This is a genomic window from Actinomyces bowdenii (genome assembly GCF_017592395.1).
In the GTDB taxonomy this organism is placed as follows: Bacteria; Actinomycetota; Actinomycetes; order Actinomycetales; family Actinomycetaceae; genus Actinomyces; species Actinomyces bowdenii.
This window is the reverse complement of the sequence record NZ_JAGFOU010000001.1, coordinates 171,391-229,061: the sequence shown is the minus strand read 5'-3', so window position 1 is coordinate 229,061 and position 57,671 is coordinate 171,391. Positions and strand designations below refer to the sequence as shown.

General features: G+C 73.9%; 46 protein-coding genes (1 of these 46 running past the window's edge). 33 read left to right on the top strand and 13 right to left on the bottom strand.

Annotated elements, in window-relative coordinates:
- From J5X07_RS12765 to J5X07_RS00930, 3 genes are all read left to right on the top strand, one after another.
- Positions 1-665, top strand: the final stretch of a protein-coding gene (locus tag J5X07_RS12765; protein WP_243896159.1) for a DUF4011 domain-containing protein. It extends 3,817 nt beyond the left edge of the window; the window shows 665 of its 4,482 coding nt (coding positions 3,818-4,482); its start codon lies off the left edge, out of view; the stop codon is at positions 663-665.
- A 204-nt stretch (positions 666-869) separates the two neighbouring features.
- On the top strand, positions 870-2,366 hold the full coding sequence (locus J5X07_RS00935) for an aspartate kinase (protein WP_208478359.1): 1,497 nt from the start codon (positions 870-872) through the stop codon (positions 2,364-2,366).
- Entirely contained in the window at positions 2,363-3,454 is a 1,092-nt protein-coding gene (locus J5X07_RS00930) for an aspartate-semialdehyde dehydrogenase (protein WP_124933992.1), read from the top strand. The genes J5X07_RS00935 and J5X07_RS00930 overlap by 4 nt, the downstream gene beginning before the upstream one ends.
- On the opposite strand, the gene J5X07_RS00925 is transcribed toward J5X07_RS00930, so the two are convergent.
- The gene (locus J5X07_RS00925) at positions 3,455-4,249 is read right to left on the bottom strand and encodes a hypothetical protein (protein WP_124933991.1); all 795 of its coding nucleotides are present in this window, start codon (positions 4,247-4,249) and stop codon (positions 3,455-3,457) included.
- A gap of 180 nt (positions 4,250-4,429) precedes the next feature.
- Between J5X07_RS00925 and J5X07_RS00920 the strand changes: the two genes are divergently transcribed.
- The 3 genes from J5X07_RS00920 (at position 4,430) to J5X07_RS00910 (ending at position 6,811) form a co-directional block, all read left to right on the top strand.
- On the top strand, positions 4,430-5,008 hold the full coding sequence (locus J5X07_RS00920) for a GNAT family N-acetyltransferase (RefSeq protein WP_124933990.1): 579 nt from the start codon (positions 4,430-4,432) through the stop codon (positions 5,006-5,008).
- 123 nt (positions 5,009-5,131) lie between these two features.
- A complete protein-coding gene (trxA, locus tag J5X07_RS00915; protein WP_124933989.1) occupies positions 5,132-5,494 on the top strand; it encodes a thioredoxin in 363 nt (120 codons plus the stop codon).
- 324 nt (positions 5,495-5,818) lie between these two features.
- Positions 5,819-6,811 carry a macro domain-containing protein gene (locus J5X07_RS00910; RefSeq protein WP_124933988.1) on the top strand — a complete coding sequence of 331 codons (993 nt, stop codon included), beginning with the start codon at positions 5,819-5,821 and terminating at the stop codon, positions 6,809-6,811.
- Positions 6,812-7,174: 363 nt separating this feature from the next.
- On the opposite strand, the gene hemL is transcribed toward J5X07_RS00910, so the two are convergent.
- The 6 genes from hemL to J5X07_RS00880 form a co-directional block, all read right to left on the bottom strand.
- On the bottom strand, positions 7,175-8,650 hold the full coding sequence (gene hemL, locus J5X07_RS00905) for a glutamate-1-semialdehyde 2,1-aminomutase (RefSeq protein WP_124933987.1): 1,476 nt from the start codon (positions 8,648-8,650) through the stop codon (positions 7,175-7,177).
- Positions 8,651-8,927: 277 nt separating this feature from the next.
- Positions 8,928-9,995 carry a porphobilinogen synthase gene (hemB, locus tag J5X07_RS00900; protein ID WP_124933986.1) on the bottom strand — a complete coding sequence of 356 codons (1,068 nt, stop codon included), beginning with the start codon at positions 9,993-9,995 and terminating at the stop codon, positions 8,928-8,930.
- 303 nt (positions 9,996-10,298) lie between these two features.
- Entirely contained in the window at positions 10,299-11,351 is a 1,053-nt protein-coding gene (locus J5X07_RS00895) for a uroporphyrinogen-III synthase (RefSeq protein ID WP_124933985.1), read from the bottom strand.
- On the bottom strand, positions 11,351-12,523 hold the full coding sequence (hemC, locus tag J5X07_RS00890; RefSeq protein ID WP_124933984.1) for a hydroxymethylbilane synthase: 1,173 nt from the start codon (positions 12,521-12,523) through the stop codon (positions 11,351-11,353). Before hemC ends, J5X07_RS00895 begins: the two co-directional genes overlap by 1 nt.
- 39 nt (positions 12,524-12,562) lie before the next feature.
- Positions 12,563-14,119 carry a protoporphyrinogen/coproporphyrinogen oxidase gene (locus J5X07_RS00885; RefSeq protein WP_208478358.1) on the bottom strand — a complete coding sequence of 519 codons (1,557 nt, stop codon included), beginning with the start codon at positions 14,117-14,119 and terminating at the stop codon, positions 12,563-12,565.
- Positions 14,116-15,354 (bottom strand): uroporphyrinogen decarboxylase family protein, encoded by a 1,239-nt coding sequence (locus J5X07_RS00880; protein ID WP_424924063.1) that lies wholly within the window; start codon positions 15,352-15,354, stop codon positions 14,116-14,118. Before J5X07_RS00880 ends, J5X07_RS00885 begins: the two co-directional genes overlap by 4 nt.
- Before the next feature lie 288 nt (positions 15,355-15,642).
- On the opposite strand from J5X07_RS00880, the gene J5X07_RS00875 reads away from it, so the two are divergent.
- From J5X07_RS00875 to hemQ, 3 genes are all read left to right on the top strand, one after another.
- Positions 15,643-17,061, top strand: coding sequence for a glutamyl-tRNA reductase (locus J5X07_RS00875; RefSeq protein ID WP_124933981.1), 1,419 nt, complete (start codon positions 15,643-15,645; stop codon positions 17,059-17,061).
- Between the two features lie 125 nt (positions 17,062-17,186).
- Positions 17,187-18,461 carry a ferrochelatase gene (locus J5X07_RS00870; protein ID WP_124934034.1) on the top strand — a complete coding sequence of 425 codons (1,275 nt, stop codon included), beginning with the start codon at positions 17,187-17,189 and terminating at the stop codon, positions 18,459-18,461.
- Between the two features lie 145 nt (positions 18,462-18,606).
- Positions 18,607-19,458, top strand: a complete 852-nt coding sequence (gene hemQ, locus J5X07_RS00865) for a hydrogen peroxide-dependent heme synthase (protein WP_124933980.1) — start codon at positions 18,607-18,609, stop codon at positions 19,456-19,458.
- A 144-nt stretch (positions 19,459-19,602) separates the two neighbouring features.
- Here the strand turns inward: hemQ and J5X07_RS00860 are convergent, their stop codons facing one another.
- Both J5X07_RS00860 and J5X07_RS00855 read right to left on the bottom strand, forming a co-directional pair.
- On the bottom strand, positions 19,603-22,218 hold the full coding sequence (locus J5X07_RS00860; protein ID WP_208478357.1) for a (Fe-S)-binding protein: 2,616 nt from the start codon (positions 22,216-22,218) through the stop codon (positions 19,603-19,605).
- 176 nt (positions 22,219-22,394) lie between these two features.
- Positions 22,395-22,700 carry a DUF4235 domain-containing protein gene (locus tag J5X07_RS00855; RefSeq protein WP_124933978.1) on the bottom strand — a complete coding sequence of 102 codons (306 nt, stop codon included), beginning with the start codon at positions 22,698-22,700 and terminating at the stop codon, positions 22,395-22,397.
- Between the two features lie 616 nt (positions 22,701-23,316).
- Between J5X07_RS00855 and J5X07_RS00850 the strand changes: the two genes are divergently transcribed.
- From J5X07_RS00850 to J5X07_RS00775, 16 genes are all read left to right on the top strand, one after another.
- Positions 23,317-24,465, top strand: coding sequence for a thiamine ABC transporter substrate-binding protein (locus tag J5X07_RS00850; protein ID WP_208478356.1), 1,149 nt, complete (start codon positions 23,317-23,319; stop codon positions 24,463-24,465).
- Between the two features lie 62 nt (positions 24,466-24,527).
- Positions 24,528-26,252, top strand: a complete 1,725-nt coding sequence (locus J5X07_RS00845; RefSeq protein ID WP_341769358.1) for an ABC transporter permease — start codon at positions 24,528-24,530, stop codon at positions 26,250-26,252.
- Positions 26,249-26,995: an ABC transporter ATP-binding protein gene (locus tag J5X07_RS00840; RefSeq protein WP_124933975.1), complete on the top strand. Its 747-nt coding sequence runs from the start codon at positions 26,249-26,251 to the stop codon at positions 26,993-26,995. Before J5X07_RS00845 ends, J5X07_RS00840 begins: the two co-directional genes overlap by 4 nt.
- Positions 26,996-27,328: 333 nt before the next feature.
- The gene (locus J5X07_RS00835; RefSeq protein ID WP_208478354.1) at positions 27,329-28,327 is read left to right on the top strand and encodes an ABC transporter permease; all 999 of its coding nucleotides are present in this window, start codon (positions 27,329-27,331) and stop codon (positions 28,325-28,327) included.
- Entirely contained in the window at positions 28,324-29,346 is a 1,023-nt protein-coding gene (locus J5X07_RS00830; protein WP_208478353.1) for an ABC transporter permease, read from the top strand. Before J5X07_RS00835 ends, J5X07_RS00830 begins: the two co-directional genes overlap by 4 nt.
- A gap of 101 nt (positions 29,347-29,447) precedes the next feature.
- Positions 29,448-31,151: an ABC transporter substrate-binding protein gene (locus J5X07_RS00825; protein WP_208478352.1), complete on the top strand. Its 1,704-nt coding sequence runs from the start codon at positions 29,448-29,450 to the stop codon at positions 31,149-31,151.
- Positions 31,148-33,016, top strand: a complete 1,869-nt coding sequence (locus tag J5X07_RS00820) for a dipeptide ABC transporter ATP-binding protein (protein ID WP_208478351.1) — start codon at positions 31,148-31,150, stop codon at positions 33,014-33,016. Before J5X07_RS00825 ends, J5X07_RS00820 begins: the two co-directional genes overlap by 4 nt.
- Before the next feature lie 373 nt (positions 33,017-33,389).
- The gene (locus J5X07_RS00815) at positions 33,390-34,412 is read left to right on the top strand and encodes an SPFH domain-containing protein (RefSeq protein WP_124933970.1); all 1,023 of its coding nucleotides are present in this window, start codon (positions 33,390-33,392) and stop codon (positions 34,410-34,412) included.
- Entirely contained in the window at positions 34,412-34,648 is a 237-nt protein-coding gene (locus J5X07_RS00810; RefSeq protein ID WP_124933969.1) for a hypothetical protein, read from the top strand. The genes J5X07_RS00815 and J5X07_RS00810 overlap by 1 nt, the downstream gene beginning before the upstream one ends.
- A 234-nt stretch (positions 34,649-34,882) precedes the next feature.
- Positions 34,883-35,944, top strand: a complete 1,062-nt coding sequence (locus J5X07_RS00805; protein WP_124933968.1) for a hypothetical protein — start codon at positions 34,883-34,885, stop codon at positions 35,942-35,944.
- Positions 35,945-36,001: 57 nt separating this feature from the next.
- Entirely contained in the window at positions 36,002-37,402 is a 1,401-nt protein-coding gene (locus J5X07_RS00800) for a DUF6620 family protein (RefSeq protein ID WP_208478350.1), read from the top strand.
- A gap of 121 nt (positions 37,403-37,523) precedes the next feature.
- The gene (locus tag J5X07_RS00795) at positions 37,524-37,973 is read left to right on the top strand and encodes a YbjN domain-containing protein (RefSeq protein ID WP_124933966.1); all 450 of its coding nucleotides are present in this window, start codon (positions 37,524-37,526) and stop codon (positions 37,971-37,973) included.
- The gene (locus J5X07_RS00790) at positions 37,973-38,482 is read left to right on the top strand and encodes a YbjN domain-containing protein (protein WP_124933965.1); all 510 of its coding nucleotides are present in this window, start codon (positions 37,973-37,975) and stop codon (positions 38,480-38,482) included. The genes J5X07_RS00795 and J5X07_RS00790 overlap by 1 nt, the downstream gene beginning before the upstream one ends.
- A 254-nt stretch (positions 38,483-38,736) precedes the next feature.
- A complete protein-coding gene (locus J5X07_RS00785) occupies positions 38,737-40,527 on the top strand; it encodes an HSP90 family protein (protein WP_208478349.1) in 1,791 nt (596 codons plus the stop codon).
- A 79-nt stretch (positions 40,528-40,606) separates the two neighbouring features.
- Positions 40,607-43,606, top strand: a complete 3,000-nt coding sequence (locus tag J5X07_RS00780) for a hypothetical protein (RefSeq protein ID WP_208478348.1) — start codon at positions 40,607-40,609, stop codon at positions 43,604-43,606.
- Between the two features lie 148 nt (positions 43,607-43,754).
- Entirely contained in the window at positions 43,755-44,618 is an 864-nt protein-coding gene (locus tag J5X07_RS00775) for a glutathione S-transferase C-terminal domain-containing protein (RefSeq protein WP_208478347.1), read from the top strand.
- A 119-nt stretch (positions 44,619-44,737) separates the two neighbouring features.
- On the opposite strand, the gene J5X07_RS00770 is transcribed toward J5X07_RS00775, so the two are convergent.
- Positions 44,738-46,210, bottom strand: coding sequence for an NlpC/P60 family protein (locus J5X07_RS00770; protein ID WP_208478346.1), 1,473 nt, complete (start codon positions 46,208-46,210; stop codon positions 44,738-44,740).
- Complete coding sequence (locus J5X07_RS00765; RefSeq protein ID WP_208478345.1) at positions 46,207-46,764, bottom strand: hypothetical protein; 558 nt, start codon at positions 46,762-46,764, stop codon at positions 46,207-46,209. The genes J5X07_RS00770 and J5X07_RS00765 overlap by 4 nt, the downstream gene beginning before the upstream one ends.
- Before the next feature lie 257 nt (positions 46,765-47,021).
- On the opposite strand from J5X07_RS00765, the gene J5X07_RS00760 reads away from it, so the two are divergent.
- From J5X07_RS00760 to J5X07_RS00735, 6 genes are read left to right on the top strand one after another with little or no spacing between them, the layout of a single operon-like run.
- Positions 47,022-47,648: a DUF6668 family protein gene (locus J5X07_RS00760; protein ID WP_208478344.1), complete on the top strand. Its 627-nt coding sequence runs from the start codon at positions 47,022-47,024 to the stop codon at positions 47,646-47,648.
- A complete protein-coding gene (locus tag J5X07_RS00755; protein WP_124933958.1) occupies positions 47,635-47,913 on the top strand; it encodes a hypothetical protein in 279 nt (92 codons plus the stop codon). Before J5X07_RS00760 ends, J5X07_RS00755 begins: the two co-directional genes overlap by 14 nt.
- 16 nt (positions 47,914-47,929) lie before the next feature.
- Positions 47,930-48,700 carry a DUF8175 domain-containg protein gene (locus J5X07_RS00750; protein WP_208478343.1) on the top strand — a complete coding sequence of 257 codons (771 nt, stop codon included), beginning with the start codon at positions 47,930-47,932 and terminating at the stop codon, positions 48,698-48,700.
- Between the two features lie 3 nt (positions 48,701-48,703).
- The gene (locus J5X07_RS00745; RefSeq protein WP_208478342.1) at positions 48,704-50,323 is read left to right on the top strand and encodes a TrbL/VirB6 family protein; all 1,620 of its coding nucleotides are present in this window, start codon (positions 48,704-48,706) and stop codon (positions 50,321-50,323) included.
- Positions 50,310-51,818, top strand: coding sequence for an SCO6880 family protein (locus J5X07_RS00740; protein ID WP_185732039.1), 1,509 nt, complete (start codon positions 50,310-50,312; stop codon positions 51,816-51,818). The genes J5X07_RS00745 and J5X07_RS00740 overlap by 14 nt, the downstream gene beginning before the upstream one ends.
- Complete coding sequence (locus J5X07_RS00735; protein WP_341769357.1) at positions 51,815-53,362, top strand: ATP/GTP-binding protein; 1,548 nt, start codon at positions 51,815-51,817, stop codon at positions 53,360-53,362. Before J5X07_RS00740 ends, J5X07_RS00735 begins: the two co-directional genes overlap by 4 nt.
- Before the next feature lie 117 nt (positions 53,363-53,479).
- On the opposite strand, the gene J5X07_RS00730 is transcribed toward J5X07_RS00735, so the two are convergent.
- Positions 53,480-54,838, bottom strand: coding sequence for a DUF4921 family protein (locus tag J5X07_RS00730; protein ID WP_208478341.1), 1,359 nt, complete (start codon positions 54,836-54,838; stop codon positions 53,480-53,482).
- Positions 54,839-54,888: 50 nt separating this feature from the next.
- Here J5X07_RS00730 and J5X07_RS00725 point away from each other — a divergent pair, with 50 nt between their 5' ends.
- Positions 54,889-55,485: a flavin reductase family protein gene (locus tag J5X07_RS00725; RefSeq protein ID WP_208478340.1), complete on the top strand. Its 597-nt coding sequence runs from the start codon at positions 54,889-54,891 to the stop codon at positions 55,483-55,485.
- Positions 55,486-55,739: 254 nt separating this feature from the next.
- On the opposite strand, the gene J5X07_RS00720 is transcribed toward J5X07_RS00725, so the two are convergent.
- Complete coding sequence (locus J5X07_RS00720; protein ID WP_208478339.1) at positions 55,740-56,951, bottom strand: NAD-dependent epimerase/dehydratase family protein; 1,212 nt, start codon at positions 56,949-56,951, stop codon at positions 55,740-55,742.
- Positions 56,952-57,112: 161 nt separating this feature from the next.
- Here J5X07_RS00720 and J5X07_RS00715 point away from each other — a divergent pair, with 161 nt between their 5' ends.
- Positions 57,113-57,544: a bleomycin resistance protein gene (locus J5X07_RS00715; protein ID WP_208478338.1), complete on the top strand. Its 432-nt coding sequence runs from the start codon at positions 57,113-57,115 to the stop codon at positions 57,542-57,544.
- The last annotated feature ends 127 nt before the right edge of the window (positions 57,545-57,671 follow it).

The following is a 57,671-nucleotide window of genomic DNA, read 5'->3' as shown; positions in this document are numbered from 1 at the left end:
CCGGTGCCTCCGGCGGGTCCTCGGGAGCCGGGGCCGCAGCCGGTCCGCCTGGCCCCACTGCCCCGGAGGCGCCCACGGCGGCGAGTGAGGGCGGGCAGGCGCCGCGCGCGACAAGGGCCCCGGAGTACACCCCCTGGCGGCGCACCCAGGTGCTTCCCCGCGAGACCCTGGACCGGGCCGTGGCCGGCGCGCGCCCGGATCCCGAGGCCCGTGCCGAGGTCGTCCGGGTCGCCAGGCAGATCTGCGCCGTCGAGTCGCCGCTGGCCTTCCACCGGCTCGCTGTCCACCTCTGCCGGGCCTTCGGCCTGACGCGCACGGTGGCCTCCCGGGAGCAGGGGCTCCGCCGGGCGCTGGGAAGCGCCTTCGCCTACATCGACCAGGAGGACTTCGTGTGGGTGAGCATGGCCAGTGCGGGGGAGCCGGTGCGCTACCGCCGCAACGCCCTGGACCATGTGGAGGGCATCGAGCAGATCCACCCGCGCGAGCTGGTCAGCCTCCTCAGCGAGATCCGCTCCGCCAGCCCGGCCTGGATCTCCAAGGAGGACCTGTTCCGCAAGGCGCTGGACAGGCTCAGCAGCAAGCGCCGTCGCCTGACCGAGCGGGTGTGGGCGGCCATGGACGCGGCCCTGGAGACCGCCGAGCGCGACGCGGCACCCGGGCCGTAGCCCATGTCGACGCCCCAGCCCTCGATTCGTCTCACCGTGGGATCGTGACACCGGGCCGTCACAGTCGATCCCGTATGCTGTGCCCCAGTCACGCCGTCGTGGGTGCCGTCCGCGGCGAGGTCCGATCCCGCGGGTGCGGTGCCCGCCGCCGGGAGCGGCAGGCGGCTGGCCTCCCCAGCCGGCACAAGGACCCGAGGAGCGCGCATGGCACTGGTCGTGCAGAAGTACGGCGGATCGTCCGTCAGTGATATCGACGCCATGCGGCGCGTCGCACGCCGCGTCGTGGCCACCCGGGAGGCGGGCAACACCGTCGTGGTGGTCGTCTCCGCCATGGGGGACACCACCGACGAGCTGCTCGACATGGCCGGGGCCCTGACCGCCGAGCCCCCCGTGCGAGAGATGGACATCCTGCTCAGCGCGGGCGAGCGCATCTCCATGGCCCTGCTGGCCATGGCCATCCACGAGCTGGGCGTGCCGGCCCAGGCCTACACCGGCGCCCAGGCCGGGGTGCTCACCGACTCCAAGTACGGGCGCGCCTCCATCGTCGGCGTCCTGCCCGAGCGCGTGGCCCGCTCCATCCAGTCCGGGGCGGTGGCCATCGTCGCCGGATTCCAGGGCATCAACGAGGTCGAGGACGTCACCACCCTGGGGCGCGGCGGCTCCGACACCACCGCCGTGGCCCTGGCCGCCGCCCTCAACGCCGATGTGTGCGAGATCTACACCGACGTCGACGGCCTGTTCACCGCCGACCCGCGTATCGTGCCCAGCGCCCGGCGCGTGGAGGCCCTCTCCAGCGAGGAGACCCTGGAGCTGGCCGCCCACGGGGCCAAGATCCTCCACCTGCGGGCCGTGGAGTACGCCCGCCGCTTCGGGGTTCCCCTGCACGTGCGCTCCTCCTTCTCCGACCGGACCGGCACCTGGATCTACGACGGGCGCCGCGAGGGCGCCTTCGTCCCCTCCCCCGCAGCCGCCCAGCTCGACGACGTCGTCGCCGCCGACTCCGCCGAATCGCCCGGGGCCTGCCGGGCCGCCGACGAGCCCGCCCAGCCCGCCGGCCCCCGCCCGCCCCGCGGCCCCCTGGACGAGGGCCCCTCGGCGCACGACGTCGACACCGCCCACCGCAACGCCATCTCCGCCAGGGCCAGCGCCCGCCCCCGCCCCTCAGCCAAGGAGGACCACGTGGAAGCCCCCGTCATCTCCGGCATCGCGCACGACCGCAGCCAGGACAAGATCACCCTCGTGGGCGTGCCCGACGTCCCCGGCGCCGCCGCCCGCATCTTCGAGATCGTCGCCGGCACCGACGCCAACATCGACATGATCGTCCAGGACGTCTCCGCCGAGGGCACGGGCCTGACCAACATCTCCTTCACCTGCCCCGACGGCGACTCCGCCGCCGCCCGCGCCGCCCTGGAGGCGGCCCGTGAGGAGCTGGGCTTCAAATCCCTGCACTTCAACCCCAACATCGGCAAGCTCTCCCTGGTGGGCGCGGGCATGCGCTCCCACCCGGGTGTCTCCGCCCGGCTCTTCGGGGCCCTGAGCGAGGCCGGGGTCAACATCCACATGATCTCCACCTCCGAGATCCGCATCTCGGTGGTGGTGGACGACGCCGTGCTCGACGAGGCCGTGCGCGCCGTCCACTCCGCCTTCGGCCTCGACACCCAGGCCGCCGAGGCGGTCGTCTACGGAGGGACCGGACGATGAGCACTGCGAGCACCGCACCCGTGAACACCTACAGCGGGCCGGCCGACGGCATCGTCGTGGCCGTCGTGGGCGCCACCGGCCAGGTGGGCCGCGTCATGCGCGCCATGCTGGCCGAGCGCGACTTCCCCGCCCGCGCCGTGCGCTTCTTCTCCTCGGCCCGCTCGGCGGGGACCGTCGTGGACTTCCGCGGCGCCCAGGTGGAGGTCGAGGATGTGGCCACCGCCGACCTGGCCGGCATCGACGTGGCCATCTTCTCCGCCGGCGGGGGAACCTCCAAGGAGTACGCCCCGCGCTTCGCCGCCGCGGGCGCCGTCGTGGTCGACAACTCCTCGGCCTGGAGGAAGGACCCCGAGGTGCCCCTCGTGGTCTCCGAGGTCAACCCCCACGCCCTGCGCCACCGCCCCAAGGGCATCATCGCCAACCCCAACTGCACCACCATGGCCGCCATGCCCGCCCTCAAGGTGCTCCACGAGGAGGCCGGGCTCGTCCGGCTCATCGTCTCGACCTACCAGGCGGTCTCCGGCTCGGGGCGCGCCGGGGTGGCCGAGCTGGCCGGCCAGGTGCGCGCCGCCGTCGGCCAGGACCTGGAGGGCCTGGGCCTGGACGGGCGGGCCGTGGACTTCCCCGCCCCCGAGGTCTACGTGGACACCATCGCCTTCAACGCCGTGGCCTGGGCCGGCGGCGACGCGGGCGACGGCTCCGGGGAGACCGACGAGGAGCAGAAGCTGCGCCACGAGTCCCGCAAGATCCTTGAGATCCCGGACCTGGCCGTCTCGGGCACCTGCGTGCGCATCCCCGTATTCTCCGGCCACGGGCTGAGCGTCAACGCCGAGTTCGAGCGGCCCATCAGCGTCGAGCGGGCCCGCGAGCTCCTCGGGGCGGCCCCCGGCGTCGAGCTCCAGGACGTGCCCAGCCCGCTCAAGGGCGCCGGGCGCGACGGCACCTTCGTGGGCCGCCTGCGCGCCGACCAGGCCTTCGCCCCCGGCCACGGCCTGCAGTTCTTCGTCGTGGGCGACAACCTGCGCAAGGGCGCGGCCCTCAATGCCGTCGAGCTGGCCGAGCTCCTGGCCGCCGAGCTGCGCGGCTGACTATCCCTGGCTCCTGGGCTGCACGCCGGAGTCCCCGTCGATCCGATAGTGCGCGGGGCCTCGGGCGCGTGCGCCCGGCAGCACCAGCGACACCGTCAGGGCGAAGACGGCAGTGGCGCAGAGGTAGATGCTCCTCGTGCTCATCTCATACGGGACCGGTGCAAGAACGGCGAGCGCTGCAGCGCTGAGCACTGGTGCGATGGGTGACTTCAGAGCCGCGATCATCACGGTTGCTCCGATGAGGAGCATGATGAGCAGAATCAGCCACACCGCCTCGTCCTGCTGCGAGAAGCCATATGCGAGGACAGTGATGAGAAGCGGAGCCATGACCCCCAGGAAGGTTCCCTCGAGTATGCGTGAGGCGCGGAAGCGGTTGCGCAGGAGACCAGGAGGGGTTTCGTGGATATCCCTGGCCCGTGCGGCGTCGAGGGCGGTGCAGACCACCGCATGACCGATTAGTGAGCCCGCGATGATGAAGAGCATCGTCACCATGATCTCGACCTTGTGGTTCAACCCCGAGCCGTGGTTGTCCACCAGTAGGTCAGCCACGATGACACCGGTGCCGATGATGCTCAAGGCAGCTCCAGCACTCGCGGAGGCAGTGGCTTGCCGACCGATGATGGCACTGAAGCCGACGATCAGCACCATCCCCTGAAGCAGTTGCGACACCGAGATGGGGTCCTCACTCCATGAAGAGGTGCTGTCGCCGGGAATGAGGACTGTGGCCATCAGCGCCGCTACTACTGCCGCTGCGGGTGCGCGCAGCCTGTTCCATAAGTCGATCGGCTCGGTCACGTGATCTCCTCCTAGCGGATGGTCATCCCGGGCTGAGGCACGGGCGAAGCACCTCCTGTGCTGTGGCGCCCACCGTTGCGGACAGCCATGCCCCCTGGGGCATAGGGGTATGTGGACGCTTGGCCGGTAGCCTATCGGCGTCATGTACCGCACAGGCCCGAACAGGAGGAACCCGGAGTGATGACGACGGCAACGGTGCAGCGCCAGGGCGGCGGAGCCGATCTTGAGGCGCAGGCTGTCATGTGCGGGTCACCGCTCTACCGCGAGGTCATCGACCTCTACCGGCGGGCCTTCCCCAAGGAGGAGCAGACCCCCCTGTGGCACATGCGCCTCATGTCGCTGCTGCCGGGAGTGGCCCTGCGCGCCTGGCGCGATGGGGAGGCGCTGGCCGGGCTGACCTTCACCGTGGAGTCGCGCACCATGGTGTGGCTGTTCTACCTGGCGGTCAACGACGCCGTGCGCTCACGCGGCTACGGCTCGCGCATCCTGGCCCAGGTGCGCCGGGAGGCGGCCGGGCGCCCCGTGGTCCTGGAGATCGAGCCGGTGGAGGCCGGAGCCCCCAACCCCGACCAGCGCCGTCGCCGCCTGGCCTTCTACGAGCGCAACGGCTTCACCCCCGCCGGATGCACCATCCACGAGGGCGCCCAGCGCTACACCCTGCTGAGCGACCGGCCCTTCGACGCCCAGGCCTTCAGCCGCATGGTGCGGCGCTTCTTCCTGGGGCTCGAATCCGTGCACCTGTCCTGCGACCAGGGCTGACCGCGGCCACCACAGCGGAGGCCGCGTGACATCCGCCGCGGCCGACCAGGGCCGCGCCAGGAATAGGCGACGGGGAGCATCTGTTGAGCCATCCTGAAACCTCCGATCCGAAAGGTCCGACCTATGGCCACCACGAGCATCACCGGCCCCGAGTTCAAGAGCACCATCCACGGCGAGGGCATCACCATCGTCGACTTCTGGGCCTCCTGGTGCGGGCCCTGCCAGCGCTTCGCCCCGGTCTTCGAGAAGGCCTCCGAGGCCAACCCCGACATCACCTTCGCCAAGGTCAACACCGAGGAGGAGCAGGAGCTGGCCGGCGCCCTGGGCATCTCCTCCATCCCCACCCTCATGGTCTTCCGCGACGACGTCCTGGTCTACCGCGAGGCCGGCGCCCTGCCCGCCTCCGCCCTGGACGCCCTCATCACCCAGGTCCGCGAGCTGGACATGGATGAGGTCAAGGCCAAGATCGCCGAGCAGGAGGGCTGAGCCCGGCCGGGGCGGGCCCCGCCATCGTCCGGGCGCACCGGTACGTGGGCCCGCCCCGCCTCCCGCCCGCCTGCCGCCCGTCCTGCCGGGGATCGGCGGCACGGTGTGATGTCCTATGAGACTTCGCCGCGTCCTATGGCGATGCCTGTGCGAATCTCACTGAGAAGCATCATGCAATGACGTGAATCTCCTCGCAGGTCACGGTTGCGTATCGGTTTTGTTGCTGCAATGACGCCGATTCGCGGCTCCGAGGGCGGACGGGGGCCGGTGCCCTCCCGCCTGCCGCACGGGCTATGGTGTGCTCAGGCAAGGCGAGGAGGGTAGATGAGCGGCTGCCGTCTTGGCGGAATCCCGGGCAATGTGGAGGATCTGCTCGCGCATGCCGCGGACGATCCCGACGTCGCCGACGGCTCCTACCCGTGGTCCGCTGCGGGCGTCCTCGACGCGCGCGGAGGCATCCGCGACCGCAGGGCCCTCCTGCTGCGCCTGGTCCTCTCCCTCATCCGCACCGACCCCCCGGTCGTCTCCAGCTGGGGGGACCTGACGCTCCCCGCGGATACGGGGGATCTGCGCGTCTACCTGGACTACCTGCTCACCACCCGCCCGCCCGGCCCCCTGCCGATCGCCGCCGCCAGGGACCTCGACCTCCTCCTGGCCACGGAGGCCGCCGCCCGGGGGGCCGTGGACGCCCTGTCCCTGCCGAACCTCGCGGCCACCCACGGCGTGCCCGGGACGCTGGGGCAGCGGGTGGCCCTGTGGCAGGGCGAGCTCTCGCGCCTGCGGGCCGACGCCGTGCTCAACGCCGCCAACGCGCGCATGCTCGGCTGCTTCGTCCCCGGGCACCGCTGCGTGGACAACATGCTCCACTCGGCGGCGGGGCCCGGGCTGCGCGCCGAGTGCGCCCGCTACATGGCCGACGCCGAGGCCGCCGACCCCGCCCGCCGCAGCACGGGGGAGCCCAGCGGCCGGGCCGTGCTCACCAACGGCTACCACCTGCCCGCCCTCTACGTCATCCACTCGGTGGGGCCCATGGCCGAGGACAACCGGCCGCCCAACCGCGAGGACCGCTACCTGCTGTCCTCCTGCTACACCAGCGCCCTGGACCTGGCCGACCGCCTGGGCATGAACAGCCTGGGACTGTGCTCCATCTCCACGGGGGCCTTCGGCTACCCCAAGCCCTGGGCCGCCGCCGTGGCCCTCGACGCCCTGGCCCAGTGGATGGCCGACCACCCCTACTCCCGGCTGCGCGTCGTCATCGCCCTGACCTCCGAGGCCGAGTACGCCGCCTTCGAGGGGACCCTGGCCCCGGCGCCCTGAGCGGGCGGGCCCATCCGGCCCGCTCCCATCCAGCCGGGCCCCGGCTCCCGGCCCCGATGATCGATCCCCAGGGGTGCGATGGGACGTCACTTCGCGACAAGGGCGTCACTTGGCGGAATGGACGTACCTTGTATGTGTCGCCTGAGTCGCGAAGTGACGCTCTTTTCGCGAAACGACGCCGGACGTGAGCCCCGCAGCCCTCCTGAAGCACTTAACCCTGCTGGTGCGCCCCCAGGCCGGGTCTTCGCCGGCCGCGCCCACAGCCTCCCGGGGAGGCGCTCCCTGGGCCCGGCCCCGGGCGTGGAGCGCAGTGGCTGCTGCTGGTGACCCGCCCCTGCTCGCCCGGCCCCGGGTGCGGGGCGCTCAGGCCGGCCGGGCCTGGGCGGCGGCCCGGGCGGCCGCCGGCGCAGCGGCCGCGATCGCCTCGATCTCGGCCTCGCCGTGGGCGGCGGAGACGAACCAGGCCTCGAAGACCGAGGGCGGCAGGGCCACCCCGGCCTCGAGGAAGGCGTGGAAGAAGGGGGTGTAGCGCCAGGTCTCCTGGGCGCGGGCCGCCTCGTAGTCGGGCACGCCCCGCTCGGCGGCCTGCGGGCCCAGCATGAGGGAGAACAGGGAGCCGGCCCGCTGCACGCGGTGCGCCACGCCCTGGGCCTCCAGGGCCCGGGAGACGATCTCGGCGATGGACCGGGCGGCGGTCTCGACGCGGCGGTAGACGGCGTCGTCGGCGAGCTGGAGGGTGGCCAGGCCCGCGGCAGTGGCCAGGGGGCTGCCCGAGAGGGTTCCGGCCTGGTAGACCGGGCCCAGGGGCGCCAGCAGATCCATGACCTCGGCCCGCCCGCCGACGGCGGCCAACGGCATCCCGCCGCCCACCACCTTCCCGAAGGTCAGCAGGTCGGGCACCCAGGCGGCGCGCTCGCGCCAGTCCCGCCCCGGCCAGGAGGGGGCGGCGGGGGCTGCCGCAGTGGCGGCGGCAGCGGATGGGGCGGTGGGGCTCCCGGTGGGCCCGGTCCCGTGGGCGCTCGGCCCACCGCTCCAGCCGTCGATGGCCTCCAGCCCCCACCAGCCGGCCGGCCCCACCCGGAAGCCGGTGAGCACCTCGTCCAGGATCATCAGGGCGCCGTGCTCGGCGGTGACCCGCCGGATCTCGGCGTTGAAGCCATCCAGGGGCGGGACGATCCCCATATTCGCCGGCGCGCCCTCGCAGATGACCGCGGCGATCCGGGGGCCCTGGGCGGCGAAGCACTCGCCCAGCGCCTCGGCGTCGTTGTAGGGCAGGACGATGGTCTGGGCGGCCACCGCCTCGGGCACCCCCGCGCTGCCCGGCAGGCCTCCCGTGGCCACCCCCGAGCCCGCCTCGGCCAGCAGGCCGTCGGAGTGACCGTGGTAGCAGCCGGCGAACTTCACCACCAGGTCGCGGCCGGTGGCCCCGCGAGCCAGGCGCACCGCCGTCATGGTGGCCTCGGTGCCGGTGGACACGAAGCGGATCCTGTCCACCGCCGGGACGCGGCGGCGCACCTCCTGGGCCAGGAGCGTCTCGGCCTGGGTGGGGGCCCCGAAGGACAGCCCGCGCGCCGCCGCCTCCTGGACGGCCGCGACGACCCGGGGGTGGGCGTGGCCCAGGAGGGCCGGGCCCCAGGAGCCCACCAGATCCACCAGTTCGGCGCCCTCCGCATCGCGCAGGCGCGCGCCACTGGCCGAGACGATGAAGCGGGGCGTTCCGCCCACCGAGCCGAAGGCCCGCACGGGGGAGTCCACGCCCCCGGGGATGACGGCGCGCGCCTGGGCGAAGAGCTCGGCGTTGGTCAGGCTTTCCGGGGCGGGGGGCTCCTGGTGGGGCATGCGTGCTCCTGCGGTGGTGAGGACGGCGGGCTTGGCGGGCGGAGGGCTCCCGCGCCCGGTGCGCCGGGCGCGCGGCGGTGGGTGCCCTGCTGCCCAGGGAGTCTACCGGCGCGCCCGGGTGGTGCCGCGCCCACGGCTGCGGGGCCCGTGCCCGGAATCGGCCCCGGGGGCATGGAGCGGCCTGCCCGCAGGGTCGCTGACGCTGATCCGTGGCTTCGCTGATGCGAGAAGTCGTAGGTTCGCTGCTCTCAACTTGCAGGTCCGCTGGCCTGGGGCCTCAGCGCAGCGCCGGGTTCTCGGCGACCTCGCGGGCCCAGTAGGTCAGGATCATGTCCGCCCCGGCGCGCGCGATCCCCAGCAGTGACTCGGCGATGACGCGCTCGCGCTCCACCCAGCCGTTGCGGGCGGCGGCCTCGACCATCGCGTACTCCCCGGAGACCTGGTAGGCGGCCACCGGCACGGGGCTGGCGGCCGCCACCGCCGCCAGCACGTCGAGGTAGGGGCCGGCGGGCTTGACCATGACGATGTCGGCGCCCTCGGCGGCATCCAGGGCCGCCTCGCGCAGCCCCTCGCGCCCATTGGCCGGGTCCTGCTGGTAGGTGCGCCGGTCCCCGGTGAGCGTGGAGCCCACCGCCTCCCGGAAGGGCCCGAAGTAGGCCGAGGCGTACTTGGCGGAGTAGGCCAGGATGGCGACGTCGTCGTGCCCGGCGGCATCCAGGGCGCCTCGGATCGCCGCGACCTGCCCGTCCATCATCCCCGAGGGGGAGACCATATGGGCCCCCGCCTGCGCCTGGGCCACCGCCATCGCCTGGTAGAGGGGCAGGGTGGCGTCGTTGTCGACCTCGCCGGCGCGGGGGCCTGGGCCTCGCAGCACCCCGCAGTGCCCGTGGCTGGTGAACTCATCGAGGCAGGTGTCGGCGCACACGACCAGCGCGTCCCCCACCTCGGCGCGCACGGCGGCGATCCCCCGGTTGAGGATGCCCTCCTGCGCCCAGGCCTGGGATCCGGTCTCGTCGCGGGCGGCGGGCACCCCGAACAGGTCGATGCCGCCGATGCCGGCCTCGGCGCAGGCGGCGGCCTCACGGCGCAGGGTCTCCAGGGTGTGCTGGACGACGCCGGGCATGGCCCCGACGGGGCGGGGCTCGCTGATGCCCTCGCGCACGAAGACCGGCAGGATGAGGCTGGCCGGGTCGACGACGTGCTCGCGGGCCAGGCGCCGCATGGCCGGGGTGGTGCGCAGCCGCCGGGGCCGGACCACGGGCGGCGTGGGGGCGGGGATGCCGTGGCGGGCCAGGAGGCCGGCGGCGTCGGCCGGGGCGGGGGCGGGCGTGGCGTGGGGGGTCATGGCGATCCTTCGTGGACTTGCGGTGGTGGGATGAGGATGGCATGAGCGGGCGATGCCGCGGGGCAGGGGCGCCCGCCCGCGTGCTGCACATCTTCAACCGCGTGGTGGGGGAGTGGGCCGCGGAATCATGCGGATCATGCGGCTGGGATCGGCTTTTCGGGCTCTGAAGATGTGCAACGCAGGTGGTGCTGCACATCTTCAACCGCGTGGTGGGGGAGTGGGCCGCGAAATCATGCGGATCATGCGGCTGGGATCGGCTCCCCGGGCTCTGAAGATGTGCAGCGCCGCCTCGGCGGGGCGCCCTCACGGCCCCCGCAGGGCCTCCTCCACGGCCTCGCGCACGCCCTGCGGCGTCGGCGCACCGGCCACCGCCGCCACCTCCAGGCCCAGGCCCCTGGTCGCGCGCGCCGTCGTGGCCCCGATGGCCACGAGCCGCACGGACCTCGGGGGGCGGCCCAGCAGCTCCACCATGGCCCGGGCCGTGGAGGGCGCGGTCAGGACGACGGCGTCCACGCCGCGCTCACCACGGCCCTCACTGCTGTCATCAGTGCCGTTCTCACCGCCCCGGGGGCGCCAGGCGCCCCGCAGCTCCTCGGGCACCTCCCCGGGCTCCAGGGCCTGCGTCGTGTAGGCCTCCACCTGCGCGACCTCCCAGCCCGCGTGCCGCAGCCCCCGGGCCAGGGCGGGGTCGGCCAGGGCCGAGGCGGGCAGGAGCAGGCGCCGGTCCGCGCGCGGATCCCGGGAGCGGGCCTCCGGGCAGTGGCGCGCGGGCGGGCCCGGCGCGCGCGGCGCCTGAGCGCCGGGCGCCGTGGCCACCGCGGGGCGCGGGCCGGCGGCCAGCTCGGGCAGGTCCAGGAGCGCCGCTGCGCTTCCCCGGGCCACCAGGTCCGGGGCCAGGCCGGTGGCCTTCTGCCAGGCCCGGGCCGTGGCCGGGCCGACGACGGCGACCCGCACCCTCCCGCCAGCCCTCGTCCCGCCCCGCTTCGCCGGCTCCGGGCGGGGCAGCGCCCGGAGCAGGTGGGGGGCGAGGGCCTCCACGGTGCGCGCCGAGGTCAGCACCAGCCAGGCCGCCCTGCCCGCCGCCAGATCCTCGCAGAGGCGCGACAGCCCCTCCTGGTGCCGGGGACTTGTGATGCTGCGGGTGAGGGCGGCCCGCAGCACGCGGGCGCCGCCGCGCACGAGCTCGTGGGCCAGGGCATCGGGATCGCGCCGGCGCGGCAGGAGCACCGTGCGCCCCGCCAGGGCCCCAGCGGTGGAGCCCCGGTGGGGGGAGCGGGGGGAGGCGGTGCCCGGACGGCTCTCAGGGGCGGCCGTATCACCGCCCCCATCGTGGGTCGCGACGTGGGTGGGGCTCATCATCCGCGCCGCTCCGGCCTGCCGGCGCGCAGGTCGACGAGCCTGCCCGCACCGTCCTCCAGGAGGGCCGCCGCCGCACGGGCGCCCAGCTCCTGGGCCGCCGCCAGGTCGGGCCCGGAGGCCGGGACGGTGCCGGCGCCCCCGGGAGGGCAGGCCGGGCCCAGGGCCGCACGCTCGGTGCAGGCCACGCGCCGGCGGCCATCCGGCGCGCAGACCAGGGCGCGCAGCTCCAGCGCCCGGCCTGCGGCCCCCGTGCTGCCGGCCCCGCCTGGCGCCGGCTCCGCGTCGACCTCGACCACGCGGGCCCAGGCCCCCAGGGGCGCCGCGCAGCCCGCCCCCAGGGAGGCCATGAGCGCGCGCTCCGCCGTCACCGCCAGCCGCGTGGCCGCATCCTCCAGCCGGGCCGCGGCATGCCCCAGGGCGGGGCAGTCCTGGCGCGCGCCCGCCCGGGCCTCCAGGGCCAGCGCCCCCTGGGCCGGGGCTGGCAGCATGCCCCCCGGGTCCAGGACCTGGGTGGCGCAGTGCCCCAGGCCCAGGCGCTCCAGCCCCGCCATGGCCAGCACGACGGCGTCCAGGTCCCCCTCGGCGTCGCGCACCGCCGGGGCCACCGGCTCATCGCGGCCCACCCCGAGCGCCCCCGTCATGCCCCGCACCCGGGCCAGGCGCGTGGGCACGTTGCCGCGCAGGTCCACCACCTCCAGGTCGCCGCGCAGCGCCAGCAGCTGTGCGGCCCGGCGCGGGGAGCCGGTGCCCACCCGCGCCCCGTGGGGCAGCTCCTCCAGGCTCAGCCCATCACGGGCGCACAGGGCATCCCGGGCATCCTCGCGGGCGGGCATGCAGATGATCTCCAGGCCCTCCGCCGGCGCGGAGGGCAGGTCCTTGCAGGAGTGGACGGCCAGATCCACCTCGCCGTCCAGCAGGGCCAGGCGCAGCCGGGCGGCGAAGACCCCCACGCCCCCCAGGTCGCGCAGGGGGGTGCGGTTGCCGTCGCCGCGGGTGCGCACGGTGACCATCGAGACCGGCGGCCCGCCCGCCCCCTCCAGGGCGCGGGCCACCTGCTCGGACTGGGTCAGGGCCAGGCGCGAGCCCCGCGTCCCCAGGCGCAGGCCCGGGCCCGGCCGGCCCCGGGCCCGCCGCTCGCCGTCACCGCGGCCCCTGTGCCGGTCATGCATGAGCGGCTCCTCCCCTTCCCTGCTCATCGCCGATGATCCTCATCCCTGCTCCCCGCCCGCCTCCGGCGCGCCGTCCACCACAGTCCGGGCCACCCGGCGGGCGTGGGCCACGACGGCGGCCACGCCGCTGCCGGCCACCCACGCCCCGGTGAGCCCCACGCCCCCGGCCCGCGCGACCCGCCCCTCCAGGCGCCTCACGCGCTCGCGGCCCTCGGGGGTGGTCGGGGCCAGGGCCTCATCCCAGCGCACCAGCATGTGGTCGATGACCTCCGGGGGCGCGATGCGCACCCCGGTCAGCGCGGCGGCGTCCCGCAGCGCCCGGTCCAGGTCCACCCGGGGGCGCGGCGCCCCGGGCCGCCCGTAGGACAGGCGCAGGGCGTGGACCCCCGGGCCGTGCCGCTCCCGCAGGGCCTGGCCGATCCAGGGCCACTTGGCGCTCAGATGCGACAGGGCCTTGGCCCCCACCGGGCAGGAGCCATCCCCCACCGCGGGGGCCACCAGCAGCCCCGAGCCCACGGGGGCCTCATCGAGCCCGGGGGCGCGGGCCACCAGGATGAGGCGCGCGATGGGCGAGCCCGACGGGGCCTCCACCCGCGCCTCCAGGCCGGGCAGGCCCCCCAGCAGCCGCAGGGCCGCACCGCGGGAGCAGGCCAGGACCAGGCGCCCCGTGCCCACCTCCTGCACGGGTCCCACCGGCACCGGCTCATCGGAGGGCCTGGGCCCCCGGCCGGTGGGGGCCAGGCCCAGGCGCCAGCGGCCGGGCCCCTCCTGCCGGAGCCACTGCCCGCCGGTGCGGGTGAGCACCGTGCCCCCCGCCGCCTCGATGCCCCGGTGCATCGCCTCGGCGGCCCGGAACAGGCCGCCGACGACGCCCAGGTCCCCGCTGCGCTGACCGGTGGCGCGGCGCTGGGCGAGCATCTCGGCCACCGCGGCCCCCAGGGAGCCCAGGCGGGCCGTCGCCCCGCGCAGTCCCGGCAGCACGCTGTCCACCGCCAGGGCGCCCGGATCGGCGCTGTGGATCCCGGCGACGATGGGGCGCACCAGGCGGTCCAGGACGCCCTGGCCCATGCGGGCCGTGACGAAGGAGGCCAGGTCGCCGGCCTGATCGGTGCCCACGGTGCCGGGCAGCTCGCGGTCCCGGACGGCCTGGCGGGCGGCCCGGGCGCCGATGATGGCCACGACGTCGTCGGCCAGCGGGTCGGCGGGGATCCCCAGGAAGGAGTCGGCGGGGAAGGGGTGCATGCCCCAGTCCCGGGACGCCACCGGCCCGCCCGGCGCGTCCGGGGCGGGGGGCAGGAAGAGGCGCGCCCGCCCGCTCGGGGCGGCGGTGCGCAGGCCGAGCCCGGCCATGAGGCCGCTGGGCCCCAGGTCGCCATCTGCTGTCGGAGCGCCGCCCCGGTCGGCGAAGCCGTCGGCCCCCAGATCCATGGGCACCCCGGCGATGGGGGCGCTGGCCACCAGCCCACCGGTGTAGCCGCGGGCCTCCACCAGCAGGGGGCGCAGCCCCGCGCGAGCCAGCTCCCAGGCGGCGCTCAGCCCCGCGATGCCCCCGCCGACGACGACGGCGTCCCACCGGGAGCGCAGCGGGCCGCTCATGCCCCGGGCTCCTCATCCCGTAGCGGGTCCCAGCCCTCCCGGGCCACCGCGCGCCAGGAGTCGGAGCCGTGCACCTGGGCGACGATGCCGGTGAGCACGTCGGGGTCGGTGGTCGGAGGCACCCCGTGGCCCAGGTTGACCACATGGGCGGGAGCGGCTCCGCCCTGCTCCAGGCACCGCTCCACCGCCGGGCCCAGGACCGCCTCGGGGGCCGCCAGCAGGGCCGGGTCGATATTGCCCTGCACGGGGCAGGCCCCCGACGGGGTGGCCGCCAGGATCTCGGCGGCCTCGCGCAGCCCGATGCGCTCATCGACCCCGACGGCGTCGGCGTCGCGGCGCATATCGGCCAGGAGCCGGGCGGTGCCGGTGCCGAAGTGGATGAGTGGCGCCGCCCGGCCCGTGGTGGGGCTGACCGCCTCGCCGGCGATCCTCAGCGCCAGGGCGGAGTAGGGGAGCACCCGCTCGCGGTAGTCGGCGGGGGACAGGCTGCCCGCCCAGGAGTCGAAGAGCTGGGCCGCCGCGGCCCCGGCACGCACCTGGGCCGCCATGAAGCTGCCGGTGATGGAGGCGCACCAGGTCATCAGCCGATCCCAGGCGGCGGGCTCGGAGTGCATGAGGGTGCGGGCCGCCAGGTGGTCGCGGCTGGGGCGGCCCTCGACCATGTAGGCGGCCAGGGTGAAGGGGGCCCCGCCGAAGCCGATGACCGGCGTCCAGCCCGCCTCCCCGGCGCTGTGCTCCAGGCCGGCGCGGGCTCGTGGGCCCAGGTGCTCGCGGGCGCCGGGACGGCCAGGGGCGCCGAGCTCGGCGACGGCGCGGCCCACCGCCTGGGTGATGGGCTCCAGTACCCGGGGGGCCAGCCGCCCTGCGGGGGCCAGGCCGCTGTCCTGGCCGGATGCGATGAGGGCCTCGATGTCCCGGGGGCCGCGCACCGGGGAGTCCAGGACGGGGCCCACGCCCTCGACGATCCGCACCCCCACGCCCGCCAGCAGCAGGGGGACCATGATGTCGGAGAAGAGCACGGCCCCGTCCACGCCGTGGCGGCGCACCGGCTGGAGGGTGATCTCGGCGGCCAGGCCCGGATCCAGGCAGCACTCCAGCATGGGGCGGCCGGCGCGCAGGCGCCGGTACTCCGGCAGGGAGCGGCCCGCCTGGCGCATGAACCACACCGGTGTGCGGGCCGGTGCGCGGCCGCCCAGGGCCTCCAGGAGCGGCGGCAGGGGGGCGTCGAGAGGCACCGCACCGATGCCGCGCAAATTCTGTGACGAATTGCTTTCAGAATCGTCGGCGCTGTGGGCGTCGGGGGGCTGCGGCGCGGCGCTCCCGGAATGTCTCGACGAAATGCCTGTCATTGTGCGAGGGCTTCCTTATCGGGTGGTTTTCGTTGTCGTGGTGCGGGTCTGCTGCTGTGACCAGGAGATGACCCGGCGTCATGAAAGTAATTCTGACGCGCTGTCACCACAATGCTGTGCTGTCAGCGCACCAATTGTGCGCACAGGGGCCCCTGGTGATTCAATGCGGAGGCAGTGGCTATTCATTTCCTCTCCGCCGATCACCGCCACCTCGGGCTCGACGTCGTCGCGCGCCTGGGGGCGGCCGCCCCGCAGCTGGGGCCCGATCTCCTCGCCGCGCCACTCGGGCTGCGAGGAGCGCTGGTGCTGTCCACCTGCAACCGCCTGTCCTTCCTGGTGGACACCGACGAGGAGGCTCCCGGCCCGCAGGGCGGGGGCGGTGCGGCCGCCCCGGCCCGGATGGGCCCGCCCGTCCTGACCGACGCCGTCGCCGGGCTCCTGGCCGAGCGCGCGGGCCTGCCCGTCGGCGACCTGCGCCTGGAGGGCTCCAGCGGGCAGGAGGCCTACCGCGAGCTGTTCGCCACGGCCTGCGGGCTGCGCTCCATGGTGGTCGGCGAGCGTCAGATCGCCGGCCAGCTGCGCCGGGCCCAGCGCACCGCTGCAGCGGAGGGCACGCTGAGCACCCCCATCATCCGCGCCGTCGAGCGCGCCTCGGTCGTGTCGCGCCGGGTGGCGGGGGAGACCGCCCTGGCGGGCCGGGGGCGCAGCGTCGTCGCCGTCGGGCTCGACCTGGCCGGATCCCACCTGCCCGCGCTCTCGCAGTGCCGGGTGCTCCTGGTGGGCACCGGCTCCTACGCCGGCGCCGCCGTCGGTGCGCTGCGGGAGCGCGGGGCCGGGCGCATCGGCGTGTACTCCACCACTGACAGGGCCCGGGCCTTCGCCCAGGAGCGCGGACTGCGGGCCGTCCCGCCCGGGGGGCTGCGCGAGGCGCTGAGCCGGGCCGACCTGGTCCTGACCTGCCGCGGCCTGGGCGCACCGGTGCTGACCACGGGGCTCATGAGCGGCCTGGAGCCCGCACGGCACGGTGCTCGCGTGGTCCTCGACCTGGCCCTGACCAGGGATGTGGAGCCCGAGGTGGCCGACCTGCCCGGCGTCATCCACCTCGACCTGGACCATGTCCAGGCCTCCGTCCCCCAGGCCGCCGGCCAGGAGGTGGACAGCGCCTGGCGGATCGTGGAGGAGGAGCTCGCCGACTTCGAGCGGAGCCTGGCCGGGCGCTGCATGGGCCCCGTCATCGCGGGGCTGCGCTCCCGTGTCGCCCGGGCCGTGGAGGAGGAGGTCGTGCGGCTGCGCCCCGCCGGCACCGCGGCCGCCGGAGGCCCCCGGGATCACGGGGGCTCGGGGCCCGGCCGGGAGCGGGCGGCTGGCTCCGGGCCCGAGCCGGAGGCGGGGCCCGGCTCTGAGCCCATGATCCCCCTGGCCCAGGCCGAGCAGGCCCTGCACCGCCTGGCCGCCCGCCTGCTCCACCGGCCCACCGTCCAGGCCCGCCGCGCCGGTGAGGCCGGGCAGCAGGAGGCCTACCGGGAGGCGCTCGCCCTGGTGATAGGATCTGATGTTGTCCAGGCGAATATTGATAAGGCTGATATGACATGACCGATGTGAGGACCGATACCAGGCAGGCGGGGGTCCTGCGCGACCCGGCCGAGACCGCCGGCACCGGGCCCGCGCCCGTTGAGGCCATTGACCTGACCGATCTGGCCGGCGGCCCGGGCACGGACATGCTCGCCCCCTACGATGCCGTGCTCCTGCTGTCCTACGGCGGCCCCACCGGCCCCGACGCCGTCCTGCCCTTCATGCGCAACGCCACCGCCGGCCGGGGCGTGCCCGACTCCCGGCTGCTGGAGGTCTCCGGCCACTACCAGCGCTTCGGGGGCGCCTCGCCGATCAACGAGCGCAACGCCGAGCTGCTGGAGGCCCTGCGTGCCGAGCTGGCGCGCCGCGGCTCCAGCGTCCCGGTGGTCGTGGGCAACCGCAACTGGCACCCCTTCGTCAGTCAGGCCCTGCGCGAGCTGGCCGACGCCGGAGCCCGCCGCATCCTGGCCCTGACCACCTCCGCCTACGGCTCCTACTCCGGGTGCCGCCAGTACCGCGAGGACCTCAGCGCGGCCCTGGGCCAGCTGGAGTCCGGCACCGACGGCGCCACCGGCCAGGGCCCCGAGGCCGACGCCGCGGCCCGCGTGGGCGGCAGGGGCGGGGCCCCTCTGGGCGCCCAGGCGCCCGTGGTCGACAAGGCCCGCCCCTACTACAACACCCCCGGGATGCTGGAGGCCAACACCGAGGCGATCGCCACCGCCTACCGGCGGCTGGCCGACCAGGGCGTGGCCGCCCAGGACATCCGCCTGCTCTTCGTCACCCACTCCATCCCCGTGCCCATGGAGGAGGGATCGGCCCCCCGGCCCGGGCGGGCGGTGGAGCCCGGGGGCCCCGGGCCGCTCGATCCCGGGGTGAGCCCCGACCTGTCCACCGAGATCTCCTACGTCGCCCAGCATGAGGCCCTCATCGAGGCCATTCTTCCCCGGGTGGTCGAGCGCCTGGGCCTGGACCGCCGGCCCGAGCACGAGCTCGTCTACTGCTCGCGCTCCGGGCCGCCCCAGGCCCGCTGGCTGGAGCCCGACATCAACGACCGCCTGGAGGCCATCGCCGACCAGGCGCCCCGGGGTCGGGCGCCCGGCGTCGTCGTCGCCCCGATCGGCTTCGTCTCGGACCACATGGAGGTCCTGTTCGACCTGGACACCGAGGCCCGCGAGACCGCCGAGGCCCTGGGCATGCCCTACGCCCGGGCCGCCACCGCGGGCACGCACCCGGCCTTCGTCTCCTCCCTTGTCGACGTCCTGGCCGAGCGGGCCGCCGCGGCCCGCGGGGAGAGCGTCCACCCGGAGTCCACCACCGGCCTGGGGCCCTTCCACACCGTCTGCCCGCCCGAGTGCTGCCGCCCCTCCGCCGGGCAGGGAGGGCACCCGGGCCACGGGCATGGGGGCGGTCCCCGCAGTTGACTCGGGTGCGCGCCTCGGCCCGCGCCGCCCGGGGCCGGCCATGTGGGACGGCCCCGGGAGGTCCGGTAGGTTCCGCCGGGGGCGAGCAGCGCCGGTGAGCATCGGCGCGAGCCAGATAAGAGAGATGAGAGATGAAGGAGTACCGATGACCCACAGCCAGCACCCCGATCACGCCCAGGAGGCGCCCGCCGGCACCCGGCCCCCGCAGGGCGGGGCGCAGGGGGAGGCCCCGCAGCCGGAGGGCCGCGTGCACCGCTTCCGTGATGAGGAGCGCCACCCCCACCGCGACCCGCGTGACGCCACCGACGTCGACCTCGACGCCGTCAACGACCAGAACCACTACGCCCTTTACGGCGTCTTCCGCCTGACCTCGCCGCTGCCTGCCGCCCAGCCCGCGCGCGAGCGCCTCATCGGGGAGTCCTCCCACTTCATGGAGGGCTCCGGGGCCACCACGCGCGGCTGGTACGACGTCGCCGGGTTCCGCTCCGACGCCGATCTGCTCCTGTGGTGGCTCGACGACGACCCCGAGGTCCTCCAGGACGCCTACCACCGCCTGCGGGCCAGTGCCCTGGGCCGCTACCTGGAGCCGGTGTGGTCCTGCATGGGGCTGCACACGCCCGCGGAGTTCAACCGCCGCCACATCCCCGCCTGCTTCGGCGGAGTCGCCCCGCGCGACTGGCTCATGGTCTACCCCTTCGTGCGCTCCTACGAGTGGTACCTGCTGGCCCCTGAGGAGCGCTCGCGCATGATGGCCCAGCACGGGCGCAACGGGTTCTCCAAGTACCCCGACGTCAAGGGCTCCACGCTGGCGGCCTTCGGCCTGAGCGACTACGAGTGGATCCTGGGCTTCGAGGCCGACACCCTCGACCGCCTGGAGGGGGTCATCCACCACCAGCGCTACACCGAGGCGCGCCTGCACGTGCGCCAGGACACCCCCTTCTACACCGGGCGCCGCCTGAGCCCCGAGCAGTGGGCCGAGCGCCAGCCCCTGGCCTGAGGCGCCAGCACAGGGCTCGCCCGCGGTTTTACCCTTCAAGACGCAGATCCGCCCCCTCTATCGGGGTGAAACTGCGTCTTGAAGGGCAAAACCGCGGAGGAGGGGCCGGCGGTGGTGGGCGCCCGGCTCAGCCCCGGCCCCGGCTCAGCCCCGGCCGCGCTGGACGGCCTCCAGCATGAGGGTGGCCACGTCGGCCACCCTCACCTCGGCGCCCTGGGAGGCGGCGCCGTCGGAGAGCATCGTGGTGCAGAAGGGGCAGGCGGTGGCGATCACCTGGGCCCCCGTGCCCACCGCCTCGCGCGAGCGCTCCGCGGCGATGCGCGTGCCGATGGACTCCTCCATGAAGGCCCTGGCCCCGCCGCCCCCGCAGCACAGGGCCCGCTCCCGGCTGCGCGGCATCTCCACCGCCGTGGCCCCCGTGGCCTCGATGAGCTCGCGAGGAGGGGAGTAGAGGCGGTTGTGCCTCCCCAGGTAGCAGGCGTCGTGGTAGGTGACGGTCGGCGCGGAGGGGGCCTGGGACGCCGCCGGCGTCCGGAGCGCTCCGGCTGCCGGCCCGGCCTCCGCGGCATCCGGGATCGGCTGTGCCCCCTCGGAATGGGCCACCGGCGCCGACGACGCGGGAGTCGCGCTCCCGGCGCTGTCAGCCGTGGAGCCCTCGGCGTCTGGCGCAGCCTGCCGCTCCTGGGGTGATGGCGCCGTCGGGCTGGCGGGCTCAGCATCCCGGGCAGCCCCGGGAGCCACGGGCCTCAGGCGCCCCTCGCGCACCAGGCGGGCCAGCAGCTGGGTGTGGTGGAGGACCTCGTAGCGCCCGCCGATCTGCGGGTACTCCCGCGCGATCGTGTTGAAGCAGTGCGCGCAGGTGACCACGATCCGCTGCGCCCCCGCCTCATTGAGCGTCTCCACATTCTGGGCCGCGAGCGTCTGGTAGAGGATCTCGTTGCCCGCGCGCCGGGCCGGGTCCCCGGTGCAGGTCTCGCCGTCGCCCAGCACCGCGAAGCTCACCCCGGCGATGTGCAGCAGCTCGGCCACCGCCCGCGTCGTGCGCTTGGCCCGGTCCTCATAGGCCCCGGCGCAGCCCACCCAGAACAGGTAGTCCACCTCGGCGGCGGAGTCCACATCCGCCCCCACCACCGGCACCTCGAAGTCCAGGCCCTTGGCCCAGTCCATGCGCTTGCGCGCCGCCAGCCCCCAGGGGTTGCCCTTGGACTCCAGCTTGCGGAACATGCCGCCCAGCTCCTTGGGGAAGGCCGACTCCATGAGCACCTGCTGGCGGCGCATGTCCACCACATGGTCCACATGCTCGATATCCACCGGGCACTGGTCCACGCAGGCCCCGCAGGTGGTGCAGGACCACAGCACCTCGGGCGGGATGACCTCCCCGGCCAGGGGCGCGGGGCGCGCGGCCACGCCCTCCGGGGAGGGGGCCGCCTTGGCCGCGAGCAGTGCGCCGAGCACATCCCCGGTGTGGGGGCTGCCCGCCTCCTGGCCCAGATCCGCCCCCCGGGCCAGGCCGTCGCGCATGCCCAGCGCCCGGCCCACCGGGCCGCCGGAGGCGGGGCGGCCGGCCACCATCTCATCGGTGACCTCCTCGGGATCCACCCCCAGGGCGCCGGCCGCCCGCAGGTAGGGGGCGGCCGCGGCGTGGTGGTCGCGCAGCGCCATGACCAGCAGCTTGGGGGACAGGGGCTTGCCCGTGTTCCAGGCGGGGCACAGGTCCTGGCAGCGGCCGCACTCGGTGCAGGTGGAGAAGTCCAGCAGGCCCTTCCAGGTGAAGTCCTCGATGCGCCCCACCCCCAGGCGAACCTCGGGGCCCTGCCCGCTCTCGGCGGTATCCATGGCCTCCTCCAGGCGCTCCATGCTCGCCTCGGTCAGCGGCTCGCCCTCCACCAGGATCGGCTCCAGGGGGCCCAGGGCCTTGGAGCCGTTGGCCTCGCGGCGCGCATAGATGTTGAGGAAGGCCAGGAAGCGGTGCCAGGCCACGCCCATGGAGGGCTGCAGGCCCACCACCACGAACCAGCTCATGGACAGCACCACCTTGAGCGTGGCGGTGATGAGGATGGCGCCCTCCAGGGCCCGCGCCCCCAGGGGCTCCAGGAGCGGCCCGCTCCAGGCGGTCAGCGGGAAGTGCGTCCAGGAGGCCAGGGCGCGCTGGGCGGCATCCGGGGAGAGGGCCAGGTGGGCGTGCTCCAGCATGCGCAGGGCCAGCACGCAGGCCACCACCCCGATGATGGTGGCCTCGACGAACCTGCCCTGCCACGCGGTCGACCCGGCGAAGCGGGAGGTGCGCGGGCGCTGGCCGCCCTGGGAGTCCTGGGGGTAGGGGGGCGCGGCGCGCCCGGCGCGGGTCAGGCGCCAGCGCAGGATGCTCAGCCCCACGATCCCCGCCGTCGACAGCCAGGCGATCCCATCGACCACCCACCCCCACCAGGCGGCGTGGCCGATGAGCGGCAGGGAGAAGGAGGCCCCGCCAAGGACCTGCCCGTACCCGGAGACCAGGGTGAGGAAGAGAAGCGGGAAGGCGACCATCACCAGCCAGTGGGCGGTCCGGATGAGGGGCCGGCCCTTGAAGGCGGTGTGGCCCACCACCGCGCCCAGCATGAGGGCCAGGCGCCTGCCCGCCGGCCGGATCCGGGCGTGGGGCACGGCGCGCCCCACCGCCATGCGGGCGGCAATAGTGCAGCAGGCGCGTGCGAAAACAGCCAGCCCGATCGTCGTGGTGATGATGACGACGATGGCACAGACGATCTGCACAGCGCTCATCGGCTCGGCTTCTCCTCAGATGCGTCAACGAGGTCAGGGGCCGCCTGGAGTGGGTCGACGGCGCCCGGCCGGGCCATCCGTACGGCCACCATGGGCGTCCTGCTCAATGTAGGAGCCCCATGGGGCGGGCGCCCCCGGCCGGGTGAGCGCGGGCGGCGGGCGCCCGGCCGGAGTGCTCAGGCGCCGATGGCCTTGGGGGCGGGCGCGCCGGAGGGACGACGACGGCTGTACCACTTGGCCGCCTGGCGCAGCCCGAGCTCGCGCACCAGGGTGATGGTCGCCCCCGAGATGACGGCGAAGACCACGACCTCGGTCAGCTGGTAGTTCAGGAGCTGGTCCTCCTCGCGGGGGGCCGGCTTGCCGGTGAGGGCCCTCCACCCCAGGGCCACGACCTTCTCGGCCACGAAGCCCGAGGCGAGGGTGGCGACCGCGGCCGTCGCCTTCCACGTGAAGTCCGTGCCGCTGCTGTCCTTCTTGGCCATGAATCCTCCGAGTCAGGTGATGTCGCGCGCCCCGCCGCGCGATGCGCGGAGCGTCATCTGCTGCCGGGGCCGGCCGGGCCCCTGGTGTCGAGACGATCATGCCGCACCGGGGCTGCTGCGCGCACAACCGGCCGGTGTTGCACATCTTCGGCGGGCTTGCGGGGCCCTGGCCTGGAGTTTTCCGCATGATCTGGTGGGCGCTGTGGCTGAAGATGTGCAGCGGTGGTGGTGTTGCACATCTTCGGCGGGCTTGCGGGGCCCTGGCCTGGAGTTTTCCGCATGATCTGGTGGGCGCCGCGGCTGAAGATGTGCAGCGGTGGTGGTGTTGCACATCTTCGGGGGGCTTGCGGGGCCCTGGCCTGGAGTTTCCCGCATGATCTGGTGGGCGCCGTGGCTGAAGATGTGCAGCAGGGTGGGGCGGGGGCCTAGACTTGCCCCCACGACAGGGGAGCGCCACCCCGGCACCGCAGACGGGCCGGGACCCGGCGCTGAGAGTGCGCGCAGCCGCAGACCCTCGAACCTGCTCCGGCCAGTACCGGCGAAGGAAGTCGAGAACATCTCCCCGGGCACCGCACTGCGGCCCGGGCCCTCCGGACACTCTTCCAGGAGGACTGCCATGACCACCAGGCACATCAGCCCTGCCCGACCCGCGGGCCGTGCCACCGGCCACCGCCCCGCCCCGGGCTCACCCATCCCCGGGCCGACCCGGTACACCCCCTCGCGGCGCCGGCTCCTGGGCGGTGCCGCCGCCGGAGCCCTGGGCCTGGCCCTGGCCGCCTGCGGGCCGGGGGACTCGGGCTCCGGGGGAGGCAGGAGCGTCACCGTCCTGACACACGACTCCTTCAAGGTCTCCGAGGACCTCATCAGCGCCTTCGAGGCCGACACCGGCTACACCCTGTCCCTGGTGGCCTCCGGCGACGCAGGCGAGCTGGTCAACAAGCTCGTGCTGACCAAGGACGCCCCCCTGGGCGACGCCTTCTTCGGCATCGACAACACCTACGCCTCGCGCGCCCTGGCCGAGGGGGTCGTCGACAGGACCGCCACCGTCACCCTGCCGGACGGCGCCGAGGCCTACCTCGTGGACGACACCCCGGCCCTGGCCCCGATCGACGTCGGCGATGTGTGCCTCAACATCGACACCGCCTACTTCGCCGACAAGGGGCTCAGCGCCCCGGCCACCTTCGAGGACCTGCTCAAGAGCGAGTACAAGGACCTGCTCGTGGCCATCGACCCCTCCACCTCCTCCCCGGGCATGGCCTGGATGCTGGCCACCGTCGGCCATTTCGGGGTCGACGGCTTCGCCGAGTACTGGAAGAGCCTGGTGGCCAATGGCGCGCGCATCGACGCGGGCTGGACGGACGCCTACTACACCGATTTCACCGCCGGTGGGGGCGGGGGCGCCTACCCCATCGTCGTGTCCTACGCCTCCTCCCCCTCCTACACCCTCACCGAGGACAAGTCGGCCACCACCACGGCGGCCCTGCTGGGCACCGCCTTCCGCCAGGTGGAGTACGCCGGGGTCCTCGCCGGAGCGGCCAACCCCGAGGGGGGCAGGGCCTTCGTGGAGTGGATGCTCTCCACCAAGGTCCAGGAGGACATCCCCGGCCAGATGTACATGTACCCGGTGGACGGCAGGGCCGCCCTGCCCGCCGAGCTGGAGAGGTTCGGCCCCCTGGCCGATGAGCCCATCGAGGTCTCCGCGGCCGACATCACCGCCAACCGCGAGAAGTGGCTGCAGGCCTGGACCCGGGCCGCCGGCTCGTGAGCAGGGGCAGGCCGCGGGGCCCGCGCCCCGGCTGGGCGCAGGGGACCGGATGGGCTCTGGCCGTGGCCCTGCCCCTGGGCTTCCTGGCCCTGCTCTTCGCCTGGCCGGTGGCCACCCTGCTGGCCCGCGGCCTGCTGGTCGACGGCGCCCTGGACCTCTCCGGCTTCGGGGAGGTCCTCACGCGCGAGCGCACCTGGCGCATCATCCGCCAGACCCTCCTCCAGGCGGCGGCCGGCACCGCCCTGTGCGTGGTGCTGGGCGTGCCCGGAGCCCTGGTGCTCTACCGGCGCCGCTTCCCCGGGGCCGGGGTGCTGCGGGCGATCGTCACCGTGCCCTTCGTCCTGCCCACGGTGGTCGTGGGCGTGGCCTTCCACGCCCTGGTGACCACCGGCGGCCCGCTGGGGCCGCTGGGGCTCGACGGCACCATGAGCGCCGTCGTGGCGGCCCTGGTCTTCTTCAACTACGGGCTCGTGGTGCGCATGGTGGGCACCATGTGGTCGCGGCTGGACCCGCGCGCGGTGGAGGCGGCCCGCTCGCTGGGCGCCTCGCCGTGGCGGGCCTTCCGCACGGTGACCCTGCCCAGCCTGGCTCCCGCCATCGCCTCGGCCGCGAGCCTGGCCTTCCTGTTCTGCGCCACCGCCTACGGCCTGGTCCTCGTCCTCGGCGGCACCGGCGTGGGCACGATCGAGACCGAGATCTACGTGCTCACCGCCCAGTACCTCGACCTGCGCGGGGCGGCCGTGCTGTCCGCGGTCCAGCTGGTGGTCATCGCCGGGGTCCTGTGGGTCAGCGAGCGGGCCAGGCGGCGCAGCGAGGCCGCCCTGCGCCTGCGCCTGGACGTGGCGCCCTCGCGCCTGGGGGCCGCCGACGCCCCCGCCCTGGCCCTGACCCTCCTGGTCGCGCTCGGGCTGCTGGTGGCCCCCATGGTGGTGCTCGTGCTGCGCTCCCTGCGCCGCGCGGGGCGGTGGACCCTGGCGAACTACACCGATCTGGGCACCACCGGCCAGCGCAACGCGCTGACGGCCACCGTGTGGCAGGCCGCCGCGCAGTCCCTGCAGGTGGCGGTGGCGGCCGCCGCCATCGCCCTGGCAGTGGGGGCGGCCCTGGCCCTGGTGCTCTCCCGGCGCCCCCGCCCGCCCTGGCTCGCCCGCGCCTCGGCCCTGCTCGACGCCGCCGTCATGCTGCCCCTGGGCGTCTCGGCGGTCACGGTGGGCTTCGGCTTCCTCATCACCCTGTCCGCGGTGGGCCTGACCGCCTCGTGGTGGATCCTGCCGCTGGCCCAGGCGGTGGTGGCGGTGCCGCTGGTGGTGCGCACCCTCCTGCCCGCGCTGCGCGCCATCGACCCGCGCCAGCGCGAGGCCGCCGCGGCGCTGGGGGCCGGCCCGGGCCGGGTGCTGGCCACCATCGACGGCCCCCACCTGCTGCGGGCCGCCGGGCTGGCGGCCGGCTTCGCGCTGGCCACGAGCCTGGGGGAGTTCGGGGCGACGTCGTTCCTGGCCCGGCCCACCACCCAGACCCTGCCCGTGGTCCTCTACCGCCTCATCGGCTCGCCCGGGGCCCAGAACCAGGGGATGGGGCTGGCGGCGGGCGTGGTGCTGGCGGCCATGACCGCCGCCCTGATGATCGTGTGCGAGCAGGCCCAGAACCGGTGGGCGGCCGCGGGCCGGGGGCCCGCCCTCCCCCGAGGGCCCCGTGGCCCCGTGCGCCGGACGCCGCGGCCCGACTCGCCCCCCGCGCCCAGCGGGCCCGCATCCGCCTCGACCAAATCGACCAAGGAGTCCTCATGACAGAGCACGGTGCCCCGCCGGTGCTGAGCCTGCGCGGCCTGAGCGTGGTCTACCCCCCCGCCTCGCGCCGGGGCAGGGCGCTGAGCGCCGTCGACTCGGTGGACCTGGATGTGGCCGACGGCGAGGTGGTGGCCCTCCTGGGGCCCTCGGGATCGGGCAAGTCCTCCCTGCTGCGCGCCGTCATCGGCCTGGAGCCGGTGGCCTCCGGCACGATCACCTGGCAGGGGCGCGACATCATCGGAGTGCCCGTCCACAAGCGCGGCTTCGCCCTGATGTTCCAGGACGGCCAGCTCTTCGGCTTCCGCGATGTGGCCGGCAATGTGGCCTACGGGCTGAACCGGATGGGCCGCGCCGAGCGCGAGCGGCGCGTGGCCGAGGTCCTCGATCTCGTGGGCCTGCCGGACTTCGCCGACCGCCCGGTGACCACGCTCTCGGGCGGGCAGGCCCAGCGCGTGGCCCTGGCCCGGGCCCTGGCCCCCCGCCCGCGCCTGCTCCTGCTCGATGAGCCGCTGTCCGCCCTGGACCGGGCCCTGCGCGAGGAGCTGGCCGTCGAGCTGGCCGGGATCCTGCGCGCCCAGGGCACCACCGCGCTCCATGTCACCCACGACCACCAGGAGGCCGGCACCGTGGCCGACCGCGTGGGGGTCATGATCCGGGGGCGGCTGCGCGCCCTGGGCCCCATGGAGGAGCTGCGGGACTGCGATGACGAGGAGGTTTCCCGCTTCCTGGGCGCGGGCGGCTGAGATCCCGCTGAGGCCCTGCTGAGGCCCTGCCGGATGGTCCCGCACCCCGCCCGACTCCCGCACGGGTCGGCTCCGCTGATCATGCGATGAGGGCCCGTCGGGCGGCGATAGGGTGACTATGGTCTCAGATCGCCGGTTGATAGGGCTCTCATGGCGCGAGCAGTGCTACGTTTCTTCGCACCGCGCCACCCGGGCGCCCCACGTAGGAGGAATCGGATTGATGACCAGGCGAATGCGCTGTCGCCGCTGTCGCTGATGACAGCTCCGTGACCCGTTCGCCGATCCATCCGCCCTGAGCGCCCCAGGCGCTCCCCTGCCCGTAGAGGTTCCTCCATGCCCTCCTCAGCCCAGGACCTGTCCGCGCCCAAGACCGCCGAGGCCCCTGCCGCCCCGGATGCCCCTGGTGCCACCGGTGCCGCGGACCGGGCGCCTGCCCGCCCCACCGGCTGGCGCTACGTCACCCGCCGCCTGGCCGCCGACCGCTGGGCGCTGGCGGGCGGCGCCGTCGTCGTCCTCACCTCACTCATCGCGCTGCTGGCCCCGCTCCTGACCCGGGCCCTGGGCGTGGACCCCTACAGCTACCACCTCGACCTGCTCGACCCCTCGGGCGTGCCCCGCGGTCCCCTGGGGGGCGCCAGCACCGCCCACCCCCTGGGCGTGGAGCCCCAGACGGGGCGCGACCTGCTGGCCATCGTCATCGAGGGCACCCGCACCTCCCTGTCCATCGGCCTGGGCGCCACCGCCCTGTCCATGCTCGTGGCCATCGTCCTGGGCCTGAGCGCCGGCTACCTGGGCGGTTGGTGGGACGCCCTGGTCGCCCGCCTGACCGACATCACCCTGGGCTTCCCCCACCTGGTGCTCATGATCGCGGTCTCCGCGATCATCCCGGCCACCGCGCCGCGCGTGCCGGTGATGATCCTCATCATCGGCCTGCTGGGCTGGCCCTCGGCCGCCAGGGTCCTGCGATCGCGCACCCTGGCCATCCGCAGCCGCACCTTCGTGCAGGCCTCGCGGGCCATGGGTGCCGGGGGACTGCGCATCCTGACCACCCAGGTCCTGCCCAACCTGATGGCCACCATCATCGTGTTCACCACGATCTCCATCCCCGCCCGGATCACCGCCGAGGCGGCCCTGTCCTTCCTGGGCGTGGGGGTGGCCCCGCCCACCCCCTCCTGGGGGCGCACGATCGGCTCGGCCATCTCCTGGGTGGCCACCGACCCCTGGTACCTCCTGGTGCCCGGGACGGCCCTGTTCCTGGTCACCCTGGCCTTCAACCTCTTCGGCGACGGACTGCGCGACGCCCTCGACCCCAGGACCGGTGAGCAGCGATGAGACAGTCCCTGAGCCGAGCCCGCCTCCTGGCCCCCCGGGCGGCCGCCCATCTGGCCTCCCGCCTGGCCCTGACCCTGCTGACCCTGGTGCTCACCGCCCTGGCCACCTTCGCCCTGTTCTCCCTGTGGCCCTCCGACCCCGCCGCCCTGGCCTGCGGCAAGCCCTGCACCCCGGAGAACCTGGAGCGGGCCCGCGCCTTCATGGGCTACTCCGACCCCTGGTACACCCAGTTCTGGAACTACCTGGTGGGCATCGTCGCCGGGCGCACCTTCGGGCACGGGGCACAGGCCATCACCTGCGCCGCCCCCTGCCTGGGCTACTCCTTCCGCCTGTCGACGCCGGTGAGCGACCTCATCGCCGACCGCCTGCCCGTGACCGCCTCCATCGCCATCGGCGCCGCCGTCCTGTGGCTGGTCATCGGCGTGGCCGCGGGCACGGTCTCGGCCCTGCGGCGCGGCTCGCGCCTGGACCGCGGCATCATGACCGGCACCGTCCTGGGGGTCTCGGCCCCCTCCTACCTCCTGGGGCTGCTGGGCATCCTCCTGTTCGGCTTCACCCTGGACATGGTCCCGGTCTCGGGCTACACGCCCCTGAGCGAGAACCCCCTGCACTGGGCCTGGCACCTGCTGCTGCCCTGGTGCGTCCTGGCCCTCATCTCCGCGGCCGTCTACGCCCGCATGGTGCGCGGCGAGATGCTGGAGAACCTGGGGGAGGACTACGTGCGCACCGCCCGCGCCGTCGGGCTTCCCGAGAGGCGGGTCATCGGCCGCCACGTCATGCGCAACATCTCCCTGCCCCTGCTCACCTTCTTCGCCCTGGACCTGGGCGGCCTGCTGGGCGGTGCCGTCATCACCGAGCGGGTCTTCTCCATGCAGGGCCTGGGCGCCCTGCTCATGGAGGCCGTCGGCGCCTCCGACATCCAGGTGGTCATGGGCCTGACCCTCGTCTCGGCCGCCTTCGTCGTAGTGGCCAACCTCATCGTCGACTCTGTGGCCGCCCTCATCGACCCCCGCGTCTAAGGGGCGGCGCCGGCCCGCCGCCCCCTCAGCCGCCCCGTCCACCACGCGGGGCCCCACCACCTCCGGCCCACAGCGGCTCGCAACCCCAGGAAGGACACACCATGCCTGACAAGCCCACCACCCCCTCGCTGCCCACAGCCGTGCGCCTGGCCCGCCCCACCGCCTCGCGCCGCCTCTTCCTGGGCGCGGGCATGAGCGCCCTGGGCGCCCTGGCCCTGGCCGGCTGCGGGGCGAACTCGGCGACCTCCTCGGGCTCGGGGACCGCCACCGCCGGGGGCACCCTGAGGATCCTGACCTCGGAGACCGACATCAACTGGGACCCGGCCAAGAGCCAATCCATGCCCATGACCTCCCTGGCCCTGGTCCACCGCCGGCTGACCACCTGGAGCCTGGCCCCGGGCGAGCCCGTCGCGCTGGTGCCCGACCTGGCCACCGACACCGGCACCGTCAGCCCCGACGGGCTGAGCTGGACCTTCACCCTCAAGGAGGGCCTGGTCCTGTCCGACGGCACCCCCCTGACCTCGGCCCACATCAAGCACGGGGTGGAGCGCTCCTTCGCCCCGGCCCTGGCCGGCGGGCTGACCTACCACAAGGCCCTCCTGGCCGGGGCGACGGACTACGAGGGCCCCTACGAGGGCAAGCACCTGGACTCCATCCAGACCCCGGACGAGTCCACCATCGTCTTCCAGCTCACCCGCGCCTTCGGGGACTGGCCCTGGATCGTGGCCCAGGGGGCCTTCGCCCCGGTCCCCGAGGGCGACGATCCCGCCACCTACACCGCCTCGCCCATCGCCTCGGGCCCCTACGTCGTCGCCCAGGCCGCCCAGGGCTCCTCGGTGACCCTGGAGCGCAACCCCCACTGGTCGGCGGACACCGACCAGGTGCGCCTGGCCCTGCCCGACACCATCGTCTTCGAGCTCAGCCAGGACGAGTCCACCGCCGCCCAGCGGCTCATCGCCGACTCCGGGAAGGACCGCACCGCCTTCGGCGCCGACCGGGTCTCGGCCGCCCAGCTCGCCCAGGTCAGCGCCAACCCGGCCGCCAAGGAGCGCCTGGCCACCACCCCCGACGGCGGCCCGGCCACCTACCTGGCGATCAACGTCGAGCGGGTCACCGACCCCCAGGTCCGCCAGGCCATCGCCCACGCCGTGGACAAGGCCGCGGTCGTGGCCGCCCTGGGCGGCGAGCTGGGGGCCGTGAGCGCCTCGACCCTCATCACCCCGGGCATCCCGGGCCGCCAGGACTACGACCCCTACCCCACCGACCCGGCCCGGGCCGCCTCCCTGCTCCAGGGCAAGGAGGTCCCCTCCCTGGTGCTGCTCACCCAGAACTCCGCCGCCCACCAGGCCGTGGCCCAGGCGGTGGAGCAGTCCCTGAAGGAGGCGGGCCTGAGCGTGACCATCGACGCCCAGACCTCCGAGGCCTTCAACGAGCGCGCCACCCAGGGCGACGGCTCCACCTACGACCTGGCCATCGCCTCGTGGAACCCCGACTACCCCTCGGCCAACGCCAACATCCAGCCCCTGTTCGCCTCCTCCGAGATCGGCGGGGGAGGGCACAACATCTCCCGCTACTCCAACGAGAGGGTCGACGCCGCCATCGCCGAGGCCGCGGCCAACCTGGACACCGAGGCGGCCCGCGCCCAGTGGGCCGAGCTGGACCGCACCATCGCCCAGGACGTGCCCGTGGTGCCCCTGGCCTTCCGGCGCAACTCCTTCCTGCGCGGCTCCGGGGTCCAGGGCTTCTCCGTGGAGTCCTACCCCGGCTACCCCAGCTACCAGGTGGTGGGAGTGAGCGGCTCGTGAGCGGCGCCCAGCAGCCCGGTCCTCAGGACCCTGGAGGGGAGGAGCCCGGCGGGGTGCTGCGCCTGCGCGGCCTCGGGGTCTCCTTCACCGGCGCCCCCGGCCCCGCCTCGGCCGGCATCGACCTCGACCTGCGCGCCGGAAGGGTCCTGGCCCTGGTGGGGGAGTCGGGCTCGGGCAAATCGGTGACCGCCCTGGGCGCCCTGGGCCTGCTGCCGCCCACCGCCCGCGTCACCGGCTCGGCCCGCCTCGACGGCGTCGAGCTGGTGGGCGCCCCCCGGCAGGTGCTCGACGACGTGCGCGGGCGCCTGGCCGGCACCGTCTTCCAGGAGCCCACCACCGCCCTCAACCCCCTGGAGACCATCGCCTTCCAGATCGGTGAGGCGGTGCGCGCCCACCCCGGTGAGGGCGCCCGGGCGCCGCGGGACCGGCAAGCCCCTCGCGCTCGCGGATCGCTGCGGGGCTGGAGGAGGCGCGGGGGCGCCCGGGTGCGGGGCCGCGTCCTGGAGCTGCTGGAGCGGGTGGGCCTGGGGGCCGGTGAGGATCTGGAGCGGATCGCCGACTCCTACCCCCACCAGCTCTCCGGGGGCCAGCTCCAGCGCGCCTGCATCGCCCTGGCCCTGGCCTGCGACCCCCCGGTCCTCATCGCCGATGAGCCCACCACCGCCCTGGATGTCACCGTCCAGGCCGGGATCCTGGACCTCCTGCGGTCCCTGACCGAGGAGGGCCTGGCCGTCCTGCTCATCACCCACGACATGGCGGTGGTCGCCGACATCGCCGACGAGGTGGCCGTCATGCGCTCCGGGGGCATCGTGGAGCGCGGCCCCGTGGCGCAGATCTTCTCCCACCCGCGCCACTCCTACACCCGCGGGCTCCTGGCGGCCGTGCCGCGCCTGGACTCCCTGCGCCAGGAGGAGCCCCCCGAGGCCGTGGCCGGCGCGGGGGCCGCCGCCCCCGCCGGGCCCGGGGCCGCCGCGGGCACTGCGGGCACTGCGGGCACCACGGGCAGCCGTGCCGGCGGCGCTCAGGGCGCCGAGGGCGCGGGCGCGCAGGAGCCCGCGGTGGTGATCCGCGACCTGGAGGTGGTCTACGGCGGCGGGAGGCGCCCGGTGCGCGCCGTGCAGGGCGTGAGCCTGAGCATCGCCCCCGGCGAGGTGCTGGGCATGGTGGGGGAGTCGGGCTCGGGCAAGTCCACGATCGCCGGCACCCTCACCGGCCTGGTGCCCATCTCCTCGGGGTCGGTGCGCGTGTGCGGGGTGGAGGTCGCCGGGGCCCGGCGCCGCGACCTGCTGCCCGTGCGCCGCTCCACCGGCGTCGTCTACCAGAACCCCGCCTCCAGCCTCAACCCCCGGCGCACGGTGGGGGCCTCCATCGCCGAGCCCCTGGTGGTGCACGGCCGGGCCGACGCCGCCGCCCGGCAGGCACGGGTGCGCGAGCTGCTGGAGGCGGTGCGGCTCCCCGCCGCCATGGCCCAGCGCTACCCCCATGAGATGAGCGGCGGCCAGCGCCAGCGGGTCGCCATCGCCCGGGCCTTGGCCCTGGAGCCGCGCCTGGTCATCGCCGATGAGCCCACCAGCGCCCTGGACGTCTCGGTCCAGGCGGTGGTCCTGGACCTCCTGGGCTCGCTCCAGGCCGAGCTCGGCTTCGCCTGCCTCTTCGTCTCCCACGACCTGGCGGTGGTGGACTCCATCGCCTCGCGCACCGTGGTGCTCAGCGGCGGGCGCCTGGTGGAGGAGGGGCCCACCCGGCAGGTGCTGGCCGCCCCCCGGCAGGACTACACCCGGCGCCTGGTGGCCGCCGTGCCCGTGCCCGACCCCGCCCTCCAGGCAGCCCGGCGGCGTCGCCGCCGGCGCTCCCGCGCCGCCTGAGCGGGCGGGACGGCGGGCCGACGCAGATGTGACCTTGTCCATAGCGTGGCCGTCCTCTCACTGGCGGGACCAGTATTCACGGTATGCGCCCTGGCGCTGGGGCCGCTGGGATCGGGCGGGCAGGAAGTTTTGTCAATGGGCACTCATGGGGATGGGGAGGGCTCCCCATGCACTCCACGGGGAGCGGCTCGCAGTTGAATCCTCCAGCGGGCTAGCATCGAACCGCTGGTCGCCCAGGGTGCTCCACTGCTGCGGCCCCGTGAACTGGCGTGAGTGCGCACTCCCCATCGGTTCACATCCAGGGCCGGGCACACGGCTCCGCATCGACCGCATTCCCCAGCATTCCCCAGCGCAATGATTGAGGAGCAGGAACATGGCTCGCAGCCTCCCTTTCATCGAGATCATCGAGTGTCTCGACCCCCACCCCCAGTGGGTGCTGTGGCGCTTCCCCGATGAGGACGGGCGCATCAAGTCCGGCGCCCAGCTGGTGGTGCGCGAGAACCAGGCGGCCCTGCTGCTCTCACGGGGCCAGGCCTCCATGGTCTACGGCCCGGGCACCCACACCCTGCCCACCCACAACATCCCGGTCCTGTCGGACCTGGCGGGATGGAAGTACGGATTCGCCTCCCCCCACGTCTACGACGTCTTCTACGTCGCGGTCCGCCAGTTCGTCGACCTCAAGTGGGGCACACCCGCGCCGGTGATGATGAGCGACCCCCAGTTCGGGCAGGTCCGGGTGCGGGCCTTCGGCTCCTACTCGGCGCGCGTGACCGACGTCGCCCGCTTCTTCCGCGAGTACGCCGGGGCCTACCCGGTGCTGTCCATCCGCGACCTGGAGGTCCAGCTGCGCGACTACATCGCCGCGAAGTTCGGGGAGATCCTGGCCAACTCGGGCATCTCGGTGCGCGACGTCGCCGCCAACCTCTCGGCCGTCAACGCCGGCCTCGCCCCGGCCATCGCCCCCTACTTCGAGGACCTGGGCGTGTCCATCACCCAGTTCACCATCGCCTCGGTGACCCTGCCCGATGAGGTCAACAAGTACTACGACACCGTCACCTCGATGAACATGATCGGGGACATGCAGCGCTTCCAGCAGTTCCAGACGGCCGCGGCCATCGGGGAGGCCTCCACTGCCGTGGGCGCCGGGACGCAGGCCGGACTGGCCATGGGCATGATGATGGGCCAGATGCCCCAGGGCGCCGCCGCCGCGCAGGGGTACCCGCCGGCCGCGCCGGTCCAGGCCCCCGCCCCTCCCGCGGCACCCGCGCCCGCGGCCCCCGCCGCGGGTGAGGACCCGGTGGCCAGGCTCCAGCGGCTCAAGCAGCTGGCCGAGGCCGGACTCATCACCGAGGACGAGTACGCCGCCAAGAAGGCCCAGATCCTGGAGGCCTTCTGATGGGCGAGTCCCTCATCGAGCGGATGCGCCGCCGCGCCCAGCAGCAGGGCCAGGCCTCGACCGCCTCCTCCATCCAGTACGCCCGCGACGAGCTGGGGGCCGTGGTGCGCACCTGCCCCGGCTGCGGCGCGGGGCGCCAGGAGCCCTACGACCTGGCCGAATGCGTCTACTGCGGCTACGTCTTCGTCACCGCGGGGCGCCAGGAGGACGATCCCGGCCAGTCCTACCGCTACTGAGGCGCTGGCCGCGGTGGACGGGGCCGGCGCCCGGGACTGCGCCAACGGTCCCCGACCCCACCGCTGCGGCCCCGAGGAGGGCCTCCCGGTCGGCACCGGGCCGGCCACCATCCCCGGCAGCGCCTCCCCGGCCCCTGACCACCGGTGTCCCGCCGGCCGCCGGGGCCGTGAGACCAGACCGCCACGACGACCCCATCCCGCTTGTCCAGCACTCCCCACCACGAGGAGACACACATGGCCCACTACACCCACTACGAGCAGCAGCTCCAGGCCCTGACCCAGCGCCTGGAGGTCTACCTGGACCGCATGGAGGCCCGCGCCCGCGAGTTCGCCGCCGAGGCCGCCCCCACCGCCGCCGAGCTCCAGGCCAAGGACCCGGCCTCGGTCGGCTCCTTCCGCATGGAGGTCCAGCGCCAGATCATGTTCCTGCACACCAAGGCCGAGCGCGCCTATGAGCAGCACTTCGGCCCCTATGAGGACCTGGACGATGACGACGTGTCCCTGGAGGAGCACGCCCTCCTCCAGGCCTACTGGGAGCGGGCCGAGCACAAGGTCGATGACTTCGAGGACCGCCTGGAGCGGGTCGTCGACGGGATCTTCGCCCAGGGCGAGACCGCCCAGGCCAAGGACGGCTGGGACCAGGCCATCGCCGACTGGCGCCAGGCCCAGCAGACCTTCACCTGCAGCCAGTGCGGCGCCCCCGTGGCCCTGCCCGAGCTCTACCACGTGGCCGTCTACGTCACCTGCCAGGGCTGCGGCTCGCGCGTGACCTTCCAGCCCTCCCAGGCCATGCAGGCCGCCCCGATGGCGGCCGAGGACCTGGCCAAGGCCGAGTGCCACGAGGAGTGGGAGCGCTCCGAGCAGGACTGGAGCGATATCGGCGGCATGCAGTTCGTCCACTACGTCTACTACGTCACCTCCCACCACCGCGTCATGAGCCGGATGCTGCCCTTCTACGCCCGCTCCCAGGCCGAGGCCCTGCGCCGAGACATCCAGCAGGCCTGGACGATCATGACCGAGCAGGGCGGGCCCGACAGCGTGACGCCCCAGTACTACGAGATGGAGTACCTCAACGCCGTGGGGAACATCGGCACCAGCGTCATGGCCATGACCCGGTCCGGCCACACCGAGCACCGCGAGCTGCTCCTCCAGACCATCCGGGACATCATGCGACCCGGTGACGCCCTGGCCCAGTCCATCCTCGATGGCACCTTCACCGAGGCCATGTGGGATCAGCGCATCGAGGCCGCCAACCGCCTGCCCGCCGAGTTCCCCAGCCCCCTGGACTCCATCTGACCCCCTGCGGGACACCCTCCACCGTCTCCCACCGAACCTCCCGAAAGGACCCAGACCATGGCCGGATTCCTCCAGAGGGCCAAGAACGCCACGAAGAACGCAGCCAAGCAGACGGTGGCCAACGCCGGTGCCAGCGCCCTGTCCAGCGCCATCAACCAGGGCACGGCCGCCCTGGGCCTGGAGACCAACATCCAGGTCAAGGCCCCCGATGTCACCTCCAGCTCCTCGGGCGGCTACGACCCCGACACCTACTACCGGGTCGACGTCGCGCACGGCTTCTCCCGTCCCATGGACCACGGCCTGCCCGGCGATGAGATCGCCTACCTCCAGTACCCCCAGCCCCCCGCCGCGCTGCCCCCCGGGGCCGCCGACTACGCCCGGGCCTGGTGGCAGCCCTGGGGTGGCCTGCTGGAGGGGCATATCGACATCGCCCGCGCCCTGGAGGCCGGTGACGCCGCCGGCGCCCAGCAGTTGCTCTACCGCTGGGAGCAGGGCATCAGCCAGGCCCGCACCTCGGCCCACCAGCTCGGCGACTTCAACGGGGCGCGCACCCTGTCGGTGGCCGTCGACGACGTCAACGAGCACTTCGAGAACGTGGCGGACGCGCTGCGCGAGTACATGAACTGCCGCTCCCTGGGCCAGGACACCTCCGGGGCCGTGGAGTCCGCCCAGGCCTGCATCGTCAACATGCACGTGGCCCTCAACCGGCCCGTGGCCGCCTTCTTCGCCGACCCCTCCGGCGCGGCCACCGCCCAGGCGGAGGCCGAGGCCTACGCCGGCATGCCGGGCATGGGCGGCATGGCGGGCATGCCGGGGATGCCGGGGATGCCCGGCATGATGCCGGGTGCCGGCGCCGATACCTCGGGCCCGGAGTTCGCCCCCGTCCAGGGCGTCTCCTTCCACGACTACGTGGCCGGCTCCCAGCGCATCCAGGAGGGGGTCTCCGCCGACGTCGTCGCCACGGTCCTGGGGGTGGAGCGCCCCATGTGGGACGCGGCCGCCAACGAGTGGCTCACGCGCATGACCCAGACCCACCCCATGACGGTGGGCATGCAGTACACCCCGCTGTCCCAGACCCCCCACCCCAGGCTCACGGCCGAGGCCTGCGCCGCCGCGGGCGGGGGCGCCTCCGCGCTGCCGGGAGGGGTCGACAACTCCGGCCGCCTGCGCACCGACATGGACTTCTACATCGAGGCCTCCGCCGCGGGCCAGGCCGCCGCCCAGGCCGGCATCGACGCCGGGGGCTACCTGGAGTCCAACTACGGGGTGACCGTCATGCAGGTCTCCAACGCGGGCCTCGCCTGGATGTCCGACCCGGCCAACCTCTCCCGCATCACCGCCCTGCAGGAGGCCAGGGCCAAGGAGATCTTCACCTCCATCACCGGCTACTCCTCCGACGTCGCCCCCGGCGCCCTGCCCGACGGCGTGGAGGACATCGCCGCCGATATCGAGTTCTGAGCCCGCGCCGTCGGCCGTCCAGGGGGCCGACGGCGCCCCGCGGGGCCGGTGGACGGCCGCACCCTGGAAGGCCGGCGCCGTCGTCGGCCATCATGGACACCACTGAACGGAAGGTGCGCGTATGAGCACACAACCCGCCGTGACCCTGGAGCGGGTCGAGTCCTGGCTCACGGGCGAGGACCTGGTCTTCGAGCATGATGACGAGGGCGACATCATGGTCGGCTTCGAGAACTGCTACTTCGCCTTCTACATGCAGGCCGAGGGCGAGCTGCTGCTGGCGCGCGCCTACTGGCGCGGCCGCTTCCCGGCCGAGCAGATGCCCGAGCTGCACGATCTGGCCGACGCCCACCACCAGAAGGCCTACGGCCCGCGCCTGTCCGTGCTGGCCTCGCAGGGCGATGAGGGGCAGGAGACCGCCATCCTGGGCACCCAGATGGTCGAGTACGTGGCCCAGGGCCGCAGCGATGAGCAGCTGGCGGCCTTCATGGACCTGGTGATGAGGATGAACATGCGCCTGTTCGCCGATATCGAGGAGCGCTACCCGGCGCTCGTGACCTGGGGGGACGACTGATGGCCTGGTGGAACAAGCCCGCGGGGAGCCTGACCCCCTCGGTGGGCGTGGATCGGGTGGCGGCCTGGTTCACCTCCCACTCCTACACCTATGAGCTGGACCGCGACGAGGGCGCCGTCTACTCGGGCTTCGACGGCGTGTCCTACATGTTCAAGGCCGCCGGCGACTCGCTCCTGGTCATCCACGGCCGCTACCTGACCGCCCTGCCCACCGATGAGCAGACCGTGGAGCGGGTGCGCTCGGTGGCCCGCCGGGTGGCCGACTCCCGGATCATGCCCGCGGTCTACCTCATCATCGACGAGCACGGGCTGGGGCTGCACGCGGAGGCCACCTCCAGCACGGGGGCCGGCCTCAACGACGAGCAGCTCGCCGGGGTCATGGACTTCCTCATCGGCGGGGTCGACGGCGCCATCGCCGAGATCCTCGCCGAGCTGGGGCAGCCCTCGCCCGCGGAGGCCGCGGAGGCCCCCGTGCCGGGGGCCGGGGGAGATGGGGAGCAGGACGGCTAGGACCCCGGTGCCGCCCGGGCCGCGTCCTGGAGGCCCGGGCCCCGGCCGGCGCCGGGCTCCCGCCATGGTGGCGCTGGCCCGGCGGGATCGGTGATGCGGATGGTGCTGCCGGGGCGCCTGCGCGGGCTGGGAACTGTCATGAGGCTTCCAGTCAAGCGGCGGATACTGGCCGGGTTGCCCTGGAGCCCGTCTGTGGTCGAATCTAGGACTCTGCGCTGTTGCACACCATGACAGGAAGGAACCCTCACACACCTATGGCGACGTTCCAGGTTGACCTGCGCGGGATGGTGGACCTCCTCTCGCGCAACCTCTACTCGGGTCCGCGCGTCTACGTGCGCGAGCTGCTGCAGAACACTGTGGACGCCATTGCCGCGCGTCGCCAGGAGGAGCCCGACTGCCCCGCACGGGTGACCATCACCATCGAGGGCGCGGGCCTGAGCTGCCGGGACACCGGCGTGGGCCTGACCCTCCAGGAGGCCTCCAGCCTGCTGTCCACCATCGGCGCCTCCTCCAAGCGCGACGAGCTGGGCCTGTCGCGGGGGGACTACCTGGGGCAGTTCGGCATCGGCATGCTCTCCTGCTTCATGGTCTCCGGGGAGATCCTCGTGCGCTCCCGCTCGGCCCGCCTGGCCGATGCCCCCACCGTGGAGTGGCGGGGGCGCACCGACGGCACCTACGAGGTGCGCGCCCTGGAGCCCCACGAGCCGGGCAACCTGGACAGCCCGGGCACCAGCGTGGAGATCATGGGCCTTCCGGGGGAGCCCTGGCTCCAGGCCGACACGGTGCGGGCCCTGGTCGATGAGTTCGGCGCCCTGCTGCCCATCGACGTCGAGGTGCGCAGCGGGGGCACCCTCACCCGTCACGCCCACCAGGACGCCCCCTGGGAGCTGCCCCGCCGCGAGCAGCACCGCTGGTGCGCCGAGAACCTGGGCGGGGAGCCCTTCGACATCATCGGCCTGGAGGTGCCCGCCGCGGGCCTCAAGGGCCTGGCCGCCGTCGTCACCGCCGCCCACCCCACGGCCACCTCCCACCACACCGCCTACGTCAAGCGGATGCTCGTCTCACGCTCGGCCGAGGGCCTGGCCCCCGAGTGGGCCTATTTCGTGCGCGTCGTGGCCGACTCCAGCCACCTGCGCCTGACCGCCTCGCGCGAGCAGCTCATGGACGACGACCTGCGCGCCGAGACCCGCGAGGCCATCGGGGCGGCGGTGCGCTCCTGGATGGAGTGCCTGGCCCGCACCGCGCCGGGGCGCTTCGCGGAGTTCGTGGGGGCCCATGCGGTGGGCCTGCGCTCGGTGGCGGTCACCGACCCGGACATGCTCGAGCTCGTCGTGCGCCACGCCCCGGTGGAGACCACGCAGGGGGCGCGCACCCTGGCCCAGCTGGCCGCCAGCGGCGACACGGTGCGCTTCACACGCACCGTGGACCAGTACCGCGCCCTGGCCGATGTGGCCGGCTCCCAGGGCATCGTCCTGGTCAACGCCGGCTACGCCTACGAGGAGGAGGTCATCTCCGCCTTCCTGGCGCGCACCGACCTGCTCGACCCGGCCGCCGACATCGCCCTGGTGGACCCCGGCGAGCTCCTCGACGCCTTCTCCCCCTGCTCCCCGGCGGAGGAGGCCGAGGCCATGGACATCCTCATGATGGCCTCCCGGGCCATCGACCCCGAGGACTGCGAGGTGGTCATGCGCCGCTTCGAGCCCGCCACCCTGCCCGCGCTCTACCTGCCCGACCCCGACCTGGCCGGGCGGGTGGCGGCGCGCACCTCCCGCAAGGCCGCCACGGGCGTGTGGTCGCAGGTCCTGGGGGTCACCGACCCCTTCGCCGGGTCCCACGTGCCCAGGCTCGTGCTCAACCGCACCAACCCCCTGGTGGTGCGCCTGGTGACGGCGCGCGCCGACGACGCCGTGGTCACCAGCACCCTGCGGGGGCTGTACATCCAGTGCCTCCTGCTGGGGCGCCAGCCGCTGGGCCCCAAGGAGCGCTCCTGGGCCGCCGAGACCCTCGGCTCCCTGCTCGACTCTGCCCTGCCGGACTCGATATGAGCCCGGCAGCGACCCGGCGGCCCCGGCCCGCCACGACTCTCAGGACCCCCTGGGCCCCACTCATCGGAAGGACCAACCCATGACCACTCGCGAAGACATCCTGGAGCGCCTGGCCTACGCCGATGCCCTGAGCTACGGCCCCAAGGCCTCCGCACTCATCGCCGAGGCCGTCACCTGGGCCGACGCGCTGGGCGAGGAGGATCTGCAGGTGGTCACCCGCCTGGCACTGACCGACGGCTACCAGCACGGCAACGAGGAGTGGAAGGCGCTGGCGCCCTTCGTGTGGAACCTCGCCCGCTACAAGGAGCGCCCGGACCTGTTCGACGCCGACCAGGTGCGCACCCTGCACTGGCACTTCAAGTGGTCGGTGGCGGTGGCGGCGGCCAACCCCAAGGTGGCCAAGGACCAGGTGCGCCAGCTGGAGGCCAGCCTGGAGGAGTTCTACCGCTCCGAGGGGGCCTCCATGCACGTGGTCCACGGCGAGCGGGCCTCGGTGGCGGGGCTGCTGGGCCTGGAGGAAGAGGCCGCCGAGGAGCTGGCCGCCTGGCGGGCCACCCCCCGTGATGAGAACTCCGACTGCGAGGGCTGCGACCCCATGCGCCAGGTCTCCTTCGCCTACCGCACCGAGGACTGGGAGCTGGCCGTGGGCACGGCCGTGCCGATCCTGCGCGAGGATGTGGGGTGCCGGGTCCAGCCCCAGATGATGCAGTCCCTGGTGCTGCTGCCCCTGCTGGCCTCGGGGCGCCCCAAGGCCGCCTGGGACGCCCACCTGCGCTCCTACCGCGAGATCCGCCGCCACCCCAATGCCCTGGTCTCCATCGGCTACCACCTGGAGTACCTGGCCCTGGTCGGCAAGATCGACCGCGGCCTGGACATCCTGCGGCGCCACGTGTCCTGGCTGGATCAGGCCGAGTCCGCCCACGCCCTGCTGGGGGCCCTGCGGGGCATGAGCCTGGTGCTGCGGGAGGCCGAGCGCTTCGGCCGCGGCGAGGAGGCGCTGGGCGTCGTCGTGCCGGCCGAGACCCTGTGGGCCCCCCAGCCCACCCTGGGCGCGCAGACGACGATCTCCCAGGCCTACGCCGAGTTCTCCGGCTGGGCGCGCCGCCTGGCCGCCTCCTTCGACGCCCGCAACGGCAACACCACTATCTCCGACCACCTGGAGCGCAGCCTGGCGCGGGCCTCCTTCGCCGAGCACGCCGACGCCGGGACCCGGGTCGAGTTGCTGGAGACCCCCGAGGAGCTGCCCGAGGCCGTCCCCACCTGCCAGCCGGTGGAGGCCGGCGCCGGGGAGGAGTTCGGCTTCTCCTCCGCCCTGGGCGTGGTCTCCCTGGACCGGGATGAGGAGCCCGGGGCGGCCCCGGGGCCCGGGCCGCTGGAGGAGGCCGACGAGCCCTTCCCGCTGGTGGACCTCACCCGCCCCGCCCCGCTGGCCGACGCCGACGACGCCGTGCGCCGCTACGCCCGCACCCTGCGCCGGGTGGGCGTGGACACCGAGCACCTCTACATCGTGGACCAGGCGGCCGCCCACAGCCTGCTGCCCGAGCCCGGCCGCGCCCCCGACGGCCTGGAGATCGAGGCCTCCCTGCTGCGCGCCAACGCCTACTCCCGGCGCACCGAGTACGACCGGGCCATCGAGGAGCGCCTGCGCATCCGCTCGATGCGTGAGAGCCAGGTGGGGGTGCTGGGGGCCGTCGAGATCGACATCGCCAACCTCGATGATGAGATGACGGCCGACCGCCAATCCGCCCGTGACGCCACCCAGGAGCGGCCCGAGAGGCTGGAGCGGGCCGAGGAGATGCTGCGCAGCGTGGCCTCGCGCATCGATGCGCTCATCGGCCCCGAGAGGTCCCCCGGCGCCTCCCTGGAGTCCGGGTCCCCCTCCGCCGAGGCCTGCGTGATGGCCGCCGACGCCCTGGGCAACATCATCAGCGTGCTCACCGAGCTGGAGGCCAAGGACCGCGCCCTGGAGGCGGTGGCCCTCATGGAGCGGGTGTGGTCGCGCATCCCCATGGAGATGCATGCCGAGAACATGCGCGACGCCGTCGACATGGCGCGCGCCGAGGTGCTGGCCGAGTGCGGCGATGTGTTCGAGGGCTGCCAGCTGGCCGAGGACGTCATGCGCCGCCACGAGCCGATGTCCCTGCTCGTTGCCGGGCGCGGCCGCCGCCTGCTGGGCGTGGCCTCCATGCAGGTGGAGCAGTTCGAGGAGGCGGTCAAGCAGTTCCGCGAGCACGCCAACATGATGATGGCCGCCGGCCTGCCCTTCACGAGCATCGGCTCCCTGCTCAACCTGGGCCAGGCCCTGGGGGTGGGGGAGCGCTACCTGGAGAGCGCCGAGGTGCTGGAGTCCGCGCTCTCGCGCGCCGAGAGGCTCCAGGTGCCCGGCATGATCCTGTTCATCCACCAGTTCCTGGCCCAGGTGCACATGGGGCTGGGGGAGCACGCCGGGGTCCTGGAGCACTCCCTGGCGGCTGCCGAGGGCCTGGAGGCCGCGGGGCGCATGGGGGCGGCCAAGGAGGCCTACACCAACGCCGCCATGGCGGCGGGCAATATGGATGACAATGTCCAGTCCTCCGCGCTGTTCCGCCGCGCTGCCGCGCTGGAGGACACCAGCACCGATCAGGGCCGGCTCGACCGGGGCCGCATGCTGCGCCGGGCGGCCCGGGCCCTGGTGGACGACTTCACGGTGGCCATGGCCCGCTCGCGCCTGGACGACGCGGTGGAGATCATGGAGGAGTCCCGCGCGGCCTTCATCGAGGTCGATGACGGCGGGAACTACTCCAGCGCCTGGGAGATGGGGGACTGGCATGACGACATGTCCTGGATCCTGTGGCGCACCGATGAGAACTCCCTGGCGGCTGAGCACTGCGAGGCGGCCTACGAGGGCTACATGAGCAAGGACGATCGCGAGTCGGCCGCCCGGTCGCTGTGCATGCTGGCACGCCTGCACGCCGAGCGCGAGGAGAGGGACGAGGCGCTGGCCGCCTGCGCGCGGGTGCGCGAGCTGCTGGCCCACCCGCGCTGGCAGAACCACGACGCCCTGTCCTTCGTGGCCTCCATCGAGGAGAGCTTCTCCTGACCGGCGTCGGGGCCGAGGGCCGTGGGAGGCCCCCGGCCCCGGGATCCGGGGGTTCGCCCCCTGTGAATCTGCTGACTGCCGGGCCGGGGGAGGGGATGATTGGCCGCGAGCACGACAACGCTCCTGACCGACCCCCGGGAGGCTCCCCATGGCCATCGCAACCTCGCACCGATTCTCCGCCGACGACCTGCCCGTGGAGGCCGGGCGCTACCGACTCATCGCCGCCGCCAGCTGTCCGTGGTCCCGCCGCGTCCTCATCGCCCGCCGTCTGCTGGGCCTGGTGGAGGCCATCCCCCTGTCCTCCAGCTACGGCAGGGGGGAGGACGGCTACTGGGAGCTGACGGGCCCCAGCGGCGAGCCGGGGGAGGACCCCGCGCTGGGGGCCCGCTCCCTGGCGGAGGTCTATGCGCGCACGCCCGGCTATGAGCCCCCGCCGACGGTCCCGGCCCTGGTGGACATGACCACGGGCGAGGTGGTCAGTGATGACTCCGGCGGCATGCTCTTCGACCTGGCCACCGCCTGGTGGGATGAGCACCGCGAGGGCGCCCCCGACCTCTACCCCCTGAACCGCCGCAACTCCACCGATGCGTGGGATGAGTGGATCGGCTCCCAGATCAACCGGGGCCACTCGGTGGCCACCCACAGCAAGGACCCCGAGGAGGCGGCCGCCGCCGCCAACGGGGTGCTGGTGGGCTTCGACGTCATCGACACGCTGCTGGCCCGGGCCACCCATATGGAGGCCTCCCGCGAGGCGGGGCTGACGATCCTCGATGGCCCGCCGCTGTCCTCCGTGGTGTCCATCGGCCAGTTCCTGTGCGGGGACCAGCCCACGGGCAGCGACATCCGCCTGTTCACCACGGTGCAGGACTACGAGTACGGGGGACGGCAGCGCTACCCCGGGGGCGAGGCCCCCCCGATCTCCTTCTGGCCCGCCCTGGCCCGCTGGTTCCGCGCCCTGGAGGGCCGCTCGGGCTGGGTGGGGCCGGAGGACCGCAACGCCCTGGGCTGCTGAGCGGGGCCGCGGCACCGGCATCGTGCTGCGGGCCGGGGCGGGCCGGCCTGATCGCCCGTCCCGGCACGCGGCGGCCAGTGATCAGTGGTCATGACTCATCCGGCGCTGCACCGCCGTGCTCACTGGCCGAGGGTCACGCCCCGGTGGCTCATGAAGGGCTCGGGGTCGGTGGGCTGCCCATTGAGATGGACCTCGAAGTGGAGGTGGCAGCCGGTGGAGTTCCCCGTCGAGCCCACTGCGGCGATGTGCTGCCCTGCCGTGACGCCCTGCCCGACCCGCGCCGTGATGCCTGAGGCCTCCATGTGAAGGTAGGCGGTGGTCACGCCCCCGCCGTGGTCGATCTCGATGGCGCCGGTCCCGTCCTCGTACAGGCCGGCGAAGGTCACCGTGCCCCCCGCCGCGGCATGGATGGGGCCGCCGCATCCACCGCCGGCCAGGTCCGTGCCGGCGTGGAGCCGGTTGACGCCGGTGACCGGGTTGACCCGCATGCCGAAGGGGCTGGTGCGGGGGCCCGCGGCCGGCGCGGCCCACCCGCCCGGGCCGACGGCGGCCGGGGCGCCGCCAGCCGCCCCGGAGGCGCATCGCCCCGTCGGCGCAGCAGCGCTGGAGGGCGGCTGGGCGGCCTGGGTCATCCGGCGCACGCTCCAGGACCGCTCCTGCCAGGAGGAGTCCAGGTCGACCTCCGTGACCGCCTCGCCCGTGGTGGGCGCATGGATCATCCTCCGGTGGCCCGAGTAGATGCCGATGTGGTCATAGGAGTCGGTCCCGGCGGGGAAGAAGATGACATCCCCGGGGCTCATCTCGTCCCAGGGGGCGCCCGTGCCCGGCCCGGTGTAGATCTCCCGGCCCTGCGCCCCCTGCTGGGCGGAGGTGCGCTGGAGCTCGATCCCGAGCTGGGAGAAGACGTAGTGGACCAGTCCGGAGCAGTCGAATCCGCTCGGGCTCGCCCCTCCCCAGAGGTACGGGACCCCCTCCTGGGCCCGGGCGAGGTCGGCGGCGCCGGTCGTCTCGGAGGCCGAGGCGGTGGGGGCGGTGACGGCTCCGCCGTCGAGGGCCGCGACGATGGCCTCGGCGGCGGGCCAGGAGGGCTCGTAGTGGTAGGGGTCGGCATTGGCCTGTATCCGGTGCGCGACGAGGGTCGGCTCCATGGTGTGGCGCTGCGTGATCCTCTCCAGCTCCTGGAGGAAGAGCGAGGCGGACTGGTAGGGGTCCATGCGCTGCTCCAGGCTGCCCCAGCTCGCCCGCTGCTGGAACAGGCCGCGGCTGTCCGGGCCCGCGGTGTCCCCGTGATCCAGGTTCCGCAGGCCGGACTCCCCGATGGCGGTCATGACCGCGATGGTCTGGTCCCGGCGGGTCAGGCCCCTATCGGCCGCCGCCCTCATGATGGTGGCCGCATGGGCCAGCTGGGAGGCATCCCAGCCGGGCACGGAGATCCCTGCGGCGGCCCGCTCATCGACGAGAACCGCTCTGCCCTCGCCCGCCGCGGTGCAGTCATCCTCCTGGCCCCCCAGGAGCAGCAGGAGGGCGAGGGCGGGGACGAGCGCCAGGAGCGGCACCAGCGCGAGGCCGACCACCAGCCTCCCCGGCCTCATAGGACTCCCTCCGGGACGGCGTCCCCCGGCAGGATGATGCGCTGGGTCAGCCAGTCGTTGCCGCTGTGACGGGTCAGGACCACGCCGAAGACGCCCTTGTCCGTGGGGACCTGGACCAGTGCGGTGAGCAGGTGGGCCTCGTCGGTGGGTGAGATCAAGGAGGCCCGGGCCCCATCCACGGCGGCCGGGGGCACACGGGTGACGTCGGTGTGGCGGTAGGCGTCCCGGGCCTGCGGGGTCAGGTGGGGCAGGAGCTCCCGCCACCAGGTCTCCTGGTCGGTTCCCGCGAGGTAGGCGGTCATGGTCTGCGAGGCGCGCTGGACGGCGGCGTCCTCGGCCGCCTGGTCCCAGGTGGGTGGGAGGTAGGTCCCCGACCAGCTCGGGGTGATGGCGCCGAGGTCATCCATGGGGTCCTCGGTCAGCAGCTGGACAGGGGTGGCGGCCGCGACGGGGGGCGCTGCTGGGGAGGAGGGCGCCTCGCCGTGGCCGTCTCCTGGCGAGCAGCCGGTGGCGACCAGGGCGAGCAGGAGGAGTGCCGGGATGGTGCGGTGCAAGGGGGCTCCTTCCCGCCCCGGGGGTTGATGCGGCGCCGGTCAGGCCCGACAGCGCTCGGCGATGAGTGCGCGGGGAAGGTCGGCAACCATGGGGCAGCATGCTCTCCCAGCACTCTACATGCACAAAAAACGTATATAAATATTCCAAGTGGTGAAGATGCTCAACCATGTTCATATGTCGTTCTCAGTGTCACATTGTAGTAAACTTCAGGGGCCAGAGCCTCACGAGCCCACCATCCATGAAGGAGCCCGTGCCCGTGACCACCAATCCCTGGGTGACCCGGCGGCCTGCCTCCCTCCCGACCCCGCCTCCCTCGCAGCCTCCCCTGTGCCCCCTGACGGGGCCCGGCGCTCCTCAGCCCGGCATCGACCAGCCGGCGAGGGGCGCCCTGCCCGTCGCCACCAGGCCCGAGCGGCCGGTCCTGTGGGTGCTGGGCGCGCACGGGGGCTCGGGGGAGTCGCTCCTGTCCTCGCTCCAGGAGGGCTGGATGGCCGCCGGGCACTCCTGGCCCGCGGACTCCTCGGCGCCCGTGGTCCTGGCGGCCCGCACCGGCTTCGAGGGCCTCACGCGGGCTCAGGCGGTGCTGACGCAGTGGGCCAGCGGGGCGGTCGGCGATCCCCGCCTGCTGGGCCTGATCCTCCTGGCGGATGCCCCCGGGCGCCGCCCCAGGGCGCTGAGGGACCTGGGGCGCATCGTCGGCGGCGGCGCCCCGCGGGTATGGGAGGTGCCGTGGGTGGAGGCATGGCGCCTGGGCCAGGGCCTCGCCCATGACCGGCTCCCGCGTCAGGCCCGCCGCATGATCGATGACCTCTCCAGTCTGGTGTCCGATAGGACACCCACCCCCCACCACCACACCGAGGAGTGCGCCCGTGAGCACCGTTGATTCCCTGCTGCTGGCCGTTGCGGCCATTCCCGACCCGGACCCCGTCCAGCCCCCGGGGACCGAGGGCTTCACCGCCGTCATGGGCTGGGCGAAGTGGGTGGCGCTGGCCGTGTGCGTCCTGGGCCTGTTCGCCGCAGGAGCCCTCATGGCGGTCCAGTCGCGCCGCGGTGAGGGCGGTGAGCACGTCGGCAAGATCGCCATGGCTCTTGGCGGGGTCGTCGTCATCTCGGCCGCGGCCGCCCTGGTGGGGTTCCTCGCCGGCTGAGAGGAGGAGCCCCCTCATGACCACCGCGGATGCGGGCGGCGCTCCGGCCGGCCCCGTCACCCGTCCCGGGTTCATCGCCTCGGCCCTCGTCGTGGCCCTGGTCCTCGTCCTGGGCGCCGTCCTGGGGATCCTCCGGACGGCCCGGGAGGAGGCCGCTCCACCGGCTGGCGCCTCCACGGGGGATCCGGTCCCCGCCGCTACGGCCTCCACTCCCGGCCCCGAGGGGGCGGGGGCGAGTGTGTGCGGCCTTGGCGGGGAGGCCCTGGGCCCGGCCCGTCTGGATGCCGCCCCGCAGGTGGACCGGTGGGACTACCAGGGCACCACCGCCTATCCCGTCTCTCAGGTCTATGGGCCTGCTGCGACCAGTGCGGAGGGGTACCGCTACTGCTTCCAGCGCTCTGCCGAGGGCGCCCTCCTGGCCGCGGCGGGCGCCTTGGCCACAGGAACGGATGAGGCGCTGGCCCGCACCTGGATCGAGTACTTCCTCGCCCCCGGCCCGTACCGCGAGCAGCTCCTCGGCGAGGCGCCGGCCCGAGCCTCGGGAGCCGCGCCCGAGGGCTCGGCCAGGCTGAGGATCATCGGCTTCCGCCTCCTGTCCTACACGGGCGACCGGGCGAGTGTGGACCTGGCGGTGCGGGCATCGACGCAGGGGCGTGAGATCACCCTCTCGATGGTCTACCACCTCCAGTGGTCCGATGGGGATTGGAGGCTCAGCTCCGCCTCACCGGCGCCGCTCGACGTCGTGACGATCCCTGATGCCGCCGGCTACGTGAGCTGGGGGTCCTGAGCCATGGCATGCGATCCGATCTCCTGGGCGGCCTCTCCCGAGCGCTGCGCCCAGGCCCAGGCGGCTGATGAGGCGTTCGGGGACCCGATCAGGAACCTGGCCAATGCCGTCATGGAGGCCTACGGCAAGAGCGTGGCGTCCTTGGGGGCGGTCTGGGTGCATATCGGCACACCCGGCCTGACCGGTGCGGGCGGCGGCTCGGCGCTCCAGGCCGGATCCTCCGCCCCGGACGCGGAGGGGATCGCGACCGTCCTGGGCCACGTCATGTGGGTGAGCCTGGCTCTGGCGGTCCTGTCCCTGCTCGCGCTGGGAGGCATGATGGCGGTGCGGATGAGATCGGGCGATGGCGTCCTGGCCATCGGCAGGGTCGGTCTCGTGCTCGCCGCGGTGGTCCTCATCTCGGCGTCGAGCGCGATCGTCTCCGCGCTCATGCCGGCCGGGCCGAGCCGGGCCGGGGGCGCCGTGCTGCTCCTGCAGTCCGGGCTGTGGTGGTACACGGGAGCGGCGGCCGTCCTGTCGGTGATCATCGGCGGGGCGCGCATGGCCTGGGAGCAGCGGGCGGAGCCCGGGCGCCAGACCGTCAAGGGCCTGCTCACCCTGGTGGTCGTCGCCGGGTCCGGGGTGACGATCGCCGGGCTCCTGGTGGCGGCGGCGGACTCCTTCTCGGTCTGGCTCCTCAACGGCTCCCTGGGCTGCGATATCGCCTCGGACTCGACCTGCTTCGCCAGGAGCATGCTGACGCTCCTCGCCCTGACGACCAGCGATGAGGCGGGCGGGCTGGGCTACCTGCTCATCATCATCCTGGGCCTCATCGCGGTCCTGGCCGCGATCGCGCAGGTCATGCTCATGGTGGCCCGGGGAGGGATGCTGGTCATCCTCGCCGGCACTCTGCCCCTGTCAGCCGCCCTCACCAATACGCAGACGGGTCAGGCATGGTTCAGGAGATGCGTGTCCTGGCTGGTGGCGCTCATCGCCTACAAGCCGGCTGCGGCCATCGTGTACGCGGCCGCCTTCCAGATCTCCGGCACGGAGGCCTTCTCCGATGATGGCAGCGGGCTGCTCACGGTTCTCACCGGCCTCATGCTCATGATCCTCGCCCTGCTGGCGATGCCGGCCTTGATGAGCTTCGTGGCACCCGTGGTGGGGGTGGCGGCCCACGGGGGCAGTGGTGCCGCCGTGAGCGCCCTGGCAGGCCTTCCCACGGGTGCGGCCACGATCGGGCGCCTGGCATCGGGCAGCGGCTCGGTCGGCGCGGGAGGCCCGGGACTCTCCGGCCCGCAGGGGCGGTCGGGCTCGTGGGCCCCCTCGGGCAGCGGCCGGAGCGGCGGGGGGACCCCGGCTCCGGCGCCGTCCCCCGGCGCCCGGCAGGCGGGCCGGGCGGGCGGAGCCGGGCCGGGCGGCACCGGTGGTGGAGCGGGGCGGAGCACAGGCAGGGGAACGGTGGCGGCATCGGCCGGCAGCGCCCGGACGGGTGGCCCCGGTGGCGGCGCGGCTGCCGGCTCAGCCGCCGGCCCCGCGCAGGAGGCGGACAGGAAGGCCCGCCACGTGCTCCCGGCAGCGGTCAGGAGCCGGGGCCGGCAGTCGAGCAGTGAGGGGGAGGGCGGTCCCAGTGGCAGCCGTTGACACGAGCAGGACTCCGCGGACCTATGGGAACTGGCGCCGGCCGACGTCGCCGGGGATCCTCGGGCTGGGGTCGGTGGGCACGGGCCTGCTGCTGGCAGGACTCATCGTCGTGGTCATCACGGTGATGGTGGCCGACCTCCTGCGGGCCGTCATCGTGGCGGCAGTGCTCGGCGCCGTCATGCTGGCGGTCCTCACCAGGGACGCCCACGGCCGCAACCTGCTCACCCGTGGGGGAGCGCGCCTGGGGTGGTGGGCGGCGCGCTCGCGCGGCTCGAACCTCTACCGCTCCGGGCCCCTGGGGCGCGCCCTGTGGGGCACCCACCAGCTCCCCGGCCTGGCGGCGGCCACACGGCTGAGCGAGCACACGGACTCCTACGGGCGGCCCTTCGCGCTGCTGCACACGCCCGCCACCGGCTCCTACTCGGTGGTCATCGGCACCGAGCCCGACGGCGCCGCCCTGGTGGACTGCGAGCAGGTCGATGTGTGGGTGGCCGACTGGGGCCACTGGCTGGCCAATCTCGGGGATGAGCCCGGGATCGAGGCCGCCTCGGTGACGATCGAGACGGCGCCGGACTCGGGCACGCGCCTGCGCCGCGAGGTGGAGATCAACATCGACCCCGATGCGCCGGCCTTCGCCCGCGAGATGCTCAGGGAGGTGGTGGGCCGCTACCCGGAGGGATCCTCCACGGTGAAGGCCTTCGTGGCCATCACCTTCAGCGCCGCGCAGCGGCCGGGCGGCAAGAGGCGCCAGGCCGAGGAGATGGGCCGCGAGTTGGCGGCGCGGCTGCCCGGCCTGACCGCCGGCCTCCAGGCCACGGGCGCGGGCGCCGCCCACCCGCTGACGGCGCAGGAGCTGTGCGAGGCGGTGCGGATCGCCTACGACCCGGCCGCGGCGGTGCTCATCGACGAGGCCCGCGCCGCGGGCCAGAGGGTGGAGCTGACCTGGCCGGAGGTGGGGCCCAGCGCGGCGCAGGCCTCATGGGGCGGCTACCGCCACGACTCGGCCTACTCGTGCACCTGGGCGATGACCCAGGCCCCGCGCGGCACCGTGCAGTCCGGGGTGCTGGCGCGCCTGCTGGCCCCGCACCGCGATATCACCCGCAAGCGCGTGACCCTGCTGTACCGGCCGATCGACGCCGCCAGGGCCGCAGCGATCGTGGAGGCCGATCTGCGGGCGGCCGAGTTCCGGGTGACCTCGACGAGCAAGCCCGCTGCGCGCGACAGCCTCGCGGTCCGGGCCGCGGCGGCGACCGCGCAGGAGGAGGCCTCCGGCGCGGGCCTGGTCCAGTTCGGCATGCTGGTGACCGCCACCGTCGCGGACCTGTCCAGGCAGGCCGATGCCCGCGCGGCGATCGACAATCTCGCGGCCACCGCGCGGCTGCGGCTGCGGCCCGTCTACGGCTCCCAGGACTCGGCCTTCGCAGCGGCGCTGCCCCTGGGGCTGGTGCTGCCCAAGCACATCAGGGTGCCCACGGAGCTGAGGGAGAAGCTGTGAGCAGGCGGGCGGATCGGAGGAAGCACCGACAGGACGGGAGGGAGCGGGCCCAGCAGCGCGAGGCGCGCCCCCTGCGCCCGCCGATGCGGGGGTGGCTGGGGCGCGGCCGGGGAGCCTCGGCCTACGTGCAGCAGGCCGATGAGTGGCGCGGCACCACCGTGCAGGTCTGCGGCCTGTGGCCCTTCGCCGTCGGGACGGGCACCCCGATGGTGGGCGTGCCCCTGGGCCGGCACGCCCACACCGGCGCCACCCTGTGCTGCGACCCGATCTCCTGGTTCCAGCGGGCCAAGCTCATCTCCAACCCCAGCGCCTTCGTGCTGGGCAAGCCGGGCCTGGGCAAGTCGACGATCGTTCGCCGCATGGCCACGGGGCTGGCCGGCTACGGCGTCATGCCCATCGTCCTGGGCGACCTCAAGCCCGATTACGTCGATCTCATCGAGGCCCTGGGCGGGCAGGTCATCACCCTGGGCCGCGGGCGCGGCTACCTCAACATCCTCGACCCCGGCGAGGCCGTGCGGGCAGCGGCCAGGCTGCGGGAGGCGGGGCTGGGCAAGGAGGCCGCGCAGGTCCTGGCCGATGCCCATGGGCGCCGGCACACGATGGTCTCCGCGCTGCTGACGATCCTGCGCCAGGCCCCGCCCACGGATCGTGAGGAGACGATCCTGGACCGGGCCCTGAAGCATCTCGATGAGCACCACGAGGGCGTTCCCGTCCTGGGCGATCTTCTTCGCGTCATCCAGGAGGGGCCGCCTCAGGTGCGCGCGGTCGCCCTGGACCGCGGCGACGAGGCCCGCTACAGGGAGATCACCGAGGGCCTGGAGGCCTCGCTCATCGGCCTGGTGGGCGGCGGGAGGCTGGGGGAGGCGTTCTCGCGCCAGACCACCAATCCGATGCGCCGCGACGCCCCGGTGGCCTACGACGTCTCCGCGATCGACGACTCCGAGATGGACCTTCAGGCCGCCACGCTGCTGGCGTGCTGGTCGGCCGGCTTCAGCACCGTCAATGTCGCCCATGCCCTGGCCGATGCGGGGCTGGAGCCCCGGCGCCACTACTTCGTCATCCTCGACGAGCTGTGGCGGGCGCTGCGCGCCGGGCGGGGGATGGTCGATCGGGTGGATGCCCTGACGCGCCTCAACCGGCAGCGGGGCGTGGGCATGGCGATGATCTCGCACACGATGAGCGACCTGCTGGCCCTGGCCGGCCAGGAGGACCGGATGAAGGCCCGGGGCTTCGTGGAGCGCTCCGGCATGGTCATCTGCGGCGGCCTGCCCTCGGCGGAGATGCCGCAGCTCACCGCGGCCGTGCCCTTCTCGGGGGCCGAGCAGGAGCTGCTCATCGGGTGGCAGGACCCTCCCGCCTGGGATCCCTCGACCGGGCGGGAGGCCGAGCCCCCGGGGCGTGGGAAGTTCCTGGTCAAGGTCGGCGGGCGCCCGGGCATCCCGGTGGATGTCCAGCTCACCGAGACCGAGCTGTCCATCAATGACACCAACAAGCTGTGGCACGAGCGGTCCCGGGTGGGGCCCCGAACCCGACGGCCCGTCTGACCTCCTGAGCGCTATCCGCCTGCTGACCCGTGTCGGGTGCCGGCGTCCTGCTCGCAGTGGCCGGGTCCAATCGGGCCAGGGCGCGGGTGCGGCCCGCGATGAGAAGAGGTCCAGGCCCTACACATCCTGGGCCGCGCGGGCGGCCAGGACCGGGTTGTACAGCAGCCGGTTGGGCGTCGTCGGGCACTCCTCGCCCACCGCCATCGGGGCGATGAGGCGGTCCGCCCGCAGATCCTCCAGGCGCGCCACCACCCGGTCCCGCAGCGACCACGGGTCGATGGTGTTGAGGTAGATCTTCGTGCCCCCCTCGAAGCCCGCCAGCGTCGAGACCCGCCACTTGAGCGTCACATGCCAGGGCATCGGCTGGTCGACATCCATCGGCTTGTGATGCCACTCCTCATTGCACGGCACCTCCACGCCCGTGGCCGCATGCAGCGCATGCACCAGGTCCGAGACCGCCTCCACCTCCTCGGCCCGCATCAGCCACGGCTCAGGCGTCGCGGAGGTGGAGTAGACCTCCAAGGTGGGGTAGCGGTGCCCGAAGCCCGCGAAGGCCACCGCGTGCTCATTGCTGGCCACCAGCAGCCCCCGGTAGGCCGCATAGTCCACCGCCATCTCGTTGTACAGGTTCGGGTTGGCCCGCACCCGAGCCAGCTCCAGCTCGCTGGTCACCCCCCGCTCATCAATGGCCACCAGTTGCTTGTGCAGGTGGTCGAAGCTCGCCCCCGCCGGGCGCAGCCAGTTCTGGAACACCGCCACATAGCGCACCCAGCGGTTCGCGGCATACAGGTCCGCCATGGCATCGACCGCCAGGCGCGTGTAGGCCCGGTGCTCGGCCACGCTCAGCGTCCCCGAGCCCGCCAGGCCCGAGGAGTCCACCGCGTCGTCGGTGAAATGCCGCCGTGCCACGATGACGTCGTGCCCGCCGGCGAAGAAGGCGGCCAGGTAGCGGCGCCGCGAGGCCTCGTCCATGAGCGCCCACGCCGAGGGCTCAGCCCCCGAGGCCCGCAGCTTGGCGGTGGCCACCGCCGTCAGGTGGGCCTCGCCCGCGGGATCGGCCAGGTAGGCCTCCATGCGCTCACGGGCCGCATCGGGCACCTCGTAGCCGTGATTGGCGCTCCAGTACTCGAAGGACAGGATCTCGAAGAGGTTGGGGATCCGCCGGAACTCCGCCGTCGTCGCCTCCAGCTCCGTGGCGGGCAGGGCATCCAGGCGCGCGAACCCGCCGTCGGCCGAGCGCACCACGCGCGACTTCTCCGGCGGCGTCTCCAGGTAGCGGCCCGGGCAGAAGGCGCAGGCATGCGCGCGATCCCGCGCCGTCAAGGGGCGCGCCTCGGCCGCCTGGTGGGCGATCGGGCGGTTGCCGCGCCCCGGCACCGTCCACACCTCCGTGCCGGTGAAGGGGCTGATCTGCTTGACAGTCCCATCGGCCATGCGGGTCAACGGCTCGGCCACGGGAGCATAGGGCATGAGCATGCCCCCATTGTCGCGCCCCCCAGGGTCGGCGCGCCAGTAGCATGCCTGGCATGAGCGCCTTCGTGGACATGCCCCTGCACAAGCTCCACTGGTCCCCCTCGCCCTTGCCCAGCCAGGTCCTGCTGATCACCACCCTGGATGATCAAGGGCGGGTGGGGATCGCCCCCAAGAGCTGCGGGGTCATGGCATCCTTCTCCGGCCCCACCTTCGGCTTCGGCTGCAACCGCGAGCACGCGACCTGCCGCAACATCGAGGCCCGCGGGGAGTTCGTCGTCAACGTCCCGGGAGAGGAGATGGCGCCGGCAATCTGGAGGATGCCGGAGCAGGGGCACGGTGAGAGGCTGCGCTCCTCCGGCTTGACTGTGGAGGAGGGCGTGACGGTCGGCGTGCCCCACCTGCGCGAGTGCCCCGCCCACTTGGAGTGCCGACTGGACCGCATCCTGGACATCAAGGCCGGGGAGATCCTCATCCTGGGGACAGTCACACGGGTCGCCGTCGACGAGCGCTGCACGGCCGGCGGCCTGTCCGAGCGCTACGCCGCGCTGCGCACCCCGCTGTTCTACCTCCAGGAGGGGCATTACGCGCCCATGGGGCCACCGCGCTCGGCACTCGACGCCGAGCCGGCGCTCCCGGGCCCCGGGGGATGATGATGCCGGTGGGCGATCGGTCTCGGCAGGAGGCGATCGGGCTCGCTCATCGGGAGATCAGCGGCTCAGCCGCGGGGGCATAGGGCATGAGCATGCCCCCATTCTTCACCCTCACCAGCCCGCCGCGCAGCCCAACGCGGCGCCTCGCAGCGGCGCCGCAGGCCACGGATGGTGGCAGGGCCGTTTCCGATGGAGGTCGGAGCCCTCCGGGCCCAAGGAGCAGGGGGCGGGGTCGGCCGGCAGGGCGCTGGGCCTCAGGAGCGGTGGCCCGCACCCCGGCGGCGGGAGGCGTGGGCCAGTATCTGGACGGCCATCGCCTCCACCGACTCCTGCACCGGGCGGTAGCGGATCCCCAGCTCCCGGCGGCTGCGGGAGGCGTCCACCCTCAGCGCATATCCGACATTGCGCCGCACGTACTGGCGGGTCAGTCCGAGCCGGGGCGCCAGGGCCAGCACGAGGCCGCGAGGGGCGCAGTGGCGGGGCAGGCGCAGGCCGCGGCCGAAGCGCGGCCGCAGGCAGTGGGCCAGCCCCAGGAGGTCCGTGTCCTGCGCCGAGACGATGTACCTCCCATGGGCCCGGGGCAGGAAGGCCGCCGCGATATGCGCCTGCGCCACCTCCCGCACATCCACGGCGCTGATGCCGATATCCGGGGCTCCCGCGCGCAGCTCCCCCGCGAGGATGCGCCCCACGATGGAGAAGCTCTCCGAGGTCGGGGCCGCATTGAGCGCGGGCCCCAGGATGAGGGAGGGGTGGATCGTCACCAGCTGCCAGCGCTCCTGGGCCCCGGCGATCCGCCAGGCCTCCTCCTCCGCCACCGTCTTGGAGTAGGCGTAGGGCTCGTGCTCCGGGGAGGAGGTGGTGTTCCACGACCCCTCGCCCACGATCCGGCCCGGGTAGTGCTCCAGGTCCGCGGCATCCCCGTACATGGCCGCGATCGAGCTGGTGAGCACCACCCGCCGCACCGAGGGCGTGCCATCCACGGCCGCCAGCACATTGCGCGTGCCCTCCAGGGCCGGGGCGATGAGGTCGCGATGGGGGTCGGCCACGGAGCGGATGAAGGGCGAGGCGGTGTGGATGACGACGGCGCAGCCCTCCATCGCCTCGCCGTAGGAGCCCTCCTGGAGCAGGTCTGCGGTGAAGAGCCGCAGGCGCCCCGGGCCGCGCTCCTCGGCGGCCCGCAGGTGGGCCGTCCTCGCGGCGTCCTGCGGATCGCGCACCGCCGCATGCACGCTCACCCCCACCTCCAGCAGGCCCCTGACCACCCAGCTGCCCAGGTAGCCGCTGGCCCCGGTGACCATGACCGGGGCGGAGGCATCCACGGGGATGCCGCGCAGGTCGATGCCGCCGTGGGTCAGCAGGGGAGTGCCGTACCCGGGGCCCGTGGGGGCCGGCGCGGGCCGGTTGCCCGTGCTGGCTGGGCTGGTCGCAGCGGAGGCCGGGGCGGCGGGCTCTGAGGGGGAGGGCATGGCGGCAGCCTCGCCGGCCGCAGAAACGAAGTCAAATAGTTTCGTAAGTGCGGGAAGGCCCCGTCATCGGTGCTCGCCGCAAGACCACCGCCAGCAGCCGGGCCGCGGCGCCGCGTGCGGGCCGCTTGACGGGCCGCTGGTGAGCGCGCTTAGGTGGGGCAATGAGGCATCAGCCGGACCTGGTCCCTGAGTTGGCCGTTCGTGACCTGGACGCCTCCCTGGACTTCTGGTGCGGTCTCATTGGCTTCTCGGTGAGGTACGCCCGTCCGCAGGAGCGCTTCGCGTATGTCACCCTGGGGCGTTCACACGTGATGCTCGACCAGATCTCGTGCGGCCGCACGTGGCAGACGGCTGAGTTGGAGCCGCCCCTGGGGCGGGGCATCAACCTCGAGATCCAGGTGCCAGACCTCGATGCCATCAGCAAGCGCCTTGAGGAGGCTGGCTGGGCCTGTGTCGTCGATCCCGAGCAGCGATGGTATGCCGCGGGTGACAGGCTCATCGGGGTGCGGCAGCTGGTGGTGATGGATCCCGACGGTTATCTGCTCCGCCCGCAGGTGGAGATCGGCGAGCGCCCCATCGATCGACTGTCCTGACGCCACCGCTTCCAGATGGGGCGAGGCGGCCGACGAGTCGATCGCGCCTATGCGGGGGTGAGGCCCGGGCCGAGCCCCTGCTGGTCTGGGCTACCCGCCGGCGTCCCTGAGCGTGGCGGCCACTCCT

Coding starts and splice junctions, on each gene's coding strand:
- J5X07_RS00935 (WP_208478359.1), top strand. CDS start 870: ATGGCACTGGTCGTGCAGAAGTACGGCGGATCGTCCGTCAGTGATATC.
- J5X07_RS00930 (WP_124933992.1), top strand. CDS start 2,363: ATGAGCACTGCGAGCACCGCACCCGTGAACACCTACAGCGGGCCGGCC.
- J5X07_RS00920 (WP_124933990.1), top strand. CDS start 4,430: ATGACGACGGCAACGGTGCAGCGCCAGGGCGGCGGAGCCGATCTTGAG.
- trxA (WP_124933989.1), top strand. CDS start 5,132: ATGGCCACCACGAGCATCACCGGCCCCGAGTTCAAGAGCACCATCCAC.
- J5X07_RS00910 (WP_124933988.1), top strand. CDS start 5,819: ATGAGCGGCTGCCGTCTTGGCGGAATCCCGGGCAATGTGGAGGATCTG.
- hemL (WP_124933987.1), bottom strand. CDS start 8,650: ATGCCCCACCAGGAGCCCCCCGCCCCGGAAAGCCTGACCAACGCCGAG.
- hemB (WP_124933986.1), bottom strand. CDS start 9,995: ATGACCCCCCACGCCACGCCCGCCCCCGCCCCGGCCGACGCCGCCGGC.
- J5X07_RS00895 (WP_124933985.1), bottom strand. CDS start 11,351: ATGAGCCCCACCCACGTCGCGACCCACGATGGGGGCGGTGATACGGCC.
- hemC (WP_124933984.1), bottom strand. CDS start 12,523: ATGCATGACCGGCACAGGGGCCGCGGTGACGGCGAGCGGCGGGCCCGG.
- J5X07_RS00885 (WP_208478358.1), bottom strand. CDS start 14,119: ATGAGCGGCCCGCTGCGCTCCCGGTGGGACGCCGTCGTCGTCGGCGGG.
- J5X07_RS00870 (WP_124934034.1), top strand. CDS start 17,187: ATGCTCGCCCCCTACGATGCCGTGCTCCTGCTGTCCTACGGCGGCCCC.
- hemQ (WP_124933980.1), top strand. CDS start 18,607: ATGACCCACAGCCAGCACCCCGATCACGCCCAGGAGGCGCCCGCCGGC.
- J5X07_RS00860 (WP_208478357.1), bottom strand. CDS start 22,218: ATGAGCGCTGTGCAGATCGTCTGTGCCATCGTCGTCATCATCACCACG.
- J5X07_RS00855 (WP_124933978.1), bottom strand. CDS start 22,700: ATGGCCAAGAAGGACAGCAGCGGCACGGACTTCACGTGGAAGGCGACG.
- J5X07_RS00850 (WP_208478356.1), top strand. CDS start 23,317: ATGACCACCAGGCACATCAGCCCTGCCCGACCCGCGGGCCGTGCCACC.
- J5X07_RS00840 (WP_124933975.1), top strand. CDS start 26,249: ATGACAGAGCACGGTGCCCCGCCGGTGCTGAGCCTGCGCGGCCTGAGC.
- J5X07_RS00835 (WP_208478354.1), top strand. CDS start 27,329: ATGCCCTCCTCAGCCCAGGACCTGTCCGCGCCCAAGACCGCCGAGGCC.
- J5X07_RS00830 (WP_208478353.1), top strand. CDS start 28,324: ATGAGACAGTCCCTGAGCCGAGCCCGCCTCCTGGCCCCCCGGGCGGCC.
- J5X07_RS00825 (WP_208478352.1), top strand. CDS start 29,448: ATGCCTGACAAGCCCACCACCCCCTCGCTGCCCACAGCCGTGCGCCTG.
- J5X07_RS00815 (WP_124933970.1), top strand. CDS start 33,390: ATGGCTCGCAGCCTCCCTTTCATCGAGATCATCGAGTGTCTCGACCCC.
- J5X07_RS00810 (WP_124933969.1), top strand. CDS start 34,412: ATGGGCGAGTCCCTCATCGAGCGGATGCGCCGCCGCGCCCAGCAGCAG.
- J5X07_RS00805 (WP_124933968.1), top strand. CDS start 34,883: ATGGCCCACTACACCCACTACGAGCAGCAGCTCCAGGCCCTGACCCAG.
- J5X07_RS00800 (WP_208478350.1), top strand. CDS start 36,002: ATGGCCGGATTCCTCCAGAGGGCCAAGAACGCCACGAAGAACGCAGCC.
- J5X07_RS00795 (WP_124933966.1), top strand. CDS start 37,524: ATGAGCACACAACCCGCCGTGACCCTGGAGCGGGTCGAGTCCTGGCTC.
- J5X07_RS00790 (WP_124933965.1), top strand. CDS start 37,973: ATGGCCTGGTGGAACAAGCCCGCGGGGAGCCTGACCCCCTCGGTGGGC.
- J5X07_RS00785 (WP_208478349.1), top strand. CDS start 38,737: ATGGCGACGTTCCAGGTTGACCTGCGCGGGATGGTGGACCTCCTCTCG.
- J5X07_RS00780 (WP_208478348.1), top strand. CDS start 40,607: ATGACCACTCGCGAAGACATCCTGGAGCGCCTGGCCTACGCCGATGCC.
- J5X07_RS00775 (WP_208478347.1), top strand. CDS start 43,755: ATGGCCATCGCAACCTCGCACCGATTCTCCGCCGACGACCTGCCCGTG.
- J5X07_RS00770 (WP_208478346.1), bottom strand. CDS start 46,210: ATGAGGCCGGGGAGGCTGGTGGTCGGCCTCGCGCTGGTGCCGCTCCTG.
- J5X07_RS00750 (WP_208478343.1), top strand. CDS start 47,930: ATGACCACCGCGGATGCGGGCGGCGCTCCGGCCGGCCCCGTCACCCGT.
- J5X07_RS00745 (WP_208478342.1), top strand. CDS start 48,704: ATGGCATGCGATCCGATCTCCTGGGCGGCCTCTCCCGAGCGCTGCGCC.
- J5X07_RS00730 (WP_208478341.1), bottom strand. CDS start 54,838: ATGCTCATGCCCTATGCTCCCGTGGCCGAGCCGTTGACCCGCATGGCC.
- J5X07_RS00725 (WP_208478340.1), top strand. CDS start 54,889: ATGAGCGCCTTCGTGGACATGCCCCTGCACAAGCTCCACTGGTCCCCC.
- J5X07_RS00720 (WP_208478339.1), bottom strand. CDS start 56,951: ATGCCCTCCCCCTCAGAGCCCGCCGCCCCGGCCTCCGCTGCGACCAGC.
- J5X07_RS00715 (WP_208478338.1), top strand. CDS start 57,113: ATGAGGCATCAGCCGGACCTGGTCCCTGAGTTGGCCGTTCGTGACCTG.